The 57,671-nt window shown below is 49.6% G+C and carries 53 protein-coding genes (2 of these 53 running past the window's edge); 31 read left to right on the forward strand and 22 right to left on the reverse strand.

Annotation, left to right across the window (positions count from 1 at the left end; translation table 11 throughout):
- The 3 genes in view from CFERDRAFT_RS00545 to CFERDRAFT_RS11825 are tightly spaced (at most 59 nt apart) and all read left to right on the forward strand, a layout consistent with a single transcriptional unit that may run on beyond the window.
- Window positions 1-410, forward strand: the 3' portion of a protein-coding gene (locus tag CFERDRAFT_RS00545) for a hypothetical protein (protein ID WP_040432803.1). 70 nt of this gene lie to the left of the window's left edge; 410 of the gene's 480 nt are visible here — the last part of the coding sequence; its start codon lies off the left edge, out of view; it ends in the stop codon at window positions 408-410.
- A gap of 59 nt (window positions 411-469) precedes the next feature.
- The gene (locus CFERDRAFT_RS00550; RefSeq protein WP_156777948.1) at window positions 470-1,114 is read left to right on the forward strand and encodes a hypothetical protein; all 645 of its coding nucleotides are present in this window, start codon (window positions 470-472) and stop codon (window positions 1,112-1,114) included.
- An 8-nt stretch (window positions 1,115-1,122) separates the two neighbouring features.
- Window positions 1,123-1,257, forward strand: coding sequence for an addiction module protein (locus CFERDRAFT_RS11825; RefSeq protein WP_198002373.1), 135 nt, complete (start codon window positions 1,123-1,125; stop codon window positions 1,255-1,257).
- Window positions 1,258-1,332: 75 nt separating this feature from the next.
- Here CFERDRAFT_RS11825 and CFERDRAFT_RS00555 read toward each other — a convergent pair whose 3' ends face one another.
- Window positions 1,333-1,581: a UPF0175 family protein gene (locus tag CFERDRAFT_RS00555; RefSeq protein ID WP_006365418.1), complete on the reverse strand. Its 249-nt coding sequence runs from the start codon at window positions 1,579-1,581 to the stop codon at window positions 1,333-1,335.
- A 572-nt stretch (window positions 1,582-2,153) separates the two neighbouring features.
- Here CFERDRAFT_RS00555 and CFERDRAFT_RS00565 point away from each other — a divergent pair.
- From CFERDRAFT_RS00565 to CFERDRAFT_RS00595, 6 genes are all read left to right on the forward strand, one after another.
- Window positions 2,154-3,440 carry a phosphatidylserine decarboxylase gene (locus tag CFERDRAFT_RS00565; RefSeq protein ID WP_006365230.1) on the forward strand — a complete coding sequence of 429 codons (1,287 nt, stop codon included), beginning with the start codon at window positions 2,154-2,156 and terminating at the stop codon, window positions 3,438-3,440.
- Window positions 3,441-3,810: 370 nt separating this feature from the next.
- Window positions 3,811-5,166, forward strand: coding sequence for a cytochrome ubiquinol oxidase subunit I (locus CFERDRAFT_RS00575; RefSeq protein WP_040432806.1), 1,356 nt, complete (start codon window positions 3,811-3,813; stop codon window positions 5,164-5,166).
- A 20-nt stretch (window positions 5,167-5,186) separates the two neighbouring features.
- Window positions 5,187-6,182, forward strand: a complete 996-nt coding sequence (gene cydB, locus CFERDRAFT_RS00580; protein ID WP_006365232.1) for a cytochrome d ubiquinol oxidase subunit II — start codon at window positions 5,187-5,189, stop codon at window positions 6,180-6,182.
- A 91-nt stretch (window positions 6,183-6,273) separates the two neighbouring features.
- Entirely contained in the window at window positions 6,274-8,013 is a 1,740-nt protein-coding gene (cydD, locus tag CFERDRAFT_RS00585) for a thiol reductant ABC exporter subunit CydD (protein WP_006365233.1), read from the forward strand.
- Window positions 8,010-9,749 carry a thiol reductant ABC exporter subunit CydC gene (gene cydC / locus CFERDRAFT_RS00590; protein ID WP_006365234.1) on the forward strand — a complete coding sequence of 580 codons (1,740 nt, stop codon included), beginning with the start codon at window positions 8,010-8,012 and terminating at the stop codon, window positions 9,747-9,749. The genes cydD and cydC overlap by 4 nt, the downstream gene beginning before the upstream one ends.
- Window positions 9,750-9,779: 30 nt before the next feature.
- Complete coding sequence (locus CFERDRAFT_RS00595) at window positions 9,780-10,358, forward strand: NAD(P)H-dependent oxidoreductase (RefSeq protein WP_006365235.1); 579 nt, start codon at window positions 9,780-9,782, stop codon at window positions 10,356-10,358.
- 161 nt (window positions 10,359-10,519) lie between these two features.
- Here CFERDRAFT_RS00595 and CFERDRAFT_RS00600 read toward each other — a convergent pair whose 3' ends face one another.
- The 3 genes from CFERDRAFT_RS00600 to CFERDRAFT_RS00610 form a co-directional block, all read right to left on the reverse strand.
- Entirely contained in the window at window positions 10,520-10,810 is a 291-nt protein-coding gene (locus CFERDRAFT_RS00600; RefSeq protein ID WP_006365236.1) for a putative quinol monooxygenase, read from the reverse strand.
- Between the two features lie 446 nt (window positions 10,811-11,256).
- A complete protein-coding gene (locus CFERDRAFT_RS00605; RefSeq protein ID WP_006365237.1) occupies window positions 11,257-11,778 on the reverse strand; it encodes a lipocalin family protein in 522 nt (173 codons plus the stop codon).
- A gap of 360 nt (window positions 11,779-12,138) precedes the next feature.
- Window positions 12,139-13,071 (reverse strand): cation diffusion facilitator family transporter, encoded by a 933-nt coding sequence (locus tag CFERDRAFT_RS00610; protein WP_006365238.1) that lies wholly within the window; start codon window positions 13,069-13,071, stop codon window positions 12,139-12,141.
- A 162-nt stretch (window positions 13,072-13,233) separates the two neighbouring features.
- Here CFERDRAFT_RS00610 and CFERDRAFT_RS00615 point away from each other — a divergent pair, with 162 nt between their 5' ends.
- The 4 genes from CFERDRAFT_RS00615 to CFERDRAFT_RS00630 are packed head-to-tail and all read left to right on the forward strand — an operon-like array spanning window position 13,234 to window position 17,204.
- Entirely contained in the window at window positions 13,234-13,857 is a 624-nt protein-coding gene (locus CFERDRAFT_RS00615) for a phosphatase PAP2 family protein (RefSeq protein WP_006365239.1), read from the forward strand.
- Entirely contained in the window at window positions 13,832-15,379 is a 1,548-nt protein-coding gene (locus CFERDRAFT_RS00620) for an ArnT family glycosyltransferase (RefSeq protein WP_006365240.1), read from the forward strand. Before CFERDRAFT_RS00615 ends, CFERDRAFT_RS00620 begins: the two co-directional genes overlap by 26 nt.
- Window positions 15,380-15,391: 12 nt before the next feature.
- Window positions 15,392-16,324 carry a glycosyltransferase family 2 protein gene (locus CFERDRAFT_RS00625; RefSeq protein WP_006365241.1) on the forward strand — a complete coding sequence of 311 codons (933 nt, stop codon included), beginning with the start codon at window positions 15,392-15,394 and terminating at the stop codon, window positions 16,322-16,324.
- A complete protein-coding gene (locus CFERDRAFT_RS00630) occupies window positions 16,311-17,204 on the forward strand; it encodes a lysylphosphatidylglycerol synthase transmembrane domain-containing protein (protein WP_006365242.1) in 894 nt (297 codons plus the stop codon). The genes CFERDRAFT_RS00625 and CFERDRAFT_RS00630 overlap by 14 nt, the downstream gene beginning before the upstream one ends.
- A 194-nt stretch (window positions 17,205-17,398) precedes the next feature.
- Here the strand turns inward: CFERDRAFT_RS00630 and recJ are convergent, their stop codons facing one another.
- Entirely contained in the window at window positions 17,399-19,117 is a 1,719-nt protein-coding gene (gene recJ, locus CFERDRAFT_RS00635; RefSeq protein ID WP_006365243.1) for a single-stranded-DNA-specific exonuclease RecJ, read from the reverse strand.
- A 186-nt stretch (window positions 19,118-19,303) separates the two neighbouring features.
- Here recJ and fbp point away from each other — a divergent pair, with 186 nt between their 5' ends.
- Window positions 19,304-20,305, forward strand: a complete 1,002-nt coding sequence (fbp, locus tag CFERDRAFT_RS00640; protein WP_006365244.1) for a class 1 fructose-bisphosphatase — start codon at window positions 19,304-19,306, stop codon at window positions 20,303-20,305.
- Between the two features lie 155 nt (window positions 20,306-20,460).
- Here fbp and CFERDRAFT_RS00645 read toward each other — a convergent pair whose 3' ends face one another.
- Window positions 20,461-21,288 carry a TIGR00282 family metallophosphoesterase gene (locus CFERDRAFT_RS00645; RefSeq protein WP_040432807.1) on the reverse strand — a complete coding sequence of 276 codons (828 nt, stop codon included), beginning with the start codon at window positions 21,286-21,288 and terminating at the stop codon, window positions 20,461-20,463.
- A 164-nt stretch (window positions 21,289-21,452) separates the two neighbouring features.
- Between CFERDRAFT_RS00645 and CFERDRAFT_RS00650 the strand changes: the two genes are divergently transcribed.
- The 5 genes from CFERDRAFT_RS00650 (at window position 21,453) to CFERDRAFT_RS00670 (ending at window position 24,601) form a co-directional block, all read left to right on the forward strand.
- On the forward strand, window positions 21,453-22,331 hold the full coding sequence (locus CFERDRAFT_RS00650; protein ID WP_006365246.1) for a pirin family protein: 879 nt from the start codon (window positions 21,453-21,455) through the stop codon (window positions 22,329-22,331).
- A 148-nt stretch (window positions 22,332-22,479) separates the two neighbouring features.
- Entirely contained in the window at window positions 22,480-23,265 is a 786-nt protein-coding gene (locus CFERDRAFT_RS00655; protein WP_006365420.1) for a hypothetical protein, read from the forward strand.
- A 52-nt stretch (window positions 23,266-23,317) separates the two neighbouring features.
- A complete protein-coding gene (locus CFERDRAFT_RS00660) occupies window positions 23,318-23,932 on the forward strand; it encodes a murein L,D-transpeptidase catalytic domain family protein (RefSeq protein WP_232209718.1) in 615 nt (204 codons plus the stop codon).
- A 157-nt stretch (window positions 23,933-24,089) separates the two neighbouring features.
- Window positions 24,090-24,314, forward strand: coding sequence for an addiction module protein (locus CFERDRAFT_RS00665; protein ID WP_040432811.1), 225 nt, complete (start codon window positions 24,090-24,092; stop codon window positions 24,312-24,314).
- Window positions 24,311-24,601, forward strand: a complete 291-nt coding sequence (locus CFERDRAFT_RS00670) for a type II toxin-antitoxin system RelE/ParE family toxin (RefSeq protein ID WP_040432867.1) — start codon at window positions 24,311-24,313, stop codon at window positions 24,599-24,601. The genes CFERDRAFT_RS00665 and CFERDRAFT_RS00670 overlap by 4 nt, the downstream gene beginning before the upstream one ends.
- A gap of 106 nt (window positions 24,602-24,707) precedes the next feature.
- Here the strand turns inward: CFERDRAFT_RS00670 and CFERDRAFT_RS00675 are convergent, their stop codons facing one another.
- From CFERDRAFT_RS00675 to CFERDRAFT_RS00705, 7 genes are all read right to left on the reverse strand, one after another.
- Window positions 24,708-26,933, reverse strand: a complete 2,226-nt coding sequence (locus CFERDRAFT_RS00675; RefSeq protein WP_006365248.1) for an NADP-dependent isocitrate dehydrogenase — start codon at window positions 26,931-26,933, stop codon at window positions 24,708-24,710.
- A gap of 458 nt (window positions 26,934-27,391) precedes the next feature.
- Window positions 27,392-28,288, reverse strand: a complete 897-nt coding sequence (locus tag CFERDRAFT_RS00680; RefSeq protein WP_006365249.1) for an enoyl-ACP reductase — start codon at window positions 28,286-28,288, stop codon at window positions 27,392-27,394.
- Window positions 28,289-28,427: 139 nt separating this feature from the next.
- Complete coding sequence (locus tag CFERDRAFT_RS00685; RefSeq protein WP_006365250.1) at window positions 28,428-29,729, reverse strand: ArsA family ATPase; 1,302 nt, start codon at window positions 29,727-29,729, stop codon at window positions 28,428-28,430.
- Window positions 29,730-29,825: 96 nt separating this feature from the next.
- Complete coding sequence (gene aat, locus CFERDRAFT_RS00690; RefSeq protein WP_006365251.1) at window positions 29,826-30,410, reverse strand: leucyl/phenylalanyl-tRNA--protein transferase; 585 nt, start codon at window positions 30,408-30,410, stop codon at window positions 29,826-29,828.
- Window positions 30,411-30,429: 19 nt separating this feature from the next.
- Window positions 30,430-31,011 (reverse strand): nitroreductase family protein, encoded by a 582-nt coding sequence (locus CFERDRAFT_RS00695; RefSeq protein WP_006365252.1) that lies wholly within the window; start codon window positions 31,009-31,011, stop codon window positions 30,430-30,432.
- A gap of 152 nt (window positions 31,012-31,163) precedes the next feature.
- A complete protein-coding gene (locus CFERDRAFT_RS00700; RefSeq protein WP_006365254.1) occupies window positions 31,164-32,201 on the reverse strand; it encodes an MJ1255/VC2487 family glycosyltransferase in 1,038 nt (345 codons plus the stop codon).
- Window positions 32,202-32,249: 48 nt separating this feature from the next.
- Window positions 32,250-34,472 (reverse strand): ATP-dependent helicase, encoded by a 2,223-nt coding sequence (locus CFERDRAFT_RS00705; RefSeq protein ID WP_006365255.1) that lies wholly within the window; start codon window positions 34,470-34,472, stop codon window positions 32,250-32,252.
- Between the two features lie 337 nt (window positions 34,473-34,809).
- On the opposite strand from CFERDRAFT_RS00705, the gene CFERDRAFT_RS00710 reads away from it, so the two are divergent.
- From CFERDRAFT_RS00710 to dxs, 3 genes are all read left to right on the forward strand, one after another.
- Window positions 34,810-36,264, forward strand: coding sequence for an alpha-amylase family glycosyl hydrolase (locus CFERDRAFT_RS00710; protein ID WP_006365256.1), 1,455 nt, complete (start codon window positions 34,810-34,812; stop codon window positions 36,262-36,264).
- Between the two features lie 29 nt (window positions 36,265-36,293).
- On the forward strand, window positions 36,294-36,719 hold the full coding sequence (locus tag CFERDRAFT_RS00715) for a secondary thiamine-phosphate synthase enzyme YjbQ (RefSeq protein ID WP_006365257.1): 426 nt from the start codon (window positions 36,294-36,296) through the stop codon (window positions 36,717-36,719).
- A gap of 94 nt (window positions 36,720-36,813) precedes the next feature.
- Window positions 36,814-38,745 carry a 1-deoxy-D-xylulose-5-phosphate synthase gene (gene dxs / locus CFERDRAFT_RS00720; RefSeq protein ID WP_006365259.1) on the forward strand — a complete coding sequence of 644 codons (1,932 nt, stop codon included), beginning with the start codon at window positions 36,814-36,816 and terminating at the stop codon, window positions 38,743-38,745.
- Here dxs and CFERDRAFT_RS00725 read toward each other — a convergent pair.
- The 5 genes from CFERDRAFT_RS00725 to CFERDRAFT_RS00745 form a co-directional block, all read right to left on the reverse strand.
- Window positions 38,724-39,200, reverse strand: a complete 477-nt coding sequence (locus CFERDRAFT_RS00725; protein ID WP_006365258.1) for a phosphatidylglycerophosphatase A family protein — start codon at window positions 39,198-39,200, stop codon at window positions 38,724-38,726. The genes dxs and CFERDRAFT_RS00725 overlap by 22 nt on opposite strands.
- Before the next feature lie 4 nt (window positions 39,201-39,204).
- Window positions 39,205-39,828: a CDP-diacylglycerol--glycerol-3-phosphate 3-phosphatidyltransferase gene (pgsA, locus tag CFERDRAFT_RS00730; RefSeq protein ID WP_408605307.1), complete on the reverse strand. Its 624-nt coding sequence runs from the start codon at window positions 39,826-39,828 to the stop codon at window positions 39,205-39,207.
- Window positions 39,829-40,098: 270 nt separating this feature from the next.
- Entirely contained in the window at window positions 40,099-42,474 is a 2,376-nt protein-coding gene (locus CFERDRAFT_RS00735) for an endonuclease MutS2 (protein ID WP_006365261.1), read from the reverse strand.
- Window positions 42,475-42,849: 375 nt separating this feature from the next.
- Entirely contained in the window at window positions 42,850-43,716 is an 867-nt protein-coding gene (locus CFERDRAFT_RS00740; protein ID WP_006365262.1) for a nucleotidyl transferase AbiEii/AbiGii toxin family protein, read from the reverse strand.
- Complete coding sequence (locus CFERDRAFT_RS00745) at window positions 43,713-44,363, reverse strand: type IV toxin-antitoxin system AbiEi family antitoxin domain-containing protein (protein WP_006365263.1); 651 nt, start codon at window positions 44,361-44,363, stop codon at window positions 43,713-43,715. Before CFERDRAFT_RS00745 ends, CFERDRAFT_RS00740 begins: the two co-directional genes overlap by 4 nt.
- 369 nt (window positions 44,364-44,732) lie before the next feature.
- Between CFERDRAFT_RS00745 and CFERDRAFT_RS00750 the strand changes: the two genes are divergently transcribed.
- From CFERDRAFT_RS00750 to CFERDRAFT_RS00785, 8 genes are all read left to right on the forward strand, one after another.
- The gene (locus tag CFERDRAFT_RS00750) at window positions 44,733-45,443 is read left to right on the forward strand and encodes a pyridoxine 5'-phosphate synthase (RefSeq protein WP_006365264.1); all 711 of its coding nucleotides are present in this window, start codon (window positions 44,733-44,735) and stop codon (window positions 45,441-45,443) included.
- Between the two features lie 6 nt (window positions 45,444-45,449).
- Window positions 45,450-46,157 carry an RdgB/HAM1 family non-canonical purine NTP pyrophosphatase gene (rdgB, locus tag CFERDRAFT_RS00755; protein WP_006365265.1) on the forward strand — a complete coding sequence of 236 codons (708 nt, stop codon included), beginning with the start codon at window positions 45,450-45,452 and terminating at the stop codon, window positions 46,155-46,157.
- Window positions 46,154-47,002: an undecaprenyl-diphosphatase UppP gene (gene uppP / locus CFERDRAFT_RS00760; RefSeq protein ID WP_006365266.1), complete on the forward strand. Its 849-nt coding sequence runs from the start codon at window positions 46,154-46,156 to the stop codon at window positions 47,000-47,002. The genes rdgB and uppP overlap by 4 nt, the downstream gene beginning before the upstream one ends.
- Before the next feature lie 271 nt (window positions 47,003-47,273).
- Window positions 47,274-48,134 (forward strand): PHP domain-containing protein, encoded by an 861-nt coding sequence (locus tag CFERDRAFT_RS00765; protein ID WP_006365267.1) that lies wholly within the window; start codon window positions 47,274-47,276, stop codon window positions 48,132-48,134.
- A 100-nt stretch (window positions 48,135-48,234) separates the two neighbouring features.
- Window positions 48,235-49,029, forward strand: a complete 795-nt coding sequence (locus CFERDRAFT_RS00770) for an MlaE family ABC transporter permease (RefSeq protein WP_006365268.1) — start codon at window positions 48,235-48,237, stop codon at window positions 49,027-49,029.
- 4 nt (window positions 49,030-49,033) lie between these two features.
- Window positions 49,034-49,768: an ABC transporter ATP-binding protein gene (locus CFERDRAFT_RS00775; protein WP_006365269.1), complete on the forward strand. Its 735-nt coding sequence runs from the start codon at window positions 49,034-49,036 to the stop codon at window positions 49,766-49,768.
- 21 nt (window positions 49,769-49,789) lie between these two features.
- Window positions 49,790-50,668: an MlaD family protein gene (locus CFERDRAFT_RS00780; protein WP_006365270.1), complete on the forward strand. Its 879-nt coding sequence runs from the start codon at window positions 49,790-49,792 to the stop codon at window positions 50,666-50,668.
- Between the two features lie 14 nt (window positions 50,669-50,682).
- Complete coding sequence (locus CFERDRAFT_RS00785) at window positions 50,683-51,828, forward strand: serine hydrolase domain-containing protein (protein ID WP_006365271.1); 1,146 nt, start codon at window positions 50,683-50,685, stop codon at window positions 51,826-51,828.
- Between the two features lie 236 nt (window positions 51,829-52,064).
- On the opposite strand, the gene CFERDRAFT_RS00790 is transcribed toward CFERDRAFT_RS00785, so the two are convergent.
- Entirely contained in the window at window positions 52,065-53,996 is a 1,932-nt protein-coding gene (locus CFERDRAFT_RS00790; RefSeq protein WP_006365272.1) for an FAD-dependent oxidoreductase, read from the reverse strand.
- Between the two features lie 112 nt (window positions 53,997-54,108).
- On the opposite strand from CFERDRAFT_RS00790, the gene queG reads away from it, so the two are divergent.
- A complete protein-coding gene (gene queG, locus CFERDRAFT_RS00795) occupies window positions 54,109-55,062 on the forward strand; it encodes a tRNA epoxyqueuosine(34) reductase QueG (RefSeq protein ID WP_006365273.1) in 954 nt (317 codons plus the stop codon).
- Window positions 55,063-55,168: 106 nt separating this feature from the next.
- On the opposite strand, the gene CFERDRAFT_RS00800 is transcribed toward queG, so the two are convergent.
- From CFERDRAFT_RS00800 to purH, 3 genes are all read right to left on the reverse strand, one after another.
- Complete coding sequence (locus CFERDRAFT_RS00800) at window positions 55,169-56,131, reverse strand: aliphatic sulfonate ABC transporter substrate-binding protein (RefSeq protein ID WP_006365274.1); 963 nt, start codon at window positions 56,129-56,131, stop codon at window positions 55,169-55,171.
- Between the two features lie 99 nt (window positions 56,132-56,230).
- Window positions 56,231-56,806: a recombinase family protein gene (locus CFERDRAFT_RS00805; RefSeq protein ID WP_040432815.1), complete on the reverse strand. Its 576-nt coding sequence runs from the start codon at window positions 56,804-56,806 to the stop codon at window positions 56,231-56,233.
- 607 nt (window positions 56,807-57,413) lie between these two features.
- Window positions 57,414-57,671 carry the 3' portion of a bifunctional phosphoribosylaminoimidazolecarboxamide formyltransferase/IMP cyclohydrolase gene (gene purH, locus CFERDRAFT_RS00810; protein WP_006365276.1) on the reverse strand. It continues 1,320 nt past the right edge of the window, so the window shows 258 of its 1,578 coding nt (coding positions 1,321-1,578); its start codon lies off the right edge, out of view; its stop codon occupies window positions 57,414-57,416.

Here is a 57,671-nt window from a genome sequence, read left to right on the forward strand (position 1 = left end):
CGACCGATGCTGTCGTCAGCGAATGCGCCTGTAGACTTGATGCCTACTACGAAAAACACAACGGTCACGCTGAAAATCAGTATAACACATACGATATTTACTTTAAGAATTACGAGTTCAAAGACAACAGAGTTCAGCTTCGCTACATTGAAGATGGCGAAGGTTTGGTAGAGATCGCAGCCTACAACCGTTCTCATTCTTGCATTTACCCGCCTCCTGAGAAATGGGCAGAGATACGGCACTCTGGTCATGGACAGGGATATCGCATTTCGATATACAACCACCAACTTCTTCAAAATATTGTAAAAGAAGTCGTCGAAATGAGCATCAACTACTCAAGGGAGAAAGAAGCTAAATCCAAGGAAATATTGGCGCACTTAACTAAACAGCATACCATTAACCAAACATGAACGATCCTCGGGTTCAATATCGCATTCACAGTAATTGGCGACATCATGTACTGCGTTACATGGATAATAAACCTAAAAAACAATCATTGCACTTATCCAATTCCACACTTGAATACTGCCGAGGAAATGTCGAGTGGGCAGAAGCGCTTGATTTGTGGATTTCCTTCATGAAAGAAGAGGAGCGATATTCATTTTACAGGCATTTTGTTTCTCAGAGTTTTGCGGATGCCAAGATATCAATTCAACTGCTTATAGATCGCCAGAAAACAGACCCGTCAATACGTATGCCTCTTTTGAGGGACACTTTCATGTGCTACTCTCGTCCATTCACAAAAAGTCGAGGAAGATTGGGTGTAAAATATTGCATTAAAAAAGATATTGGCTCTCCTGCTCCGAAAATGATTCATGATAAAGTTATAACCGAGAGAGATCAGCTTTATGCTCATTGTGATCTATCCCCTCTACAGCCTCGATTATCCTTACTGGGAATCAGCTTGAAAGGATCCGGCTACTACTGGGATAATTATGTCAAAATCTTGCCTGATATCTTAGGTCTAATTGAACATGCCATTTTGTTGACAGAAAACTATACGAATAGCTTGGGGATGTCTGATGTGAAAACATATTTCAAACACTTTGAAGAAACAGGAGGACTTGAAGAACAAGAACCAACATTTCTGAATGAATTGTATGGCTATGAATAGAAAAGGAAGTGCCCCCTTCGCTGACAGAAGAACAAAAAATAGAACTTGACCGCCGCATCGAAGACCTTTCGGCAAACCCCGACGATGTTGTAAGCTGGGAAGAAGCAAAAGCTGCTGCTCTTGGCGGTTGCAGCATGCAGTAGAACTCAGTGCGTCAGGGCAAAAGTAATGACTTGTTGGCTGAGCCAGATACCATGCTCACGCATCCTATTGCTTGATCAGGTATTGCTGAGATCCTGGGCAAGTTCGTTCTGATCCAGGTCAATTATCGGGACACCGTACCTGTGCAGTTCAAACAAAAACTCTACTCTGCTCATACCGATAAATGTTGCAGCCATCCCGGAGGAGAGCCGCTTCATTTCAAAAAGTTTAATGGCCATCGCCAGCTTGGCTTCCTGTATGAATTGCTGCGGTGTGCATTGCGCTGCATCAGGCAGATTCTTTGGCACTTCAAGAAGTAGTTGCATAATTGTCTATGGTCCGTCGTGATTAGAGTGCCCACCTTTGCTGTGGTCACCTTAAAATCAAATAGCAAATTTTTTCCTACATATCGAACAGCTATTTTTTACACACCCCTTCTCATTCACATATCATTTCAGATCACGCTATCATATTTTTAACGTATTTTATACTAACGACCATCAGGGATATATTTGAACTCACAGATTATGGTGATGACACTCTTTGGGATAGGTCGTATTTCTTTTGTTAAATCTGGAGGAATTTCATGACTCAACTTATTGTATGTCAAATCGATGATGATACCAGTTCACTTCTTGAAAAGCTTGCAACCATGCACGGTTTGAGTTTAGAAGAAGAGNTTGGTCAGATTCTACGGAGTGCTGTCACGGAAACGGATCATACCCAAAAAAAACTGGGTTCACGCATCGCTGCGCGGTTTAAGGACATAGGCTTGACCGAACCACTGACCGAATTTGCGCAAAATCGAACTGCTGCATCCATTGCAACAGTTCAGAATAAAAGTGAAGTTTAATCAGGCATTACTGATGCAGCCACATATTTCAAACGGAGACGATGTATGAAAAAGAGCAATTTCCTGGTCAGGTTACTCTCTGTTGCTACCCTGTGCTCTTGCTTAAGTTTCAGTGCTTTTGCCGGGGAGATCACCTCAGGAGCAGCAAAGCATGAACCGACAACCGAGCAGTTGATCACCATGGTGGAGCATAACGCCGAACTGAAAGCTATGCTCGTCGAGTCCATTGAACAAACGACAAAAATCAATCCGGACAGGGTAACCAACCCGGTCAGGACGCTGGAGGAGTATTATAACTTTATCGACTGGGCGGCAAAAGCAATGCCCTGGTCAATCATCCCGAACATACCCTGGTCATCGCTCTACGACCAGATTGATCAGAGTCTTGATTACTTCTACTTCGTCAACGATCAGCCGATTGCCGGATTAAAAGGAAAAGGGTACTACAATAACTCACTGCAGTACCATGAACCCTATCGAACCTGGTTGATCAACTTCACAAAGGAGTGGGGGCTCTATTTAAGCAAGGAGGGGTCATGGAACGATGCATACTACAAAAAAGCTCTGGAGGATGATCGATTCGGTCTGAACAAAGGGTGGTATGAGGATCCCTCAAACTGGAAAACATTCAACGACTTTTTTGCGCGCTATCTGAAATCGCCCGATCAGCGCCCGATTGCAGCCCCGACTGACCAGTCAATCATAGCTTCGCCTGCCGACTCAAAGCCCCAGGGTGTATGGAGAATTGACAAAGAGTCCAATATTGTTGCTAAAAAAGGTGTCGTTATCAAGTCCGGGGTATTCAAATCCGTAGCAGCGCTTGTGGGTGAAGGGAGTGCATACAAACATGCATTTGCAGGTGGAACACTGACGCACACCTTTCTTGATGTAAACGATTATCACCGCTACCATTTTCCGCTTGAAGGAATCATAAAAGAGGTTCGTACTATTCAGAGCGATGATGCTGTTGGCGGTTATTTGACATGGGATCCCGGCACGAAAAAATATATGCTTGATGCCAACACCCCCGGCTGGCAGAATATTGAGACCCGTGGATGCGTCATTATCGATACCCCGAAATATGGAGTGGTAGCACTGCTGCCGATCGGCATGTCGCAGGTTTGCTCCGTTAATTTTGAAAAGGGTGTCAAGGTCGGCACTACTGTTAAAAAGGGTGATATGCTCGGCTATTTCCTCTTCGGCGGCTCAGACTTCGTGATGCTCTTTCAAAAGAAGGTTGACTTCAACCTTACAGCTCCGAAAGAGAGCAGTGGTGCTTTTAAACACCTGCTGATGGGCCAGGAGTACGGCAGAGTGACCATAAGGAGATGATCTGAACTGCACATATGGATGAGCCGGTCACGTATGGCCCTATTGAGTGGCCGGCATTTTACCGCTCCCTTTCGTCGTTTTCCCTCTTAATGTTTATCTTCCCTTTTCAGAGCATCTTCCTGCTGCTTGACAGGATGCAACAGAAAATAAATTACGTTATTAAAGAAAAACAGACTATTTTAAACCTGTTTTAAAACAAGAATCCGCGTACAGACTGTAACCCCTTTGGTACCACTCTGGATCGTAGTGAGTCCACTCCCTGTCAGTAGAGTGTATTCCGACACTGTCGGAAACAAAACAAAGCAATCAGATCGCGGAATAGATTTATAGTGGTGCACTCATGGCCACAGCTCAGTTTCAATATTGTTTTATGGATACCCTTTTTCTTGCACGGACTCAATTTGCCTTCACTGCCGTTTTTCATTTCTTCTTCATACCGCTTACTCTCGGCCTTTCAATCTTTACGGCTATACTTGAAACGGCCTGGGTGAAAACCGGAAACGAGCGTTATAAACAGCTTGCAAGGTTCTGGGGCAATCTCTTTCTGATCAACTTTGCCGTTGGTGTGGTTACCGGTATTGTGATGGAGTTTCAGTTCGGCATGAACTGGTCGGAGTACTCCCGCTTTGTTGGTGACATTTTCGGAGTACCGCTCGCTATCGAGGCCCTGCTTGCCTTCTCGGTTGAAGCGACCTTTATCGGAATCTGGCTCTTCGGATGGAACAGGCTGCCCAAAGCACTCCATGCCGCCACAATCTGGATTGTCGCTCTCGGCTCCACCCTCTCTGCCTTCTGGATACTTGTAGCGAACTCCTTTATGCAGTACCCTGTCGGCTATAAAATGGCTGCAGATGGCTCAAGAGCGGAGATGGCGGATTTCTTTGCCTTTATATTCAATCCCCATGTCTGGAAGCAGTTTCCGCATGTGCTTGCCGGAGGTGTGGTCACCGGAGGATTTCTGGTAATCGCCGTAAGCATATGGCATCTGGTGCGCGCAACAACAGAGCGAGAGGCTTTTGAAACATCCCTGAAGTTCGGGGCCTTTTACGCCGTTACAGGCGCCATTCTCGTTACGCTTGCCGGACATGCACAGATGCAGGATCTCCTGAAAACCCAGCCGATGAAGGTTGCTGCTGCCGAAGCGCTCTGGGAAAGCGAAAATCCGGCAAGTTTTTCACTGCTCACCATAGGGGATGAAAAAGAGCTCAAAGATATTTTTGCCATCCGCATTCCCCGCCTGCTCTCCTTTCTGGCTTATGACCGCTTTGAAGGCGAGGTAAAAGGGATACGGGAGCTGCAGAAAACTTATGAAACAAAGTACGGACCAGGTAACTACATCCCCTCCGTCGTGACGGCCTACTGGAGTTTCAGATTCATGGTCGGAGCTGGAACCGTGATGCTCCTGACCTCTCTCTTTGTGCTCTACCGGGTAGTAAAGGGCAACTATACCTTTTCGCTAAGAGTCGGCACCCTCATTATCTGGTCATCTATTCTACCCTGGATTGCAAACTCATCAGGCTGGATACTGGCAGAAATGGGCCGACAGCCCTGGCTTGTTTTCGGTCTTCTGAAAACCGAAGAGGGTCTCTCACCCGCTTCGGTGGTCAGCAGCACTGAACTGATGCTCTCACTTGGAGTGTTTATCGTGATTTATAGCGTGCTTACCTTCACGGATGTCTACCTCTTGAGGAAATATGCCATAGCCGGACTCGATTCATCTGAATAAACTGTAACGAACTTCACATAATGGATTTACACTCGATCTGGTTCATATTTATTGCGCTTCTTTTTACCATACTGTTTCTGCTTGAAGGCTTTGATTTCGGCACCGGCATTCTCCTCCCGTTTATGGGAAGTGATGACAGGGAGCGACGCAGTGTTATCAATACCATCGGCCCATTCTGGCTCGGTAATGAAGTGTGGCTGGTAAGCGCAGGAGGCGCTATGTTTGCCGCATTTCCGGGATGGTATGCCTCACTCCTCAGCGGCTTTTATCCGCTCTTCCTGCTGATGCTGCTCTCGCTGATTTTTCGGGGTGCAGCCTTTGAATTCCGCAGCAAGTTCAGTAACCCGGCCCTGAAAAGAGTATCGGAGTGGATTATCTTTGGCGGCAGTCTTGTTCCGGCACTGCTCTGGGGAGTTATCCTCTCCAATTTCATCAGTGGAGTGCCTGTTGATGCATCAGGGAACTATACCGGAGCTCTCTCCAAACTTCTGAATCCCTTTGCCCTTGCCGGCGGAGCTGCCTCTGCATTGACCTTTACCCTTTACGGCGCACTCTTTCTCTCGCTGAAAACATCCGGCAGAGTGAAAGAACGGGCTATCGGCATCGCAAAAAAGCTCTGGGCTCCGGCCACACTCTCCCTGATGGTTTGCATCGCCTGCAGCGTAACCGTAACCTCCATAAAACCGGGCATCCTGCCACTGCTATCACTACTCTCTCTTGCACCGGTTATAGTCCTGCTGCAGAAAAACAGATCCGGAGTGGCATTCATCATGACCGCCCTTGCCATTATTTTTACCGCACTCGCCATCTTCACGAACCTTTACCCGAGAGTGCTTGTTTCAAACCTCAATCCGGCATGGAGCCTGACCATATACAACGCCTCTTCAAGTGAGTACACCCTCAGCATCCTCACCGTAGTGGCACTGATATTTACGCCACTGGTCATCATTGCCCAGTGCTTGAGCTACTGGGTATTCAGGGAAAGAGTTTCAACAGACTCGGAACTTGAATACTGACAACCTGCTCTCAAAGGAGTGAATCGGTTGCATCGAACTTTTTTATTATGTAGACTTAGTGCGATTTTGACACTGAACAAGACCATAAACCATGAACATTGACCGGCGACTTTTTCAACTCATAAAAAAAGAGCGAGCGCCGTTTATTCTGTCAATTATTTCAGGATCTATCGCGTCCGGAATGCTGATCGCCCAGGCGTTTTATCTGAGCAAAATCATTGATGGTGCGTTTATACAGAAAAGCGCAATAAACAACCTCATCCCCCTGTTCGGTTTTTTCGGACTCTTCAGCATCCTCCGCATGTTGTTCAACTGGAGTTCACAGACTGAAGCCAACCGGGGCACCCTTACTATCCGGAAAAAACTCTTCACTCTCCTGACTGAAAAAGTGGGGCTTCTCGGACCGATCTACACCCGTTCGGTGCAAAGCGGAAAGCTCAGCACAACACTGCTCAAAGGCGTCGAAGCGCTTGACGCCTACTACAGCCAGTATATTCCTCAGATCTTTTTTGCTCTCTTCACTCCTCTGCTTATCGTTGCAGCCATCTTTCCTGACGACTGGATTTCAGGGGTTATCCTCCTTGCAACAGCACCCCTTATTCCCCTCTTCATGATCCTGATCGGAAAATCAGCCAGTGCCATGACTGAAAAGCAGTGGAAAACCATGAGCAGGATGAGCGGCTACTTTCTTGATGTTCTGCAAGGTCTGCCAACACTCAAGCTCTTTGCACAGAGCAGGGAGCAGCGAAAATCCATTGAAGAGTCCGGAGAGAACTTCCGCCAGGCAACCATGCGGGTATTGAAAGTTGCATTTCTCTCATCCCTGACGCTTGAGCTGGTCGGCACCATTGGTACCGCCGTTATTGCTGTCGGGATAGGGTTGCGTATCATGAAAGGCCAGATCGGCTTTCAGCCTGCGCTTTTCGTTCTGCTGCTTACCCCTGACTTTTATCTGCCCCTTCGCCAGCTCGGCACCAAATTCCATGCCGGAATGGAGGGTGTCAGTGCCTCAAAAGAGATTTTTGCCATTCTTGAACAACCAGCCCCGCTCCACAGCCCTGGTGTGCCTGCAATACAAGCCGAACCATTTGTCAGGTACCCTCTCATCCTGAACAATCTGAGCTACAGCTATCCCGGCTCTGAAGTTGCCGCTATCGACAACATTACCGCAACAATTGCTGCCGGAAAAACCACGGCAATCATCGGGCCGAGTGGAGCAGGAAAAAGCACCCTGATCAATCTCCTTCTCCGCTTCCAGGAACCCGCCTCAGGCAGCATAACCATGAACGGGCGACCGATTCATGAAATTCCTCTTGAAGAGTGGCACCGGGAGATCTCCTGGGTACCGCAGCACCCATACCTCTTCAATGCCACACTGAAAGAGAATATTCTCCTTGGCAGAGCGGATGCATCGGAAAAAGAGATCTCCGACACCCTTGAAAAAACCGGTCTTTTGAGCTTTGTCCGGACACTGCCGAATGGACTTGAAACCATGATTGGCGAACAGGGCTCCCGACTGAGCGGAGGAGAGGCTCAAAGAGTCGCACTGGCAAGGGCATTTCTTAAAAACGCCCCCCTTCTGGTACTCGATGAACCAACATCGCATACCGATCCGGAACTTGAAGCCGCACTGCGAAGCTCGATTCTGGAACTCATGAAAGGGCGTACAACCGTAGTTATTGCCCACCGGCTTGAAACCATCATGAGAGCAGAACAGATCATTGTTGTCAGCAAAGGGCGGATTACCGGAAAAGGAACACATGATGAGCTGATCGAAGCCGGCGGATTCTACCGTGATGCCCTGAAGTTGCAGCAGGAGGAGTGCGTATGAAAACGTTTATTCGACTGACCGCTATCGTCAGACCATACTTCTGGTGGATGGCACTTGCCGCCCTGATTGGCTTTGCCACAACCGGTAGCGGTATCGGCCTCCTGATGACCTCTGCCTACATCATCGCAAAGGCAGCACTGCAGCCTCCGATGGCCGCCCTTCAGCTCGGCATTGTCGGCGTAAGGTTTTTCGGCCTTGCCCGCGGAGTGCTGCGCTACGCCGAGCGGCTCGTATCACATAACACAACCTTCAGGATACTGGCAAAACTCCGCCTCTGGTTTTATGATGCCCTTGAACCGCTTGCACCAGCCCGACTCCTGCATTTCAGAAGCGGTGATCTGCTTCAGCGGATTGTCGATGATATCCAGAGCCTTGAGAACCTATACACAAGGGTTCTGGCTCCCCCGGTCACCGCTATTCTGGTCGCGCTGCTCATGTGGGTGCTTGCAGGAACCTACTCTCTTCAGGCGGCACTCCTTATCCTCTGCTTTCACCTGCTGGCCGGTATCGGCGTCCCGCTCCTTACCATGCTGCTCGGCCGCGGCCTCTCAGTTGGTATCATGAACCGGAAGACCGATCAGCAACTCCTTGCGCTTGATCTCATTCAGGGGATCGGGGAGCTTCAGGTATACGGCAGACTTGCCGGGCATCTTGAGGAGATGCGCTCTGTCGAATCAGCCAAACTCCAGCTCCAGAGAAAAAACGCCATTGTTGAAGGGTTGCAGGAGTCACTTACCGGTCTGCTTATGAACGGCGCAGTACTCACGATACTCTGGGCACTCATACCGATAGTCTCAACCGGAGCCATGAACGGCATCTCACTTGCAGTCATAACGCTTGCGGTCATGGCCTCTTTTGAGCCGTTTATCCCTCTTCCGGCAGCAGTAAAACATCTTGAAGCTGACAGGCATGCTGGAAAGCGCCTTTTTGAAATCCTTGATGCCAAACCTGAAACCTCAAGCCCGGCAGCGCCGGTACCATTCCCTGCAAACCGTGCCATCAAAATCGAAAAACTCAGCTTCACTTATCCGGGAAGCCTCACGAAAGCGCTCGATTCGATATGCTTCTCTGTTCCGGCAGGTCAGCACATTGCCATTGTCGGGCCAAGCGGTGCAGGTAAATCAACCATCACCTCCCTCTTTATGCGATTCTGGAACAGTTCAGAAGGAGGTATCTCTATCGGTGATGTCGACATCAGCCTCCTTGACCCGGAGGAGTTGCGTCGAAATATCTCACTCGTATCACAGCGAACCTACCTCTTCGCCGAAACCATCAGGGAAAACCTTCTGCTCGCAAAACCCGATGCAACTGATGAAGAGCTGCGCAAAGCCCTCTCTCAGGCGGGTCTCATCAACTTTGCATCCAAACTTGACGAATGGATCGGCCAGCACGGCATGAAACTCAGTGGAGGCGAACGCCAGCGCATCGCCATTGCACGCATTGTGTTGCAAAACGCTCCGATGATCATACTTGATGAAGCAACTGCCAACCTGGACGGCATCACTGAAAAAGAGGTTACTGATACCCTTTCCTCCATCAGCAGAGGCAAAACCATGATCACCATCACCCACAGACTGAAGGCCATGGATCAGTACGACAACATCATCGTACTTGATAAAGGGAAAATTGTGGCACAGGGAGTTCATGAGAATCTCATGAACAGAGAAGGGCTTTACCACAGAATGTGGGAGCTGCAGCACGCCACTCCTGCAGTATTAACGGAAGTGCCGGAGTGAACAGAAAAGCATATCCCCCTTAAAGAGCAAATGAGCAGACGAATTCTTGTCATTCCTGGTCACCCGGCAATGGAGAGCTTCTGTGGCTCACTTGCTGATGCTTATGTAAAAGGCGCCAGAGCAGCAGGCAATGAAGTTCAACTGATTGATCTCGCCAAGCTCTCTTTCGACCCGATACTCCACAATGGTTACAACTCAATTCAGCCGCTGGAACCTGATCTGCTTTCCGCCCGGGAGGCAATCAAATGGGCAGAGCATCTTGTATTCGTCTATCCCATCTGGTGGGGCGCAATGCCTGCATTGCTGAAAGGTTTTATTGACCGGATTTTTCTTCCCGGCTTTGCCTTCAAATTCAGGGATGGATCGGCAATGTGGGATCGTCTGCTCTCCAATCGATCGGCTCATCTGCTCGTCACCATGGACACCCCGATATGGTACTACAAGTTGGTCTATCGGATGCCGGGCCACAACCAGATGAAGCGTACCATTCTTGAGTTCTGCGGTATCAAACCGGTGAAAATTTCAAGTTTCGGCCCCGTCAAAAATGCAACCCCGCAAAAACGCGAACAGTGGATTGCCAAGGCATATGCCTATGGCAATAAAGCATGAACTAATATATTCTACTGCACTTTAGAAACAGTTATAAATTGTAGTGAGCGGTTTGAGGGCAAGGCGAACGGAGCGCAGGAACCGGAATGTACACGAGTTCATGAGGATTCCGAGCACCGCTCAACGAAGCCATCGAATCGCGGAATAAATTTATAGCTGTTTTACGCAAGCAATGTCAGTTTGTTGAATACCTTCTCGGCTATATGGCCATCTACAGCTTTTTGGTAGGCTTTGAAACCCTCGGTGTTCATATGCTTTTCGAGCAAAGCAGGGCTCTCCCATATTTCATAAAAGATAAATACCGCCGGATCACTGTTGTCTTCGTGACAGAAGTACTTTATGCACCCCTCCTCCTCTCTGGCAAGAGCTACAAGTTTAAGCAGCTCACTTTTGACCAGTTCAACAGACTCATTTTTTGCCACTACTTTTGCTACAAGTGTCAGGTTTGACATTCGGTACCCCTTTATTTGAATATTTTTACTCTTCCAATCTGATTACGGAACTTCTGAACAAACAGCAGAAAATGGCCGGAAAAACAATACGTTTTTCGAGACACAGCCGGTTTGGAATACATAAAAAATAACGTACTTTATCATCGATATAAATACGGTTATTTTCTAAGAATGCCCCCGCAAAAACCTCCCTTTTTTACAGTAACAAACCAATACAAATCAGATAAACATGGCAATTACAATACCTGAGTCGATCCCTCATGATATTCAGATCGTTATCGCATGGTATCTTTTTGCCGGAGGAGTTGCTCTTGCTGTTCTACTGAATAAACGAAAAAGCTGAAAGTGCCCAAAACTTAAATTGCAATACTTTTTTCTGGCCGCATCACAACCTCACGCTACAGACCTGCCATCGCTATCTTATCCTGAATACAGTCATAAACGGATCACTCGGTCTGCTGCTGTGTAACTGTGTGAATTTTCGTCGTATCAAACCCCATAGAACCCGCCTTCCCCACAAGCTCTTCGAGGAGCTCCCTCTCCATCAGCGGTGTTCTGGAGAGAATCCAGAAATATGACCTGTTGCTGCCGCACACAACAGCCCATGAGTAATTTGCCCTGTCAAGGGCTATAACATTGTAACTCGCATAAAAAGGGCCGAAAAAGGAGACCTTCAAAGCCCCTTTGCTGGTATCATCAATAAAAACGCCGCGCCCTGTAACTGTTTTCCACTGACGTTTTTTTACCTTGTAACCACTGTTCAAAACTTTGACACTGCCATCTTCCGCCAGCGAGTAAACAGCCGTAGCCTGCTCAATTCCCTTCTCAAACCGGTTGTCAATTCTGGCAATTTCGTACCACTTGCCCAGATAACGATCCAGAGCAAAATTATCGACCACAGTAATCCCCTGCGGTATACCGGTACATCCGGCAAGCAGCAGAAATCCAAGTAAAAGGAGTTTTTTCATCAGTGAGGCTCCGCTTATAGCTGTTTCGGCACAAGATTAAAAGTAATAACCGAGAGCAACACCAGAGAGTTGCCTTGGTGTCATTTCGTATCCCTCCCGAACGAAAGAGAGGAAACTTTCGGGATGAGAAATTTAAGACTTTCGAGTCAAGCAAGAGATCCCTCTGCCGACAGGTCGTCATCGGGATGACAAAGAAAAAGAGCAGAATTTCAGTGCTACGTTGTTAAGAAAAGCATCTTTAAAAATCGTCGTGAGCGGTTTGAGAGCAAGGCGGACGGAACGGAGAAACCGGAGTGTACAAAGAGTACATGAGGATTTCGAGTACCGCCCAACGATGCAATCAAATCGTGTAACAGATTTTTAGTGACTTCCGGCAAGGGTGTTGCGGCACGCCTCTCCCGGATACTCTACCTCAACGGTTGAGTGGTAAAGACCATGGCGTTCAACCAGCGTTCTGATCCGCTCCTTGAGCTGCATGTAGCTTTCAGCGTCCAGCATGGTAGCAACTTCAAGGTGAGCGGTAAAGACCGTATGCACTCCGTCCAGAGACCAGATATGGGCATGGTGTACGGCATGGATATGCTGCAACTCTTCAATTTCACGGGTGATTGCATCAAGATCCTGCTCATCGGGCACCGCCTGAAGAAAAACAGGAATCATAGCCCTGAGATTTTTAATAACTCCGCCGAGAATATAGAGGGTAATGAGGATGGCAAGTATCGGGTCAAGCACCGGAACATCCCAAAAGAGCAGAATAACAGCCACAACAAGCACCGTAACCCATCCGAGCACATCTTCCAGAAGATGGAGCGCGACAACCCGCGCATTCATCCCTCTCTCTTTGGAGAGCTTTGCCATGGCGAGGCCGTTAACAGCAACTCCGGCGATGGCGAGGATGATCATGCCTCCTGCATCGGGGTGATGAGGTTCAAAAATCCTGGGGATGGCCCGCGAAAGCACAAAGAGCGAACTGGTGAGCAGTACCACCGTACTGATCAGTGCGCCAAGAAGTGAGAAGCGCTTGTAACCATAGGAGTATCGGGAGCTGCTTGATGCGTCGGATATTTTCTCAAAATACCATGCCTGACCAAGAGCAATGGAGTCGCCAAGGTCATGCACCGCATCAGCAAGAATTGCCGTGCTGCCGGTCAGGATTCCGCCGACAATTTCGACAACGGTAAACCCGAGGTTCAGAAAAAAAGCCGTCCTGATGTTTCCCGATGCATGATGATGATGGTGGTGATGATGGTCATGGTGGTCATGAAGCTCTTCTCCTGAAGGTTTACTGCTCATAAAATCCTCGCTGATCCCGTTTACAGGTTATGGTATTTGCCCGTCTCATCATCACTTTACCTTTCAGAATACTCTGCATATTGAGAGATGTGTACGAGCAAGAAATTTAATGTATTTTCAACTGCAAGCGTTTAATTCGGCAAAAAAATGTATTAGCTGTTCATGAACACCTATCTCCGATGGACGCTCTCTTTCTGTTTTGTACTTCTGCTCTGCATAGCAAGCTTCACGCTTGCCGATATTCCTGCGGCAATGCGCTTCAATGCACTGAAAGAGAGCCCGGTTTTCCAACTCTTCAGCTTCATAACGCTCTTTGGCGAATCGCAATGGTATCTTGTTCCCGGTTTCCTGCTTTTTATTGCTCTTAGAAAAAAAAATCCGTTCGTTGCACGCCAGGGACTTTTTCTCTTCACTGCGGTTGCCGTGTCAGGGATAGCGGCTGACATCATCAAATTTATAGCCGGACGGGCGCGCCCCAAACTCTGGTTCAGTGACAAACTCTATCTCTTTGACTTTTTCCATACAGAAGCCGAGTGGACCTCGTTTCCATCCGGACATTCGGCAACCGCTTTCAGCGCGGCAATTGTCCTCTCAGTGTATTACCCCCGATGGCGGCTGCTCTTTTTTTCTGCCGCCATCCTGATCGCATGCAGCCGGATCGTGCTGACCAAACACTACATCAGCGATGTCCTTGCCGGTTCATTCCTCGGCATAGCATCCACAGTTCTGCTCTATAACCGATATTTCAAAACGAGACTCAATGCAGTTGAATCTTCCGAAATCTGAAACCACCCGTTTTCTGGCACTGCTCGGACTTCTTGTCGCGGTCAGTTTCTTTGCCGGCCTTGGATCTGCTCCGCTTTTTGACGTCGATGAAGGGGCTTTCAGCGAAGCAACCCGTGAGATGATGGTGAGCAAGAACTATCTGACCACATGGCTGAATGGTGCGCCCCGTTTTGATAAACCCATACTCATCTACTGGCTTCAGCTTTTATCGGTCAACATGTTCGGAGTGAACGAGTTTGCATTCCGACTCCCCTCTGCACTGGCCGGAACCGCCTGGGCAGCTTCAATTTTTGTTGTTGTACGCAAAGTATCCGGCAACCGGCAGGCCTTCCTTGCTGCTGCACTGATGGTGCTCTCGCTCCAGGTAAACGTCATCGCCAAAGCGGCCATTGCCGATGCTCTGCTGAACGCCCTGCTTGCCATAACCATGTTTGCCCTCTTCCGGCATTTTGAAACAGGCTCAAAGCGAGCGCTCTATCTGGCCTTTGCGATGGCAGGGTTCGGCATGCTCACCAAGGGACCGATTGCCGTCATCATACCGGTTGCCGTTTTTTTTATCTTCTCACTCGTTGAGGGAGAGTTGAAAAAATTGGTGCGCGCAACGCTTTCTCCCTGGGGCATCATCATCTTTCTTTGTATTGCTCTCCCCTGGTATCTGCTTGAATACCGCGAACAGGGCATGGCCTTTATTGAAGGCTTTTTCTTCAAACACAATATCAGCCGCTTCAACACTTCATTCGAGGGCCACTCGGGCTCCCTCTTCTACTATTTCCCGGTACTCATCATCGGTTTGATGCCCTTTACCGGACTTCTCTTTACCGTGCTGTTCAACCTGAAAAAACTCTTTGCGGAACGTGAAAACCGCTTTCTGCTGATCTGGTTCGGTTTTGTCTTTATCTTTTTCTCGCTCTCCGGCACAAAACTTCCGCACTACGTTATTTACGGCTATACACCGCTCTTCATACTCATGGCGAGGGCTCTGCCTCTGAGCCGCCACCCCAGGCTTCTTGCCCTCTGGCCGATGATGCTCCTCATCCTGCTTCTGTTCCTGCCTCTACTTGCCCGCACAGCCATGAACTATACCGATGACCTCTATCTGCTGACTCTGTTTGCCGAGGGAATTACGCTCACCGGAGCGTCACACATCCTTGTAATCATTGCATCACTTCTCGGGATCCTTGCCATCGAGTTTCTTTCCAGGTTTTCTGCAGCGGACAAACTGATTGCTACGGGAGTGATTTTTGCACTCATCATCAACATCCATCTGATGCCTATTGCAGGAAAACTCCTCCAGGAACCGGTGAAGGAGGCCGCCCTCCTAGCCAGAAAAGCGGGGTATAAAATCGTGATGTGGGAAGTCTATTACCCCTCTTTTTTCGTATATTCTGAATCTTTTGCTGAAAGACGGGAGCCGCTTCCGGGAGAGATTGCCCTGACCACAGTCAAGCAACTTGCCACCCTTGACACTCCTGCCATACTCTACAGCAAACGCGGCATTGTGCTGGTGAAAATAAAGCAATAAACCCGGATAATCATGAAGCTCTCTGTCGTCATCCCGGTCATGAATGAGGTTGAGAACATCAAACCGCTGTTTGCTGCTCTTGCTTCATCGCTTGCCGGCATCGATCACGAGATCGTTCTGGTTGACGATGGTTCTACCGATGGAACGGTGGCGGAAATTGAAGCAAATGCCCCCTCTAACCTGCAACTCGTTGTCCTGAACAAAAATTATGGCCAGACAACAGCCATGGCTGCCGGTATTGATCATGCAAAAGGGGACTTGATTGCCACCCTTGACGGTGATCTGCAGAACGACCCTTCGGACATTCCGATGATGATGCGCTACCTTTTCGACAACGATCTCGATGTTGTTGCAGGCAGGCGTGCAGGAAGGCAGGATGGCATGATACTGCGGAAAATCCCCAGCAAGATAGCCAATGCTCTCATCCGGACACTCACCGATGTACACATCCGTGACTATGGATGCACCCTGAAGGTATTCAAAAAGGATGTTGCAAAAAATCTCGGTCTTTACGGCGAGCTTCACCGGTTTATTCCGGTACTGGTACAGCTCTATGGTGCCAAAATGGCGGAAGTTGATGTCCGTCACCATGCACGGCAGTTCGGCAAATCCAAATACGGAATTGGCCGCACCTTCAAGGTGATGAGCGACCTGCTCTTTATGGTTTTCTTTCAGAAATACAGCCAGAAGCCGATGCACCTGTTCGGCACACTCGGATTTTTCTCCCTCTTTATCGGTCTGGCTCTGAACCTCTACCTGCTTTTCCTGAAAATTCTGGGTGAGAAAATCGGGGGCCGCCCGCTGCTCTCGCTCGGCATCATCATGACCTTTATCGGCATTCAGCTGATTACGACCGGATTCATAGCAGAATTCATCATGCGTACCTATTACGAGTCCCAGAACAAGAAACCCTATATCATCAAAAAGATCATTGGCAAACAGTAACGCCCGGCTGAAAAAGCTGCTCAAACCACTTGTTCAGCTTCTTTTCACCTCTCTGGCCCTCTATCTGGTGTTGAAAAAGACCGATATAGCAAAACTGGCCGATATTATCCGCAGTGCAAACCCGTGGTATCTTCTGCTCTCCCTTATTTTTTTCAATATCTCCAAGATATTCAACGCTATACGCCTTAACCGCTTTTTCAAAGCTATTGATCTTGAGCTCTCCTTCATTTACAACCTCAAGCTCTACTATCTTGGCATGTTCTATAATCTTTTTCTTCCGGGAGGTATCGGAGGGGACGGCTACAAAATTTTTGTACTGAAGAAAAACCACGGCCTTAAAACAATCAATGTCTTTCACGCCGTGCTGTGGGACAGGATCTGCGGAATGGTCGCACTTGTTTTTCTTTCGGTCATTCTGCTGCTGCCGAGCAGTTATGCCCTGCAACTGCCCGAAATGAAACCGTATGCATGGGTAGTGCTTGCCGGTATCTATCCCCTGTCGATTTTACTTAACCGGCTTTTCTATAAACAGTTTCTCGCCATATTCACCATCACCGCCATAGAGTCGCTGCTGATCCAGGTTACCCAGATTGTATCGGCATATTTCATTCTCAAGGCGCTCTCGCAGAACGCAAACATCATCGACTACCTGGCCATCTTTCTGATTTCGACGGTTGCTACCATTCTGCCGATCACCATCGGAGGTGCAGGGGCGCGCGAAATCACCTTCTACTATATGCTTGATGCCATTCATCTTGCCACAGACACCGGCATTGCCCTGTCGCTCATTTTCTTTGCCATTTCAGCTATTTCATCACTTGCCGGAATTCTCGGCAGAATCCGGCATGAAAAAAGCGTGCCTGAAGAGATGGCAAAGTGACCGGCTAAAACAGAAACAGCAGAGTACCGCTATAGTCAAAAACAAATTCCGGGCACCTCTATTAATTGTCAGTGAGAATCCCGAGACCAAGGCGGACGGAGCGCAGAAACCGGAATGTACACGTAGTACATGAGGATTTAGAGCACCGCCCAACGCAGTAATCGGGTTTCGGAACAAATCAATTGAGGCGCCCTTCAGCTCTTCAGTTTGTTGCACAACTCAAGATCCCGCAGCCTTATCTGTATCTGCTCCCGGTTATTCCACATCCTTTTTTCAACCGAATAGAGCATGACAAATACCGGACGGGTTTGGGTGGAAAGTTGATCGAAAATATCCGGACGGTCAAAACCGATAACATCGAAAATCCGACCGGCACTATCCCTGACAGAAAACTTCACATGCCTCTTGCTGAGCAGCCTTGGAGTACCGAAAAGCTGAAGTTCACGGGACATAAAGAGCGGCTCCCTGTTTCCATAGCCTAAAGGGGCAAACTGAGCAAGTACATTGATGAAGTTCGGCGTGATCTCCTCAAGAGGAAGCAGTGCATCGACAGCAAGCGCTTTCTGTTGCTGCTCAATGGATAGACTTGCAGCGCAGACCTCATTGAACTTCTTACGGAATCCAGCAAGATTTTCAGGGCGAAGGATAACTCCCGCAGCCTGATGATGGCCTCCAAACTGTTCGAGATACGCACTGCACTCCTGCAGTGCCTCATAGATATTGAATCCCTCAATACTTCTGACCGACCCCTTGATGAATCCATTCATGCTGCCGAGAATTACGGTCGGGAGATAGTGTTTTTCAAGCATTTTGGATGCCACAATTCCAAGAACCCCAAGATGCCATGACTCATCATAGAGCACAATCGAAGAACAATATGATGCAAAATGGCTTTCAACCATTTTTTCCGCCTTGGTCATGATGTCACTGTCAATCTCCCGTCGAAGAGCGTTCATACGATCAAGTTCCCCGGCATGGCGTACCGAGTCATCCATTGATTCCGAAACAAGCCACTCCATGGCAAGATGTGCTGAACCCATCCTGCCGGCAGCATTGATACGGGGAGCAATACCGAATGCAATATGAAACATGCCGAGCTCTGAAGAAGCGACCTTCATGAGAGAAAACAGAGCCTTGAACGTACCTCTCGGTTTTACCCGCATTCTTTTCAATCCCTCACGAACCAGGGTTCGATTTTCCTGTTCCAGGGCAACCATATCAGCCGCAGTAGCAATCGCAACAAAATCAAGATATTTCTGCCAGCTTTCATCATCCGCCCCCGAATCCCCGGCTATAGCCTGAAGAAGCTTGAATGCGACACCACAACCGCATAGTTCGCGGAACGGATAGGTCGAACCCGGGACCTTCGGATTAAGGATAGCATAAGCCGTAGGGAGTTCATCCGGCTCGTGATGATCACAGACTATCACATCAATACCAAGCTCCCCACACCGCTTGATCTCCCTGTTAGCACGTATACCGCAATCAACCGTAATGACAAGCGAAACCTGCCGCCCGAGAGCCGTATCAATACCTTCGGCAGATAAACCGTACCCTTCCGTAAACCGGTCATTAATGTACCAGGTGACCTCGGCACCCTGCTCTTTCAGAAAAAGAAAAAGCATCGCTGTTCCGGTTGTACCGTCAACGTCATAATCGCCATAGATCATAATTTTCTCATGCATCCTGACCGCTTCAAGCACACGATCAACCGCTCGCTGCATCTGCTGCATGAGAAAGGGAGAGGGGATATGCTCAATTGATGACCGGAAATAATCTCTGGCGGCATCAAACGTCGTGACACCACGGTTGCACAAGGCTCTTGCAACGGGCTGACTGACATTTATCGCTTCTGTCAGAGCCTGAACAGTCTCATCGTCAGGAGCGAGTAAATTCCATCGGTATCGTTTCATGAAACAGGGATGAGAGTGCTTGCTTTGAAAAAGTGTCAAGGTATATAACACTTCGGCATTTCTTTACAAAAACGGCTCAACGGGCAATTTCACTCTCAATTTGAAAGCGAGGCTGAATATTTCTACATTTAAGGTCTCAATGTCGCCGATTAATCCCCTACCACCTAACCATCAGGAAGAGTAAGCATGAGCAATTTGATAACCATTGAACGACATATCCTCGAACAGCAGAAGTACTTCCCCGAAGCACACGGCGAACTTACCGACCTGCTTACGGATGTCGCCTTTGCAGCAAAACTGGTACGAAGAGAGGTTGTCCGTGCCGGACTGGTTGATATTCTCGGGTTTGCAGGAAGCACCAATGTTCAGGGAGAAGAGGTCAAGAAACTTGACTTGTTCGCCAATGAAAAAATCATCTCCGCCATCGGTCAGCACGGCCGGTTTGCCGTCATGGGCTCAGAGGAAAATGAAGGAATCATTATCCCGCCGAAAAATGAGACCGGAAGCTATGCTCTTCTCTTCGATCCGCTCGACGGCTCCTCAAATATTGATGTCAATGTCAGTGTCGGCACCATCTTCTCCATCTATCGGCTCAAAGGTGATGACCCCTGCAAGGCGAGCATCAACGACTGTCTGCAGCATGGATATGAGCAGGTTGCCGCCGGTTACGTTATCTACGGCTCTTCTGTGGTAATGGTCTACACCACCGGCCACGGTGTTCACGGCTTTACCTACGACCCGACTATCGGAGAGTTCCTCCTTTCACACGAAAACATCATCACACCGAAGAGCGGCAAATACTACTCCATCAATGAGGGCTCCTTCGCACAGTTCAACGATGGAACAAAAAAATACCTCGATTACATCAAGGAGGAGGATCCTGCAACCAATCGTCCATACAGCACCCGTTACATCGGTTCGCTCGTCGCTGACTTCCACCGCAACCTGCTGACCGGAGGAGTCTTCGTCTATCCGCCAACAACAAAACATCTCAGCGGAAAGCTTCGGCTTATGTATGAAGCCAATCCCCTAGCCTTTATCTGCGAGCAGGCCGGCGGACGCGCAACAGACGGCAGAAACCGCATCCTCGACATTCAGCCGACCTCACTCCATCAGCGCACTCCGCTCTATATTGGCAGCGAAGAGGATGTTATCATTGCCGAGGAGTTCGAGCAGGGATTGAGATAAATCGATTATGGATTGCGCATTATGTCATCTCGACTGAAAGGAGAGATCTCTCTCTTGCGTTCGAGATGACAGACCCGGCTCAATTCGGAATCAACATACATGAAAACAAAAAGTCCTCTTGCGAGGGCTTTTTTGTTGATAACAATCGATCTTTCCTACACCACACCGCGGTCGTACTCGGGATAAAAGATCCGCTCGATACCGACAGTTTTGCCGGTTGAGTGGTCAAGCGAGAGCAGCACTGCAGCAAAATGGACATCATCCTCGGCGCACTCGTACTTGTGCGGAGTCTGGTAGAGCATCCTGTCGGTAGCCGACTTGATCTGCATGCCGATAACCGAGTTATGCGGCCCGGTCATGCCCGCATCGGAACAGTATCCGGTCCCTTTCGGAAGAATGCGCTCGTCAGCGGTCTGCACATGGGTGTGGGTACCGATGACTGCTGAAACCCTGCCGTCAAGGTACCAGCCGAGAGCTATTTTCTCTGCGGTTGCCTCGGCATGAAAATCGACAAAGATAAACTTTACTGAATCCTTGTTCTGCTCCCTGATCTGTTTGATTACCCAGTCGGCGGTTCTGAAGGGGCAGTCAATCGAGTACATGAAGGTTCTGCCCTGAAGATTGACCACAGCAATGTCACCAAGTCCATTGGGGAGCTTGTAGATGCCGTACCCCTTGCCGTAGGTACCTTTCGGATAGTTAAGCGGACGCAGAACCTGTGGATGCGTTTTAAGGGTATCGAAAAAGTTGAAATTGCTCCAGGTATGGTTCCCTCCCGTCACCACATTGACCCCGGCTGCCACAAGCTGATTGAGCGCTTCAAGGCTCATCCCCTTGCCGTGATGGGCATTCTCGCCGTTGCACACCACAAAATCAACATCATGCTTTTTGATGAAGCTCTTCAGCCATAAATCCACCATCTTCAATCCGGGAGTGCCTACAACATCGCCGATAAACATCACTTTCACGGTTTTCTGTGCCATACCTGATACTGTTCATATTCTATTGTTAAAGCTGACTGTGCTGAATTTACTCATTACGCCCCAAATTGAACAATCTTATTTGACTGCCCTCCGCAAGAGTGAACTTGTTAGGCTCTGTTGGAGGTTCAGATAATCAGACTTCATAAACATCCCGACTGTAAACCATGACTACTTCGAGAACGATCCGCAAGGTTTTTAAAGGCAAACCTGTTACAGAAGGGGCGGGTGTCCGTCTGAAAAGGGTCTTCGGTTTCAATGAAGCACCGCTCTTCGACCCGTTTCTACTGCTTGATGATTTCCGTTCCGATAACCCTGCGGACTACCGCAAAGGGTTTCCCTGGCACCCGCACCGGGGTATTGAAACCATAACCTATATGCTTGAGGGCAACGTGGAGCATGGCGACAGCATCGGAAACCGTGGGGTAATCACTGCCGGATCGGTGCAATGGATGACTGCCGGAAGCGGCATCATCCATCAGGAGATGCCCTTTGGAGAAAAGAGCGGACGTATGGGCGGCTTTCAGCTCTGGGCAAACCTTCCGGCATCGCAGAAAATGAGTCCGCCGCGATACCGTGACATAACAACTGAACTGATACCCCGGCTCACTCTTGAAAACGGTGTGGAGATCAGTATCATCTGTGGCCGGATAGGCAACACAGCAGGGCCGGTCAGAGACATTGCCATCGATCCGGAGTATCTCGACTTCACCGTCCCGGCAGGCACATCCTATACGCATCCCGTCATTAAAGGTCACACCGCTTTTGCCTATATTATTGCAGGAAAAGGGGTTTTCGGTCATCAGGAGGAGTCGTTATCTCCTCGAGCAGGAGAGCTTTCCGGAAATGAAACACTGATACAGTTCAGCGATGGCGACACCGTTACCATTACAACAGAAGCGGTGCCCGTACGATTTCTGCTCATCTCGGGCAAACCACTCAACGAGCCGGTTGCCTGGTACGGCCCCATCGTGATGAACACCGATACCGAACTCCGTCAGGCTTTCGAAGAGTATCAGAACGGAACCTTTCTGAAGCACAGCTAATCTTTTCAAAAAAGCTACGATCGTCGAAAAAAACAAAATTTTCACTTACTACTGCCAATTCTAAATGGTCTTATGTTAGAACAGATAAGGTATCTGATATTATTTTTCCCGTTAAAGCTCGCTCTGATAAACAATTAAGAGTAGACACATGACAACTTCATCCATCAGCGATAATTTCAAAAAATGGGCTTGTTCATTTTCCGGGTGTGAAGGCGGCAACCGACAAGCAAAGATCTGGATCTCTGGAATTGAATGGGGAGGAGGCAAAAAGCCGAATGAGAAGAATTTTGAGGAAACAATGAGTCAGTACTACAATGTTACACTGAAACAAGAAATTGAACAAGGTGCCGTTACTGCTCCTGCAGAATATAATTGGCAAGAGCATAAAAATGAGCCTTATGGCATCAAATTAGCAAAGCTCTATATGGCCATAAATGGCAAAAGCGGATCTACTTACAAACAAGAAATAACAAATTATAACGGCTCGGAGATTTTCAAGATTAACCTCTATCCGATAGTATGTGAAAATGTCGATGATGATCTGTGGAATAAATACAATCTCGCAAATATTACTGGGTTTCAGGCGAAACAATACTATAAAATCTGGTGTTTCGAGAATCGATTTCCAGTATTCAGAAAAAAAGTCGCCCAACATAATCCAAGCGTGATAATCGGAACAGGAAACCAATGTCTGAATGATTTTCTTGCCTGTTTCACCCCATGTTTTGAAAAAAGCGCTGAAATTAAGTGGGACAAAATCAAAACTGTATCGAATAATGGTTCAAAAGAAAGAAATAGTTACTACTACTGGACAAAAGTAACTGATCAAACAACGCTTGTCATTGTCCCATTTTTAGGCGGACCAAACGGACTAAACAGTGATGAGCTTATTACACAAATGGGGGAGAAAATCAGAACTATTGCAGATCTGTAAATACTTGAATAAATAATGAAAAAGCACACCCTCCGTGTTATCTAAAAAAGCCTTGTCTTTAGGAATTATTGTGCTACTGCTCGCGCTTTTAGCCGGAGTGCTTATGCTTCCGGAAAAAGTATCGCCGCAGGCTTATCGGGCCGCCCTTGTTGCACTTAGATCATATCGCTCAGCTCATCCTGAAGAGAACCCCCGTTATCTTGCTGTGGTCGATTACTCGAAGCCCTCTTACCTGAAACGGATGGCTCTTGTTGAGCTGAAAACCGGTGAGCAATCGTTTTACCGGGTGGCACATGGTAGAAACTCCGGAGAGCTCTATGCTCTCAGGTTTTCCGACACTCCGGAGTCAAATATGAGCAGTCTCGGACTTTTCAGGGTTCATGAAACATACAGCGGAGATCATGGGAAGGCGCTCCGTCTTGAAGGGCTTGACAGCACAGTGAACGTCAATGCATTCATGCGCGATATTGTGCTCCACTCGGCCGGATATGTATCTCTGTTCACCATCATTGAAAACCTTCTGACCTTCAATGGCCCGAGAATAGGCCGGAGCAACGGCTGCTTTGTGGTTGCAACCGGAGATATTGACGAGGTAGCCGAAAAGCTCGCGAGTGATGGATTTATTTTTGTTTGGGCAAAAGAGGTGCAAGGAGCAGAGAGGCGGTAAGGATGGCAACGGCTCATATCTGGAAGGGGGTACAACGGGATAACAATCAATTGTCATGAATCCCGACATGTCGGGGGAGAATAGATTTATAGAATTGCCCTGAAATCGCATGAAATGAATTATATTTTCCTGAATAAATCACTGGAAATTCAACACCATGAAAACACAAGAGCTTATAAGCGAAGCGATTTCTCTCCCGATTGAAGAGCGGGCATTAATTGTTGATTACCTGCTGAAAAGCCTCAACCCGGCAGAATCAGCGACAGAGAAAAAATGGGCTCAGGAAGCCCAGCGCCGCCTGCAGGATCTCAGATCCGGAAAGGTCAAATCGGTTTCTGCCGAAAAAGTATTTACTGACCTGTGGAAACGCGTTCATCAATAAACATCGAATTTCATCCGGCTGCTGAGCTGGAACTCACCGAAGCGGTTGACTATTATGAATCGATGGAAAAAGGATTGGGCCTTGATTTTGCATCTGAGGTAATTGCAACAATAAATCGGATAAAAGCTTTTCCTGAAGCTTGGCCTTTACTATGCCATGATATAAATCGTTCTTTAGTGAAACGTTATCCTTACGGCATATTGTATGGTATCGAAAAAGAGCGCATTTATATCGTAGCCGTCATGAATCTGAACAGAGATCCAGATTACTGGGAACAAAGAATCTGAAAACAGTACGGATTATACAGTCCATACTGACAACTCATCCAGATAAAGCAGAAAGCCCGGAAAAACCGGGCTTTCTGCTTTATGACTGAAGAAACAACTCAATGCATCAAAGTGCATCAATGATCGCGTTCAGTGTAGCGCTCGGACGCATGGCTTTTTCGGTCTTCGCGTCATCCACATGGTAGTAACCGCCCATATCGACCGGACTACCCTGTGCTGCAATCAGCTCCTCATTGATTTTCGCCTCACTGCCGGAAAGCTGTGCTGCGGCTTTGGCAAAACGGGCCTGAAGCTCAGCATCCTTCTTCTGTGCGGCAAGAGCCTCTGCCCAGTAGAGAGCAAGGTAGAAGTGGCTGCCCCGATTATCGATCTGGCCGACCTTGCGGGCCGGTGACTTGTCGTTATCGAGAAACTTTCCGATTGCCTGATCGAGAGTTTCAGCCAGAACCTGCGCTTTGTCATTGCTGAATGCCTGGGCAAGGTGCTCAAGCGAAGCGGCAAGCGCTGAGAATTCGCCAAGCGAATCCCATCTGAGGTAACCCTCTTTCTGGAACTGCTGAACATGCTTCGGAGCTGAACCGCCTGCACCGGTCTCGAACAGTCCGCCACCATTCATAAGCGGAACAACCGAGAGCATCTTTGCACTGGTACCAAGCTCGATAATCGGGAAGAGGTCGGTGAGGTAGTCGCGAAGTACGTTGCCGGTAACCGAGATGGTATCCTTTCCGGCCCTGATACGCTCAAGAGAGACGCCCATGGCTTCAACAGGGGTAAGAATACGGATATCAAGACCGGTCGTATCGTGCTCCTTGAGATATTTTGTAACCTTTTTAATGATCTCTGCATCATGAGCGCGCTTGCTGTCGAGCCAGAAAAGAGCAGGCACTCCGGTGATCCTTGCCCGGTTGACTGCAAGTTTTACCCAGTCACGAACCGGAGCATCCTTTGCCTGGCACATTCTGAAAATGTCGCCTGTTTCAACCTTCTGCTCAAGTACGGTCGCACCTGAGGCGTTGACAACCCTGATCGTTCCTTCTGCAGGAGCCATAAACGTTTTATTGTGAGAACCGTACTCCTCTGCCTGCTGGGCCATAAGACCGACATTCGGAACACTGCCGATGGTGGAGGGATTAAATGCACCGTGTTTTTTACAATCTTCGATAATCGCCTGGTACATGGTTGCGTAACAACGGTCAGGAATCATCGCCTTGGTATCGTGCAGCTTACCGTCAGGTCCCCACATCTTGCCAGAGTCACGCACAACAACCGGCATGGATGCATCGACAATGATGTCATTGGGTACATGAAGATTGGTAATACCTTTATCTGAATCAACCATCGCCAGTGCAGGGCGGGTGGCATACACAGCCTGTATGTCCGCTTCGATCTCTGCTCTCTGTGCGTCAGGAAGCTTCTGGATCTTGGCATAGAGATCGCCAAGTCCATTATTGACATTTACACCGAGCTCCTTGATAACGGCGGCATGCTTGTCAAAAACATCCTTGTAGAACACCGTTACGGCATGGCCGAACATGACCGGATCCGAAACCTTCATCATGGTGGCTTTCAGATGCAGTGACAGGAGAATACCGTTCTGTTTTGCATCGGCAATCTGATCGGCATAAAAAGCACGAAGTGAGCGGACATTCATAACCGAGGCATCAATGATCTCACCGGCAAGCAGCGGTGTGCTCTCTTTGAGAACCGTAACCTTGCCGTCACCGCCGACAAACTCTATCCTGACATTGTCTGCCTTCTCCATCGTAAAGGACTTCTCGCTGCCATAGAAATCACCGGCACTCATGCAGGCAACATGTGATTTTGAATCGCTGCTCCATGCGCCCATTTTATGGGGATTCTTTTTGGCATACTCCTTGACTGAAAGCGGAGCCCGTCTGTCAGAGTTTCCTTCGCGAAGTACCGGGTTCACTGCGCTTCCAAGCACCTTGGCATAGCGGGTCTGAATCTCTTTTTCGCCGACATTTGCAGGTGCTTCAGGATAATCGGGAACATTGTAACCCTGGCTCTGAAGCTCCTTGATTGCAGCTTTCAACTGGGGAATTGATGCACTGATATTCGGCAGCTTGATAATGTTGGCCTCAGGCGCAAGCGCAAGTTCACCCAGTTCGGCAAGATAATCCGGAATTTTCTGGTCAGGAGTGAGATTGTCAGGGAAGTTTGCAAGAATCCTTCCGGCAAGAGAGATATCTTTGGCTTCAACGTCTACACCTGTACCCTTGGCAAATGCCTTGATGATTGGAAGAAGGGAGTAGGTCGCAAGAGCCGGAGCCTCATCAATTTTGGTGTAAATAATTTTTGTTGTTTTTGCCATCTCGGTTGTCGTTTTAAGTATTTGAAGAGAGTTGATTAAGGATAATTGAGAAAAAAACCATAACAATCGACCCGAACCGGACAGAAACCGGAAAAGGCGAATGCAACAATGTTTACTTGTGTAAGCTCCGAAAAGAGAAACATGACACAGCTTGAGATGCCGGCTTGATTGCCGGGTGCCGGTCAGGTGGAGGAGCGTAATCCTGATTTAAACCGGAAATATCCCGGTTTCCCTTGTATACCTGTACTGTAATATTGGCGTTGAAATGCCTGCTGCCCGGATCCATAATAAAAAAAACCAATGCAGCGAAAAACGAGGTGATAAGACCGGACAGACCATCATCCGGTTCCTCGTCGTTTTTTTATGACTGTTGATGCAGACATAAAAAGTCCGCCGCCCATATCTCTCGTCCGGGCGGCGGATGATGTCAGATAGAAAACAGAGAACGTACTGCCTGATCAGCTCTCCGGGCACTCCCTTGCAGGAGTATAGTCATCCAGACCTACACGGGCTGCAAGCTCCTTGTCATTGAGGACTTCATGAGCAAGCTTGATCATGGGAATGGTTGCACCCATGGAGCTGTACCCGCCATCATGGAAGAGGTTCTGCATGGTTACCTTGCGTGAAAGGTCACTGAGAATAGTCATGGCGTACTCTGCACACTCTTCGGCAGAGGCATTCCCCAATGGAGACATGAGATCGCTGTATTCATACATTTTCTCAAACCCCGGAATACCGCTTCCTGCCTTCGTATATGTTGGACTTTGTGAGATCGTATTGATACGGATGGCCCGCTTTGCAAGCCGTGGTCCATAACTGCGAACAATGGATTCAAGCAGCGATTTTGCATCTCCCATATCGGAATAGGTCCAGTAGTTCCGCTGTGATGCTATATAGGAGAGTGCAAGAATACTTGCTCCGTCATTCACTGCTCCGGTCTTCAATGCATAGGAAACAAGCCTGTGCAGCGAGAGACCTGAAACGTCGAGCGTTCTCATGAACCACTCGTAATTAAGCTCTTCATAGGGAAGCTGCTTGCGGATATTCTGCGACATGCCGATAGAGTGAACGATAAAATCGACCGGCCCGAATTTCTCTTTCAGCTCAATGAAACAGTTTTCAACATCTTCATTTTTTGATGCGTCACAAACTAATACCGGAGCGTTGCCGCAAATGGCCGAGAGCTCTTCGATATTACCGAAACGCAATGCGGTCGCAACATTGGAAATTGCGATCTGGGCACCTTCCTTATGGGCATGAACCGCAATCTGCCAGCCGATACTGCTTTCATCAAGCGGACCGAAAACAATGCCTTTCTTTCCTTTCAACAAACCATAGTGCGCTTTCTCGGACATGATATAAGCTGATTCTTTAACAAAGATTTGGGGTAAATTCCCGTTAACTCAACATTTTAAACATTTAAGATACAAGATTCCCTCGAAAACTTAAACTGTTTCCCCTGAATTTTTCATGACTCAAGAAAGGGATGAGCCGCTATATCTTCAATCGCCTCATGGAGCGAAGCTTGTCAAGCATATTTTTATTGACATTCAGCTCGGCATCCTCCTTCTCGGAAGGCTGCTCTTTGAAGATGACACGTAAAAGATTATCCTCCCGGAGGTACTCCTCCATCTCAAGACTGTAGAGCGCTCTTGGCAGGGTAATAATCCTCTGGGCCCGGTCAACAGTCACCACAATATCAGTACCCATCCGCTCAACGCTGACATCTTCAGCATCCTTGAGAAAAGGAATTCTGATACAGAGAATTTCACGATGATCTTCGGTGGCCGGATTTTTCTTGCTCTCTATCCAGAAGTTCTTGCCGGAATAGAAAATCTTGTCAGGCACCTGCTCACCGAAGACCAGCTTGCTGATCTCGTAGAGGGCATCGGCGCCGATCGGCTCTGTTCTCTGGAGCTGACAGCGGAAAACGGGAGTAGGATAGAAGGAGTTGTCGATCTCCATCAGGTATTTGCTGTGCAGATCAGCCCAGAATTCAAAGTACTCTCCAACGGTTTTTGATGTCGGAAGAATCTTGTTGATCACGATACCGTCAACATTGATCCCGTAGAGATGCACAAAGGTATAGGCCCGTTTGGTCTCAAGAATGGAGAGCTTCTCCGGATTGAGCACCAGCCGGAAGCTGACTTCGGGACTGAGGATAAATTTGTTGATATCCTCCATCTGCTTGAGAAGCACATTGACCTCGTTGAAAAAATCATCATCGGGTATGGAGTTTCCGCTCAACGGGCGGGCCAGTGATGACATGCTTTTATAGAGCTTGAAAAACTGCTTGCCCATGTTTCCGCCAATAATGATCTCCGGATAGGCAAGCAGGCGAAGGGTGTTGCCGGTAGGCGAAGTATCAAGCACAATAGCATCCCATCTGCCCGACTGCGCTTCGTCAAGCAGGCGGCTCAAGGCAAATATCTCGTCCAGACCGGGCTGGGTAGTCAGCTCGGTAGCCATTCCGCTGTCAATACCCTTGTTTTTATAGGATGTCGAGACAAATTTCTGAAAGCCGGACATGTGCTTTTTAAGCTCATAGATCGTATCAACCTCAAGACCGTAGAGGTTGTTCTCGATTTTCTGCGGGTCGTTGCGACTGATCTTGACATCAAAAACATCCGACAGTGAGTGCGCCGGATCACTCGACATGATCAGCACTTTCTTGTTCTGCCGGGCCAATGAAACTGCCGTAGATGATGAAACCGTGGTTTTTCCAGTCCCCCCTTTTCCCGAGTAAATGATAATTCTGGGCAGTGACTGGCTTTCTGTTAAATCCCTCGACAACATAAAAACTCCCCTGTTAAAGGTCTGATAAACCTGATAGTGATTCCCTCTGTTTGAGGGAACAAATCGATGTGAGGCAAAGTACCACTTTTCCCCTGCTTAGAGAAACACTATCTTTTTGCGGAGTGCATGATCAAGTTGAACCATAAACTCCTCATGCTCTATTTCAACGGCGCCAAGTTTTCTGAGATGAGGATTCATGATCTGGGCGTCAAGCAGAAGATACCCCTTCATTCTCAGATGATAAACGAGGCGATCAAATGCTACCCGGGAGGCATAGGAACGAAGGGAAAACATCGACTCCCCGAAAAACGCACCCCCAATGGCAAGCCCGTAGAGTCCGCCGACCAGTTCACCCTGATACCGGCTTTCAACACTGTGTGCCAGCCCAAGCCGGTAAAGCTTGCGGTATACCTCAATAATCTCGGTGGAGATCCAGGTTTCCGGGTCGTTTTTTCTTGGTGCTGCACACCCGCTGATCACCCCGTCGAAATCACGGTCAAGTGTCACACTGAACTCTTTTTTTCTCAGGAGGCGCTGAACATCACGAGAAGGACGGTAGGCTTCAAGAGAAAAGAGTGCCCTTTTGTGAGGCCGGCACCAGTATGTTTTACCATCATCCGGATCAGCCATGGGGAAAAAACCCTGGCGGTAGGCCCGAAGCAGTTCGTCGATGCGAATCATCGTTGCTGATTCACTCCGGTTAATGAAACTTCAGAAGCACTTCATCGAGCATCCTTTTGGGGACATGATGAACTCCGTAGCGGTCACGGTAGTATCGAACAGATTCCTGATCGGTCATCTGGTCAATAACAACGGTCTCCTGAGGCTTGCCGAGAGCAAGCACCAGCAGAATGGAAAAACGTTCAGGAATCTTCAGCAACTCCTTTATACGGTTACGATCAAGAGCAGCAATGATGCAGCCTCCAAGCCCGGACGCTGTAGCGCCAAGCAGAATGGTTTGAGCAGCGATACCGCTGTCGGGGCCAAAATCCTGACTGATCTCCTTGTCACCAAGCATGACGATATATGCCGGCGGACGCTCGCCCTCTGCAGGGCCTGGCCAGTCGGCAAGATAGCCCGCCCAGGAGAGCAATGGGTAAAGCAAGGCCGCGGTTTCAGGATCACAAACCGGTATAAATTTCAGCGGCTGAAGGTTTTTGGCTGAAGGCGTGTAGCATGCAAGCTCAACAAGATCCCGAATCACCTCTTCGGAAACCGGATAACTGCCATCAAATCTCCTGTAGCTGCGGCTGTTGGTTACCAACTCCCTGAATTGCATCATGGGCGCCAAATATTAATTTGTTACGCGATTCGATTGCTTCGTTGGGCGGTGCTCGAAATCCTCAAGTACTCCGTTGTACATTCCGGTTTCTGCGCTCCGTCCGCCTCGCACTCAAACCGCTCACGACAATTAATAGAGTTGCCTTCATAAGTTCAGTGTGAAGAATTTCCACTCCATGAGGCAGCTGCATATTTCGGCAGCTCCTCCCAATGACCGCTGCCTATCCATTCAGCAATAAAGTCCACTGATTTTGCGAAGCGCAACGGCTCCCGGCATGGCAGCTGCAGCCAGTCGGCAAGCACCGCACCGTCAAGATCGTGCATCGCCATACCATAACCAAGCTCCTCCATGGCAAGTGCATTGGACTCCTGTTCGATCTGACCGTCAAGCGGTCTGAGCAGGAGCTTTTTACCGAGATGAAGCGCCTCGCCCGGAAGCTCAAAACCTGCATTGCAAACAACACCGTCACATTCAAGAAGGTCATCCAGAAAGCCCGATCGGGAGTATGTCCTGAAATGCAGATGACCGTCATCACGATCTTCACTCACCTTGCCGTATATGTAAAACTCGAACTGGTCAAACGGAGTCATCAACACGGTAATATCCTCAATCTCCTCAAAAGGGAGATAGACAAGAACTTTACCCTTGATGACAAGCTTTGCATTTTTCTCATAAAGCGAGGGGGGGATCACCGGAGGAAAAATGGGCTGGTTGAAATGGTGCCAGTGAAGGCCTGCATTATAGCGGGCAGGGGCAAAATTCATCAGAATAAACTTCGCAAGAATATTGCCTTGAGCCAGCGGAATATCATAACCGAAAGCGTACTGGTGACCGAATCCCATGGAGGGAATATTTCTCACTCTTGCCGCCATCGAGGTTACCGGATCAAAATCGGTGATGACCAGTTCCGTACCGGCGGTATCGAGCAGTGCGACATCAGCCATCAATCGAGCCAGATCAAGCTGAATCATGGTATCGATATAGCTCATCTTTCCCTTGTGCGAAACCAGCGTCATACCCTTCATCACCCTGAAGGGCTCGAATATCTCGACCTCCTTCAGCTCTTCGGCTTTTCTGCCGCTGATAATGACATCAACATCATGACCATCCTCCCTGAGCTTTCGCACAAGCTCCCGACTGCGGCTGATATGGCCGTTTCCGGTTCCCTGGACACCGAACAGTATCTTCATACGACTGAATATTTATAAAGGGTGCGATCCCGGTTTAACAAGGAGTTACTATTGAATTTTGAGATTAGCATACTGAACCATCAGTGTTTTTTCCCCTGCACTGCGAAAACTGATCCTGACTTTCTGCTTTGCCCCTGTCCCCTGAACATCAAGCACGGTTCCGGGCCCGAAAACCGCATGATGCACCGAGATGCCTGAGCGAAGCCCCGAACGGGAAGCCTTCGGCTTGTCAAAGGAACTCGACTGAGTGGCAACAGGAGCTGTCTGCTTCTGTGGGTATCCTCTTGAAAACGATGGAGCAGTGGAGACCGGCGCATCCCGGAGCGGACGATCCGAAAGAAAAACCCCGCCCTCTGTCTGAACAATAGAGGAGTCGATTTCACTGATAAACACCGATTTCAGACAGTGCTGCGGCTGACCGTAGTGATAGCGGCTCTGTGCCCATGAGAGAAATATCTTCTCCTGAGCTCTGGTAACGGCAACATAAAAAAGTCTGCGCTCCTCCTCAAGCTCTTCGGGTTCCTGGCCGTGAAGGGGAAAAAGCCGCTCCTCAAGACCGGTAACAAAGACAACCGGAAACTCAAGACCTTTGGCGGCATGCACCGTCATGAGAGAGACATAGTTATCCGAATCCTGCGTCTCTTCGTAATCGGAGGCAAGCGATATATTCTCAAGAAAATCTCCAAGTGAGCCTGCATCAGGATTATGATCCGAAAAGTCCCTTGCCATGGAGAGCAGCTCCTGAAGGTTTTCATGACGCGCCAGCGATTCAGGGGTATTTTCCGCCTGAAGCAGCAACGGAATGGAGGTCAGTGTAAAGAGCTCCGACAGAACATTGTAGACCGTCCCGTTCTCGGCAATCTCTTTAAGCGACTCGATAACCGTACTGAATGAAGTGAGCGCCGTCACAAGACGCGCCTGAAAGCCCCCCTCTTCAGCTTTCCGGATTGCTTCATAGAGGCTTACGCCCTCTCTTTCGGCAAAATCCTTGAGCTTGCCGATACTGACATCCCCGATTTTGCGGGGAGGAAAATTGATGATCCGCAACAGTGATTCGCTGTCGCGCTCGTTCAGAATAAAACGGAGATAGGCTACCGCATCCTTGATCTCACGCCTCTTGTAGAAAGAGACACTGCCGAAAATCCTGTAGGGAATCCTGCTCTGGCGCATCACATCCTCAAGCACCCTCGACTGGGCATTGGTGCGGTAAAACACAGCAAAGCTTCTGAACTCATAGCCCTGTTTCATGCGCATTGAACGGATATGGTCGCCTACTTTTTCGGCTTCATTGCGCTCATTATATGCTTCAAGAAGTGTCAGCGGATCGCCCTCGCTGCGATGTGAAATCAGCTCCTTTTTAATCTGCCGCTGGTTGCGGCTGATAATGCTGTTGGCCGCCTTGAGAATATTGCCCGTACTGCGATAGTTCTCAACCAGCTTGAAGGTCAGGGCATCATGATAGTCATCCTGAAAGTTCAGAATGTTGGAAATATCGGCTCCGCGCCATGAGTAGATTGACTGCGCGTCATCACCCACAACAAAAATATTGCGGTGACGGGCCCCGAGCATCTTTGCAACAAGGTACTGGGCCTTGTTGGTATCCTGATACTCATCAATCATGATATAACGGAAGGCGTCCTGCAGCTCTTCGAGTACCTCGGGATGCTCGTTGAAGAGTTCAATCGGCTTGATGAGCAGGTCATCAAAATCAAGGGCATTGTTCTCCTTGAGCTTCCTTGTATAGAGTTCGTAGACCTGGGCAGCTTTCTGCTGGTTATAGTCGCCGGCATTCCGGTGAAATTCAGCCGGAAGAATAAACCCGTTTTTTGCCCTGCTGATAAGGCTCTGAATGGTATTGACGGGCACGGAGTCCTGGGAAATATTCAGTTCGGTCATAGCCTGGCGGATCAGACTCTTGCTGTCGTCACTGTCAAAAATCGAAAAGTTCCGGTCATAACCGATCAGATGAATATAGGTGCGGAGCAGACGGGCAAAAATCGAATGAAACGTCCCGATCCACAAGCCGCTGGAGCTTCCGGCATGGAGCAGCGTATCAACACGATGACGCATCTCCCCTGCTGCCTTGTTGGTAAAGGTAAGCGCAAGAATATTGTTGGGGGAAACCCCTTCATTGCTGATAAGATATGCAATACGGTAGGTGATCACCCTTGTTTTTCCGGAACCCGCACCGGCAAGAACCATAACCGGCCCTTCGGTCGCGCTTACGGCATTGCGCTGAACCTCATTGAGATCATGTAAAAAATCCGTCAAAACGTATGAACACCTGTTAACTAAGTTATAGCGCGCCCTTCTTCAGGCCGGAATATGGCCCTCGAAAAAGATGATCAACACTGAAATCTCCAGTTGAATTTCGTATAACTTTACCCTTTTTACAAGCATCAACAAAACAAATCATCATCCATTGCTCCCTCCATACAAAAAGGGGGTATCCCTTTTGAAATTGCAGCCATAAGTACGTATCCCGAACTGCCTGCCGATGCAGGCCGGATGATGTTTTTTGCCTGTAAAGAGAGCTGATCACACCTATTATTGCGTTCAGAGTTGCTATATTGAAAACAAACCATTACCCACCAATAACTTCCGTTCCATGTTCCCTCTCGTATACGAAATCAATACAAGGATCTGGCTAAAAAAACTCAGCAAAACCCATAACCGTTCTGTAACCCTCGGAACTGTTCCCGATGAGGAGTTCGACTTCTTTTCTGCATCGGGTTTTGACATGGTCTGGCTGATGGGGGTATGGCAACCCAGTCAGTACAGCAAGGCAATTGCAACCGCACATCCCTGCCTGCGCACTACGTTTCTGGAGCACCTTGTAACCGTGCACCCCGAGGATATAGCATCTTCACCCTACGCCATACCCTCATACACCGTCAATGAAACGCTCGGAGGAAAAGATGCACTTATCCTCTTTCGCGACAAACTGAACCGGCGCGGCATAAAGCTCATGCTCGACTTTGTTCCGAACCATCTGGCACTCGACAACGAATGGCTCCCGGAACACCCTGAATTTTTCATTCCGGTATCCACCGATGAGATGCGCCATGACCCTGAATCCGGATTTGAATACGCCCGGGACCAATACCTTGCCTACGGCAAAGACCCCTACTTTCCGCCCTGGACCGACACCCTGCAGCTCAATTACGCCAGCAAGGCAACGCAGAGCATGATGACCGAAAACCTTTTCAAAATCAGCGAACTCTGCGACGGCGTCAGATGCGACATGGCCATGCTGATTCTGAAAAACGTATTCAATAAAACCTGGAGCAGTCTAAGCGGCGCAATGCAGAAGGAGTTCTGGTCTGAGGCCATTGCAGCGGTTAAACAGCGCCACCCCGATTTTCTTTTTCTTGCAGAATCATACTGGAGCAAGGAGTGGGAGCTCCAGCAGCAGGGATTTGACTTTACCTACGACAAACCATTTTACGACTTTATCACCAGTGCACCGGTAAATACGGAAAAACTTGCCGGACATCTTGGTGCCGAATGGGGGTACCAGAAAAAACTCTGCCGGTTCATTGAAAACCATGATGAACCAAGAGCAGCAGGCAGAATAGGCCTGAACAACAAAGCCGCGGCGATGGTTCTCTTCGCAACTCCGGGCATGCACCTCCTGCATCAGGATCAGATGGAGGGGTACCGTCAGAAGATCCCGGTACAGCTTGTCCGGCAGGCTGCAGAACCCGAAAACCGTGCACTTGCAGCGCTTTATAAAAAACTTTTTACCCTGCAGAAAACACCGCTCTTTCAGGAAGGGGGTATTGAACGCCTTGACCTGAATCTGGCAAACAACTCACACTGTCTCGGATTTCACCGCTTTACAGCCGGGGAGCATGCCTTCATTCTGGCCAATTTCAACGCCACCGGCATAGCTCTTGAGTTCCGGCATCCTTCGATTGAGGGAATCACCATCGATATGCTGAACATACTCAGCACCACAACCGAAAATAAATCGAGTGGCATTCATGGTGCTGACCACTCCATACGCGTTCATCTCTCTCCTCATGAAGCGGTGGTCATATCCTTCCGGAAAGCGCAATGAACAACAACAACAATGAAGGGGTTCATCCTATGCAATTCACAACAGTCACCATCAAGACCCGAACCGTCAAACCGGTAGAGATCATCGATATCTCCGCCGAAGTTGCCGCTGCACTTTCGGCTTCAAAACTTGATTCCGGACAGGTAACCATTATAAGCCGTCATACCACCGCATTCATCAATATCAACGAAAAAGAGGAGCAGCTGCTTGAGGATATGGAAACCTTTCTCAAGCGTCTGGTGCCAAAAGACGGCAACTACCTGCACAACCTCAATCCGGTGGATGGTCGCGACAATGCCCACTCCCATCTTCTGGGACTTTTTATGAACAGCTCCGAAACCATTCCCTTTGCAAAAGGAAAGATGCTTCTCGGAGAGTGGCAGTCAATATTTCTTGTTGAGCTCGACGGACCCCGCCAGGAACGAAGCGTTCTTGTGCAGATAGCCGGAATCTGATTGCGAAAATAAACAGCAGGATGCATGGAACCGGGAAGGCTTCTGCATGGTTACATCTTAGAATAAGTACGATAAAATCAAGCAGTAAAACACTATGCCTGAATCAAAGCACATTGCGCCCATACAACCGATGATCCCGCTTTCCGAAATAAACTCTCCGGAAGATCTGAAACACCTCTCTATCACTCAGCTTCAGGGTGTTGCCGATGAGTGCCGAAACGAGGTCATCAAACTCGTCTCGGTCAACGGAGGCCATTTTGCATCAACGCTTGGCGTGGTGGAGCTGACCGTTGCGCTTCATCATGTATACAGCACTCCCCACGACAAAATCATCTGGGATGTCGGCCATCAGGCATATGTCCATAAAATTCTCACTGGAAGAAAAGAGCGGATGCAGACAAACCGTCAGTACGGCGGTCTTGCCGGATTCCCCAGAATATCGGAGAGCCCGCATGATGCATTCGGTACCGGACACGCCTCGACCTCTATTTCCGCCGCTGCCGGTATCGCCGCAGCAAGAGATCTGGCCGGAGGCACGGAGAAGGTTATCGCCGTTATTGGCGATGGCAGCATGACCGGAGGCATGGCCTTTGAAGCCATGAACCACCTCGGAGACCTGAAAAGTGATGTGCTGGTCATCCTGAACGACAACCAGATGGCCATCTCTCCAAGTACCGGAGGGCTGAGAACCCATCTCATCAACATCACCCTCAACAAGACCTACAACAAGGCGCGTAAATTCATCTGGAACTCGATCTCCCTGCTCAACAATGAACTGGGCGATGCAGCTAAAAACGCTGTACGCAAACTGGAGGATGGATTTAAAGCTGCATTCACTCCCGGAGCATTTTTTGAGGCACTCGGCTTGAGGTATTTCGGCCCGATTGATGGCAATAACATGGAGCAGCTTGTCAAGGCCCTCAAAGAGATGCAGGAACTTCCCCATCCCAAACTGCTGCATATTGTCACGACAAAGGGAAAAGGGTTCATGCCTGCGGAACAGAACCAGAGCAAATGGCATGCTCACAGCGGAGGATTCGATACCACAACCGGTGAAACGCTCAAAAAAGCTGACACATCACTGCCGCCGAAATATCAGGAGGTCTTTGGCGAAGCTCTGGTCGAGCTTGCTCTGAAGGACAACCGGATTACCGCCATAACCGCCGCCATGCCGTCAGGAACTTCGCTGGACCTCTTCCAGGACGCACTGCCGAACCGTTTTTATGATGTCGGTATCGCTGAAGGCCATGCCGTAACGTTCGCCGCAGGGCTGGCCACAGAGGGGTTCAAACCGGTTTTTGCGATCTACTCCACCTTTCTTCAGCGCGCCTATGACCAGTTGATCCATGATGTCGCCCAGCAGAATCTGCATGTAGTTTTCGCCATTGACCGTGCCGGACTGGTCGGAGAGGACGGGCCGACCCACCACGGCTCTTTCGATCTCTCCTATCTGCATACCGTACCGGGTCTGGTCATTATGGCTCCGGCAGACGAACAGGAGCTGCGAGATATGCTCTATACCGCCCTCTATGACCTGAAAGGCCCGGTTGCCATCCGTTATCCGAGAGGGAACGGCATCGGAATCCCCTTGCGCAAGAATTTCGAATCCGTTACCATTGGAAAAGGTCAGATTGTGCGCGAAGGCAGCGGGCTCGCGCTGCTCTGTATCGGCAATATGACGTCAAAAGGGGTTGAAGTTGCCGAAGCACTGCAAAAAGAGGGTATTGATGCCTCGGTCGTCAACATGCGCTTCCTTAAACCGCTCGACACCGCTCTCATTGATGAGGTGGCTGCACGATCAACCCATCTGGTTGTGATTGAGGAGAACAGCAGGATCGGCGGACTCGGCAGCGCCGTTATCGACCACCTTAACGAAAAAGGACTCAATAAACCTGTACTGAAAGTTGCGCTTCCTGATGCATTTGTAACCCACGGAAGCATGAAGGAGCTCTACAGGGAGATCGGTTTTGACACGCCGACCATGGCAGAGAACATCAAGCGATTTTACAAGGGTGAAGAGAGGTGAAAAAGGGGGAGCAGCGCAAGCACTCCCCGCACTGAAAGATTGGCCAGTAATCCGGCAAGGAGATCATCAGCCATAATGCCCCAGCCTCCCGGCATGCGCTGTAATGCATCGACAGGACCCGGTTTTGCGATATCAAAAAAGCGAAAAAAAGCGAAAGCCAGAAGTGCAGGCAGAACTCCTGCAGGCAGTGCGGCAAGGGCAAGCCACTGACCGGAAAGCTCATCAATGGTTACAATTGAGGGGTCACTGCCGTAACGCTCCTCCATCACGAAGCCCGACCAGACTCCGGCAGACGCTGTAAGCATAACCATCAGAAGGAGAAGCGGCAGTTCACGCAATCCGGGAATAACAAGGTAGGCAAGCACGGCCGCAATACTGGTAACCGTGCCCGGAGCCACGGGAAAATAACCGATGCCGAAGCAGGTGGAAATAATTCTGGCCGCGAGTTGCTTCATGGCATTACCGGTTCTGAAGCGGATTCTGCAAATAAACCTTCCAGTTGCTTACAAGATAGGAGATGCCGGTATAAACGGTAAAAGCCGTAACGCCGAGCATGATATAGTCGAGATAGTCCGAGAGCAGAAAAGTGTTGATCATGCGGGAAACACCCTTTCCGGAAAAAGCGGGCTCCTTCATCAGCACCAGCAGCATAATCACATAGACAAATAAATTCTGCACCAGGGTTTTATATTTAGCCTCCATGCTGGTCACCACCGGTCTGTCCTTGATTTCGGCATAAATCCTCAGTCCTGTGATCAGAACGTCCCTGATAATAACAAGAATCGCCATCCAGAGTACCAGATAGCCCATCCAGACATAGAGCAGAAAAGCGGCTGTAATAAGAAATTTGTCGGCAAGCGGATCAAGAAAGGCGCCCAGCCGGGTCGTAACGCCATACTTCCTTGCATGATAGCCATCATAGAGATCCGTAAGGGAGGCAAAAATAAAAACAATGACTCCGATCAGCTGGAGCCAGGGATCCGGCTGCAGGAGGAGGAGAACAAAGACCGGAACGAGCAGAATCCTCAAGACGGTCAGTTGATTGGGTACGGTGAGGAGTTCCTGGTACGTGTCTTTCACAATAATCTTATGGTTAAAAGCCGAAAAAACGGCACAAGGCCAACAGGTGGCACTCTTCGGCACAAGATACGGTTTTGAACCCTGATTTTCAATGCATAGAAAAGATACTCGCTAACAGGCTACTCTAAAATCGTAATGAGTGACTTGCTGTTCAATCCCCGGAGAGGCGAAATATCGGTAGCGCACTCCCGACGAAGTCGGGGCTGGGTGAGGATTTCGAGCACCGCCCAACGACGCAATCGAATCGCGGAATAGATTTATAGCAGAGCCTTCTTATTCGAGTTCTACAATAGTGACTCCCGCACCCCCCTCTCCCCACTCTCCGAGACGGAAACTTTTGATATTGCGGTGCTTCTGGAGAAACTCCGCGGTTTTCAGGCGCAGGGATCCCGTCCCCTTTCCGTGAACAATGGTCGCGGAGTGGATCCGGTTAAGCCGCATGGCGTCAAGAAAGCGGTCGATTTTCATAATGGCCTCGTCACCGGTAAGCCCGCGCAGATCAAGACGTGTGGACTCAATATCCCCGGTTAGTGTTGACCAGGCACCTTTTTTCGCAGCGGCAGCAGGTGTCCGGAGTTGTTTGCGTGACTGGGTTTTCGAGGTTTTCTCCAGATTTTTCAGCGATGTAGTCAACCTGAAATTTCCGCACTGCACAACCACACTGCCACCCTGGACACTCTCAACCTCTCCGGATGTATTGGTATCGAGAATCCTGACCAGATCACCGGCCCGAATAGTGTGGTCAAGCGGAATCTCCGCTTCGGCAAGCAGCGCCGACTCGCTTTTTACTGCCTCAAGCTTTTTCTGCTCCAGTTTTTTTCGCGCCTGCTGAACCGCTTTTTCATCTGCCGGTGCATTTTTCACCTCATGCAGAATCTCACGAATCTCCTTGCGGGCATGCTCCACCTCTTTCTGCAGCTCCCTTGATGCGCCAAGCTTCAGCTCCCGCCGCTTCTCGTCCAGCCCCGCTTCAGCTTGCTGCACCGCGAGTGCCCGCTCTTCGAGCAGAGCGGTTTCGCCCTGAAGATGCAGCTTCAGGAGTCGGTTCTCTTCAAGCACATGGTTCAGGTCATCAAGCAGCCGGTCAAGCCCGATGCGCTCACCCTTCATGAACCCTTCGGCCCGGTCAATCATCGCACGCGGAAAGGCCATCCGCTGCATCATGGCAAAAGCAAAACTGTTGCCCGGCAGTCCCTTGATAAAGCGGAAAGTCGGCACCAGCCCTGACCGGTTGAACTCCATGGCACCGTTGACAACACCTTCACGCTCATGAGCATAGGCTTTCAGCTCTCCGAGATGGGTGGTCACAATGGTTTTTGCTCCCCGCTCTATCAACTCTTCGATCACGGCACGGGCGATCGCTCCACCCTCTTCAACATCAGTACCAGCACAAAGCTCGTCGATCAGCACCAGGTCACTGCTCCCTGCTGCCTCAATGATAGTACGGATCGCACCAAGATGGGAGCTGAAGGTCGAAAGGTCATTCTCGATAGACTGATCGTCACCGATCTCGATAAAAATATCGCTGAAGAGTGGAAAAACCGAACTCTCGCTGCACGGCAGCAGATAGCCGTGAACCAGCATGCAGCAGAGCAGACCTGCGGTCTTCATCGCCACAGACTTGCCTCCTGCATTCGGCCCTGAAATAACAAGAACCCTTTCATCGGCGCCCAGATCAAGATCAAGCGGAAAGACCTCCTTGTGACGGTGCGAAATAAGCAGCCAGGGATGAAACCCCTTGACAATGCGGAGTGCATGGCCCGCTGCAATACCGGGAAGCAGGGAATCTGTTTCCACGGCAAACCGGGCACGGGCATAGAGCGCATCAAACTCGCTGATCAGCCCTTCATTATGGCGGAGATTTTCAAGCTCAAGACGGATTTCGCCGGAGAGCTCCTTCAGAATACGTTCGATCTCGCGCCGCTCGCTGATCTCCAGATCCTGAATCCGGTTGCTGATTTCAAGCGTCTCGGCAGGCTCGATAAAGACGGTCTGACCGGTGCCGGAGTAGTCCTGTATGTAGCCTGCTATCCTGTATTTATACTCCACCCGCAACCCGAGAGTCAATCGACCGTTTTTGATGGCAACCGTATCATCCATCAGCCACCCCTCTGCCTGGCAGCGGCGAAGAAGACGATCCATCTTCCTTCGAAGCAGTTCACGGCTCTCGCCCAGCTCCCGGCGAATCATCTGCAGACCGTCACTTGCCGTATCCCGAACGCGGCCCTGCTCATCGATAACCCTGCGGATAGCCGCCTGAAGACTCTTTTCAAGCCAGAGCTGAATGGTAAACTCATTGAGCAGCGGATAGACCTCGCGGCAGTTGAACATGAATTTGCGCAACTGTACCGATGAATAGAGCAGGTGATAGATATCCTGCAGCTCATCAGGCTCAAGAAAGCTCTCAAGCACCTCAAGTTTTTTAAGCAGCGGCCGGGTATCAGGGAGATATGAAAAAGGAAGGGCCAGCTCCTCCTGAAGCAGATTCCTTAACTCAAGCACCCGTTCAAGCTCCCCGAGCAGCAGCTCCCGCCGCACCTCCGGCACCCGGGCCATAAGGGCGTCGCGCCCCATCGCCGAGAGACAGAACTGTGCCGTATACCCGGCGACCCGGTCAAATTCAAGTTTTTTCAGGGTGATTGGGTTCATGGGGAATCTATGGATTTGCTATCGGATGATACGTTTAGACAGTTTGGGACTGTGCGCATTATAGCAAAATATCACAATCGAAAACAGCACCGGGTTTTATTACAAAGAACCCCGCATCCTTTTTAGGGCACCTCTATTAATTGTCGTGAGCGGTTTGAGTGCGAGGCAGCACAGAAACCGGAATGTACACGGAGTACTTGAGGATTTCGAGCACCGCCCATCGAAGCAATCGAATCGCAGAATAGATTAATAGAGGTGCCCTTTATGCTCTATGAGATTTTGCCATGATATCAACATGAGGCCTGCATAAAAAGGGTGTTTTTTGAACAACTGAAACAGTGCGGCCCGTGCATGCTATCATCTTCAACGGACTGATCACAGATTCACACCTTCAATCGCCTGCACCAGCTTGCTGATTTTATCGGCAAAAAATCTTTCACTCCAGAGGGAAAGGCTTGCCTGCTCGACTGCAGAGAGAAATGGTGCAACATCCTGAGCAGCTTTCGGCCAGTCGATACGCTTTATTTTTTCACTCAAGGCAGTCGCCAGCCATGAGGCATCAAGCACGAAAGTCTCTCCTGCCCACGGCCCGAACTGTTGCAGGGCACTCGCAAGGTGCGGCAGATTTGGTGCGGTCTTTTGCTTGCAGTACCAGGTAAAATCAAACCAGTCGCGCCCTTTCAGATAGGGTCTGCAAAGCAGTGCATGAATTTTAAGCGCATAATTGCTGGGCAAATCCTGTGCACAGATTTCAAAGTCGAGGGGAAAATCGAGGTAGTGCCAGCTCGTACCCGTTCCGGCAGGCGGGCAGGTATCAATTTCAAGTTTGACCCTGAGTTTGCTCTGCTTGTCGGAATCAAAAAATGAGAGGTCGAGTTGCCGCCCGATGGAATCGTCCTTGATCATGGCCTGACGGACAACCCTGTTCATGTTGCTGCGGTCGCTCAATTCACAATGCACGCCAAACTCTTCCATTGTCCTGGTGAGCGAATCGAAATAGTACGACCATTCGAATGCAGGATCGGGGGCTAAAAGAATAAAATCAAGATCTTCTGAAAAACGCGGCAAACCATGCAGAATACGAAGACTGGTACCACCCTGAAAAGCCGCTTTTTCGAAGAATCCTGCACGCCAAAGCGCATAGAGTGCCACTTCCTGCAAAATCTCCTTGATCGCCTGTTCTTCCTGTACAGCATTGGTAATCGAATACTGTTGCAGACGCCTGCGAAGCAGTTCAATCATCTGTCCACCTCCCGTTGTAGTGCCTGAATACACCCTCTCATGCGTTTATGGAGATAAACCTTTTGCATAAGCTCCCAGAAAGCCTGGTCAACAGAATCGAACAACTCTTCATCAATACGCATGGATGCAACAAGCGTTTTCATATCGGCCACTTCATATTTTCGCAAACAAACTATATCGAGCAGCGCCCTGAGCGGTTGTGCTACAAGTGCCGTTTGACCGGAAAAATTTTGACGATCAACCGCCTGCAGAAACTGCCCCCGCTGCAGCGCCAGAGGATAAAAGCGATAAAGCCCCAGAAGAGGATGATCCACAACCAACTGACGACGCCCTGGCAGCACAGAAAGAGTCATGGGCACGGATTCGGGAATCCAGCCATGAAAGCTCAGAGCACTTTCCATTGAAATATAGGAACCGGGTTGCAGGGCCTGGGCAAGCACAAACGGGTGGTGTGAACTGTTTAGCAGGTTTGAAGCAAGCAGGTAAAGACCTCGCCGCAGTTGCAGCAGTTCACCATGCTGCATGGCCCGATTGACGAGGTTATAACGGCGCTGGGGTGTGCCGTCCAGCAGACGACCCAACTGAGCCTGCGATACCACCCGGTTCGCCAGACCGGATTGCATTAATTTTTCAGTGATTGTTTGCATTAATGTATGATACTTTCATTTTCTGAAAGTTACAAACATTTTTTACACAGAAACGAGATACTGGAAGTCACTTACGGTCACCTCTATTAATTGTCGTGAGCGGTTTGAGTGCGAGGCTGACGGAGCGCAGAAACCGGAATGTACACGGAGTACTTGAGGATTTCGAGCACCGCCCATCGAAGCAATCGAATCGCAGAATAGATTAATAGAGGTGCCCTTACAGTAACGCAGGTATTCAATTGCTCGCACTACAGGTCATCCCTGAAAAATTGTCCATTGTATCATTTTTCATTACCTTCGCTTAGGATTAAAAAGCAGGGAAACCTGCACAGGATATTTCTGACCGTTGACACTTGACCTCTTGATATCATGAGATTAGCTGTAAATATTGACCACATAGCCACGTTGCGCAATGCACGCAATGAATTTGAGCCTGACCCGGTTGAGGCGGCCCTGCTTGCCGAAAAATGCGGAGCGGCAGGTATTGTCTGCCATCTGCGTGAAGACCGACGCCACATCAGGGATCTTGACCTTCAGAGGCTCCGCGAAGCGGTTACCACCAAGCTTGATCTTGAAATGGCCATGACGCCAGAGATGCAGCAGATCGCGCTGAAAACACGCCCCGAACTTATCACGCTTGTGCCTGAAAAAAGGGAGGAGCTGACCACTGAAGGGGGATTTGACATTACCCGCCATTTCGACACACTGGTTGAGTTCCTCAAACCGATAAGAGAGGCTGGTATAGAGAGCAGCATCTTCATAGAGCCCTCTCAGAGCGCCATCACCCTTGCCGCACAGGCAGGAGCCGAAATGGTGGAGCTTCATACCGGTACCTACGCATTGAAAACCGATTTTGCTGAGAGGGATAAAGAGTTTGAGCGAATCCGTGAAGCCGCAAGCTTTGCCAAAAGCCTCGGGCTGAAAGTGGTTGCTGGTCACGGGCTCAACTACCTGAACATAGCCCCGTTTAAAACCATCCCGGAAATCGAGGAGGTCAGCATCGGCCATGCCATCATTGCCCGTGCCGTGCTGACAGGTCTTGATTCGGCGGTCAGGGAGATGATCCGCATCATTGAGTAACCGCCCATGAACGCAACTCTCGATACAACCATTACCGTCATACTCGCAACCGGCAATCGCGACAAGGTCAAGGAGCTTCGCCCGCTGCTTGAAGATATCTCACCCCTCATCACGGTTACGACACTCAGCGAGCTTGGTGCTGAGGTCGAGATTGAGGAGACCGAGGAGACCCTTGAAGGAAACGCGCTTTTGAAAGCAAGGGGTATCTTTGAACTGCTTTCGGAGCGATTTCCCTCCATGATTGCTCTCGCTGACGACACCGGCCTTGAAGTCGAAGCCCTTGGCGGCGCTCCGGGGGTCTACTCGGCCCGGTTCGCACCCATGCCGGAGGGGAAGTCACCTTCATATCAGGACAACGTCCGTCATCTGCTTGCAAGCATGGCAGGCTGCTCGAACCGGAAAGCTCTATTCCGAACCGTCATTGCGCTCAAAGGAAGAATCCCGGCTAAAAACGGCGATCCCCTTCTCTTTGAACACCTGGCCGAAGGAGAGGTTCCCGGCACGATCACCCTTGACGAGAGAGGCTCTGAAGGATTCGGCTACGATCCGGTATTCATGTTGGATTCAACCGCGAGAACCTATGCCGAGATGGGTATTGCAGAAAAAAACCGGCTCAGTCACCGCTCCCTCGCTGTTCAGAAAGCTGTTGTCGACCTCAGGGAGACTTTTTATCAGCAAAACATTCCGATAACTCATTCCAGTGCGAAACAATGACCCTCATTGAAGCAATTACCCTCGGCATTGTGCAGGGTCTGACGGAGTTTCTGCCGATCAGCAGTTCAGCTCACCTGAGAATTGTGCCCGCTCTTGCAGGATGGAGTGACCCCGGCGCAGCGTTCAGCGCTATCGTTCAAATTGGCACGCTTGTGGCGGTCCTGATCTATTTCCGCAGGGACATCTTCTCGATTGCCGGTGCCGTGATCAAAGACATACTCCGGGGCAAACCACTGGAGAGCCGTGAAGCAAAAATGGGGTGGATGATTGCCGCCGGAACCATCCCGATCGTCTTACTCGGCCTGCTCTTTAAAACCGAGATTGAAACAAGCCTCCGCTCCCTCTACTGGATCAGCGGCGCACTTATCGGCCTTGCCCTTGTGCTCTCCCTTGCCGAGGCAAAAATCAGGAAGCGGCTCGAAAGCGATCTGCCGCTGAAATCAATGGACCGGATCGGCTGGAAAGAGGCCCTGCTGATCGGTCTTGCTCAAAGTATTGCCCTTATTCCCGGCTCCTCACGCTCCGGAGTAACCATTACCGGCGGACTGCTCCTGAATCTCGACCGTGCCACCGCCGCCCGTTTTTCCTTTCTGCTCTCGCTCCCTTCGGTCTTTGCCGCAGGAGTCTACCAGCTCTACAAGACTCGCGACATCATCACCGCCTCGCCTGAAAATCTGAGCAACATCCTGATTGCAACCGTTGTTGCCGGTTTGGTTGGCTATGCCTCCATCGCCTTCCTGCTCAACTACCTCAAAAATCACACGACAACCATCTTTATCCTCTACCGGCTCGCCGCAGGAATCGGCGTTCTTATGCTTGTGGCTTCAGGTCATCTGCTGCCTTAGCGTCCCAGGCACCGATAGATTTCTCCGCCGACAGGTCGGTGTCGAAATGACACACGAGCCGTTTGAGCACATTTTTTGGTCATCCCGAACGCCAGTGAGGGATCTTATTGCTAACGGTAAAAGGGTTCCTATCTCCGGAGATAACGCTCTCCCGCAGCTTTGCCCGAAGCAACTTTTAAACCCTAAAAATAATTCTCTTTTCTGTGATTAGAAGGGCGGGGAATTTTTCTTATATATAAGTATATCAAATTAACCATGTAATAATCCAGCCATGCCATACAGCTTAACAGGCGTAGGGCATAATGGCTTTGAAAAAGCAGACTTACATATACACACAAAATGTTCGGACGGACTCTATACACCGGAAGAAATTGTTGAAAAAGCTGCTGCTGCCGGGTTGAAGGCGATCAGTATTACTGATCATGATTCCGTTTCAGGTATTGACAAAGCAAAGCCATTAGCCTTAGCGAAAGGTATTGAGCTTGTTCCCGGTGTGGAAATGAGCTCAACCTACAAGGGCTATGATATTCATGTCCTTGGTTATTTTTTTGATTATCAGCAATCCGAGCTGAAAGAGTATCTCGACCACTGTCGACACCTGCGCACCGAAAGGGCTGAGCGCATGGTGAGCAAACTCGCCAAAATGGGCGTAAAAATCGGCATTGAGCAGATTATCGTCAAAGCTCAGAACGGAAGTGTGGGCAGACCTCACATTGCTGCGGTGCTGCAGGACGGCGGCTATGTAAAGAGCTTCAGCGAAGCATTCAGCAAATATCTCGGTTCACACAGCCCGGCATATGTGAAAAGCATCGAAACGCATCCGGCGGATGTAATACGGCTCATCAATGAGGCGTCGGGTCTCTCTTTTCTGGCTCATCCGGCCCAGAACGTGCCCGATGAGACCCTGAAGCAGTTAATCACCTTCGGACTGGATGGCATTGAAATTGTCCATCCGTCGCACGACACCTACAAGCAGAACTACTACCGGGAAATTGCCAACGAGTATTTTATGCTCTTTTCGGGCGGTTCGGACTATCACGGCCTTAAAGAACGCGATGAAGACCTCTTCGGCAAGGTTACCATCCCCTGCCAGTGGGTGGAAAAAATGAAAAGCCGGCTTGTAAAATCATGAGGAATCGATGATTGGGCAATTGCTGAAGATTTACTATTATTCAAACCAGTTTTCAAGGTTCCACTGCCCCCGGGCAATGCTCCTCATCGCATTCTAAGATATGCCATTACTCTTCATACGATCCCTGGAAAAACGGCTTAACCTGCAGCTCAAGGATTTTTTCCTCACCATGCAGGAGTTTTTTCTGTTTTCTCTGAGGACCTTTATGGCCATTCCGAAAACAATCCGCTACTGGAGGGATGTTCTTGACCAGGCCACCATCTGCGGTACCGACTCGATTCCAATTGTATTGGTCAGTGCGATTTCAATAGGTGCACTCCTTGCCATCGAAGTGGGCAACCTGCTTGAAGACTTCGGCGCCAAAACCATGCTCGGTCGCTCAACCGCGCTCTCGGTCATTCGTGAACTCGGCCCGCTGCTCATGGGTCTCATGCTCTCCGCACGTTTCGGATCAAGAAATGGGGCAGAGCTCGGAGCCATGCAGATCTCTGAACAGATTGATGCTCTTCGGGCATTCGGTACCGATCCGATAGCCAAACTTGTCATGCCGAGGCTGGTAGCCGCGCTCATCATGTTTCTGCCGCTTACAGCACTCTCCGACTTTGCGGGCCTTCAAAGCGCCGCCTATATGGCTGAGCACTACCACAGGATTGATCCCGGAATATTCTGGAACGCCGTCTATCCGCGGCTTGCGCCAAAAGATTTTGTGGTCGGGTTCCTGAAAGCCCCGGTGTTCGCAGTCATTATCACGCTTGTCAGCAGCTTCAACGGATTCTCGGCAAGAGGGGGAACGGCTGGTGTCGGACGGGCAACCATTAAAGGAATCGTTGTGTCATCAGGCCTTGTGCTGATTGCAAACTTCTACGTTTCAAAGATAGTGCTGGAGAACATGTAACCGCATGATTGAATTAAAAAATGTCAGCCTGAAATACGGTGAAAAGGAGATCCTGAAAAATGTCTCCCTTACCGTCCAGGACAACACCATCAAAGCGATTCTCGGACCGAGCGGCGTGGGAAAGAGCACCATTCTCAAGCTGATGCTCGGCCTTATCAAGCCGAACAGCGGCAAAGTGATCATTGACGGCACGGATATCACCCGTATGAAGGAGACCGAACTGTACGAGATCCGGCGAAAGATGGGTATGGTTTTTCAGGGAAATGCACTCTTTGACTCCCTGAGCATCAGCCAGAATCTCGGTTTCTTTCTTCGTGAAAACCTCAAACTCCCCCAGGAGGAGATCAACCGGAGAGTTACCGAACAGATCCAGTTTGCCGGACTTGAAGGCTATGAAGACCAGCTGCCGGAAAGTCTGAGCGGGGGTATGCGAAGGAGAGTTGCCATCGGAAGGGCGCTGATTTTCAAACCGCACATGATCCTGTTTGATGAACCGACAGCCGGACTTGACCCGGTCAGCTCAAAAAAAATACTCTCGCTGATCAGTTCACTCCGCAATCACAACAACCTTGGCGCGGTAATTGTTACCCATATTATTGACGACGTGTTCAATGTGGCCGACAGTGTGGCCGTACTCTACCAGGGAGAGATGATTTTTGACGATGTGACCGAAAAACTGCATGAGTCGCAGCACACATTCATCCGGTCAATCCTCTCCGACAAGATTCTTGAACTATAACATCCTAAGACTTTCACCTGTATGAAAAATCCGAACGCTTTGAAATGGAGCGATCTGAGAACCGGAATTTTTTTCGTTATCGGCATTGGTTTTGCCGCCTATCTCGGTCTGGTTATCGGCAAAAACAGCAATCTCTTTTCCGGCGTAACGAACGTAAGAATTCTGTCACGTGATGTTCAGGGCCTTGCAGAGAACAACTTTGTTTCGGTCTCCGGTAAAAAAATCGGTACCGTTTCAAAAATGAGCTTTGTCACCAGCCACGACTCCCTCTACGTTGTTGCTGAACTCAAACTGAAAACTGAGTTTGCCGGTCTTGTTACCAAGGATTCCAAAGCCACCATAAAGTCCCTCGGTATACTCGGAGACAAGTATGTAGATATCATAACCGGCAAAGGGCCACCCGTTGCTGAAGGGGATTTCCTTGCCCTCAATTCCGAAGAGGGTATTGCCGATCTGACCACCAAGGCCAGCGAAGCATTCAGTAAAATCAACGCTCTGCTGGATAACCTGAACAGCGGCAAAGGAGCTGCAGGAAAGCTTATTACTGATGAGAAAATGGGCAATGATCTTGCTGAAACCATCAGCAGCCTGAAGAGCACGTCGACCGAACTGGCAAATATCTCCCGGAAAGCCTCCCATGGAGATGGACTCCTGCCAAAGCTGATCAATGACAAGGCAATGGCAAAAAACACAGCTGAAACGATTGAGCGCCTTAACCAGACAGCGCTCAAGACCGAAGCGCTGATAACCAAGCTCAACAGTGAGAAAGGGACGCTCGGGCAGCTCTCTTCCAATCCGGCGCTCTATAACAATCTCAGCCGTACACTCACCTCACTTGACTCGGTGCTTGTTGACCTGAAAAAGCGGCCCGGTCGCTATGTCCGCTTCACGCTCTTCTAACCACTGAAGCAGCTATGCAATCCCTTCGCATTTTTTTCATCTTCTGCTTCACCCTTGCCGGATCACTCCAGACAACTCCGGCAAGGGCGCAAGCCTTTAATTTCAAACCGCTTGAAGCCGTGATGGGTCAAGCGGTAATCGACTCGGTTTTTCCCGGCGCAAGCCTTGCTGTTCTCTACAAAGGCAAGGTCGTTTTTCATAAAGCGTTCGGAAAAATGACCTATGCGGCGGACAGCACTCCGGTCGATACCACAACCATCTACGATCTGGCTTCGCTTACCAAGGCGATCTCCACAACAAGCATTGTGATGCAGCTTGTTGAACGGGACTCCCTCTCCCTTCAGGCTCCTGTAGCAACATATCTGCCCGGCTTCAGGGTTAACGGCAAGGAGAGGGTCACTCTTGAACAACTGCTCCGCCATAATTCAGGATTGAGAGCCCACTCCTATTTCGCAAAAAGCTGTAGATCTCCCGAAGAGCTCTTCAACACAATTGAAAATGACAGCCTGCTCTCCCCGCCCGGCAGAACTACCCTCTACAGTGATCCCGGGTTCATGCTGCTGGGAAAAATCGTAGCAACCATTACCGGCCATAGCCTCGCTGAAAATTTTCACGCACGCTTTGCCGCACCTCTTGGTATGCACGCAACCATGTTCACCCCTCCGGCCACGCTTCTGCAACGCATTGCTCCTGCAGGGCAGGATGGCGACTGGCCCTTCAACACCGTTCGTCCTCTGGTTCATGACCAGAACGCTGCACTGCTTGGCGGGGTTGCCGGACATGCCGGACTCTACTCAACAACCGGAGACCTTATCACCTTTACAGGGATGCTGATGCATGGAGGAACGTCCGGCAGGAGGATCTATTTCCGCAAAGAAACGCTGAGGAATTTTCTCTCACGGAGCAATGCCGAAAGAGCGCTGGGCTGGGATTTGCGTTCAATCGACGGACCCTCTTCAGCTGGAGATTATTTTTCCACCTCCTCCTACGGCCATCTCGGCTATACGGGCACAAGCATCTGGATCGACCCGCAGCAGGATCTCGCGGTCATTCTGCTCAGCAACAGGGTGTGGCCAACCTCAGCCAACATAAAAATCCGCAAGTTCCGCCCCCTGCTCCACAACACCGTTGCCGAATGCCTTCAGCTCAAGAGATTATAGATCAAGAAAGTGGACAACGTGGACGAAGAAATCGTGGACGAAAGTGGACAGAGTGGACAAGAGCTCTGAAGATGCTGGATTGGCCTGTGATTGGCATCACTCGCCCTCAATTGTCATCTCATTCTCCCCCTTTTGTGATCTCGAACTCAGTGAGAGATCTCATGAATCTCGGATTTCTCACCCCGAAAGGTCGGGGATTCGACATAACACTGTATGTGTAGCGCAATCCAAAATCATCAGGCGAAAAGGCCCTGCATGGGTACTATCGGCAGAGGCACCTGCGTCACTGACTCCTGGCGGAAGATGGCGTTGGCCGCCATGCGTCCGGTAAACGCTGCCGCCTCCATAAGAAAGACCGGAGCGTCAACCCTGACCCAGTCACCGGCAAGAAAGAGATTGGAAAAGGGCGTTTCAATTCCCGGACGATGAGCGTGATCACCGGGAGCCCAGCGGGAAAAATTGGACTGCTGCATAAAGAGCTCATGACGTATCACAGCCTTTACCGTTTCCGGAAAGATGGTATGCAGCTCCTGCAGCATGGCCGCCCTGATCTCGGCTTCCGGGCGTATATCTCCGGGTGCAATGGCATAGGCGTGCAGTTCAATAACACATCCGCCGGTTTTCTTTGCCCATGAGATAAAGGGCTCCTGAAAATCCGAGTAGATGGAGATCGAATCGGTATAGGTATATCCGGAAACCGTATAGAAGGGAAACTCCGATGAAGCGAGCGGTCGATCGAGCCAGAGACGGAAAACAGCATAGGGATCCGCCTCTCCGAGCGCATCAACCTGTGACTCAAACTCAGGGCGGTTCAACAGAGAGCCCTTTACCAGCTCTCTCGTTCCCCGGACATTGGAAGCGAGAACACAGTAGTCACACGCTATCACTTCACCCGCGCCTTTACCTGCCGTTCCTGCCTGCTTCACAACAAGCATGTTTCCTTCAAGTGTGACCGCAAGGGGAGCAAGAGGAGCCTTGGGCGGTCCACTAACCGGATTGCCGGATGAATCAAAACGGCCAGCATGGCAGGGGCATAAGAAGCCGCCGCTCTTTGCATCCGGAGTTACGGTGCACCCCATATGCGTGCACCGTCCATCATAGGCTGCATATCCGGAACCATTTCGGCCAACCATAACCGGAACCCCGTCAGCAGTAGTAAAGGCGGCAAAGCTCTTTTGAGGAACAGCTCCAGGATCAAGATGCAGCATGAGTGGAGTCCCGCCTTCGGGTGACTCCACAACCACGCCTGAAACCCTCTCTCCACTGACTACGATACGCCGTGCCGTATTGCCTTTCCGGAGTGTCACGCCAAGCTCTTTGAGCCTGACCTCCAGAGGGGTAATAAGCGCACTCATACAGTCGCGATTTGTTATTCTGAAAGCCAACCCCTCCGGACTTGACATAAAATAGAAATGAAAATAGCGGAGTGCTTCTGCGGCAGAGAGAACCTCCATGCGATTCATGGTCGCATCGGCAAACGGGTGAAGCACCGTATCGACAAATGCCTTCAGGGTATCACCCCTCTGGCAGTAGGTCATAAAATCTATACCGTCATACTTCCGGAAGGTTTTATCGTACTGATACCGGAACAGCTCGACGGTAGAGAGCAGGCCTTTGGCATTTTTCAGAAATGCTGCCATATCAAGCCGCTTCGACTGCACAATGATAGAGAGAACATTGAGCGGAAAGAGCTTTGGCGTCTGACCGAAAATCTCTTCGGGAAAGTTTTTAAAAATTACCGGGTAACCGGGTGCGGAGCTGAATACCTCCTGTTTAACCCCCGCAGAAGCAAATATCTCGTTGAGGTTGTAATACTGATCAAAAAAGCCATGAAAACCATGCTCTACCGGAAACCGCTCGCCAAGTGCATCAAGATCCCAGCCGGTAAGCTTTCCGCCCAGTGACGCCGAGGACTCGATGAGCGTCACCTCAAAGCCTTTGCGGGCAAGTTCAAGTGCCGAGCTGATGCCTGCAAGCCCCCCTCCGATGACCACCACCTTTCTCTTGCCTTCAAGCCGATCCTTTCCCCCGGTTGTGTCGCCAGGCTGGCCATAAAGCTCTTTTCTCGGCTGATAATATCCAACAAGCCCGGCTGCTCCCGCTGTCGCCACTCCGGCACCAATGGCGGTACGCTTCAACATTTTTTTTATAAACTCACGACGTTCCATAGCATGGTCATACGGTTGACACAGAGAGAATCAGTTCCATGAAATGTATATTTATTTGTTGATATATACTTGCGTAAGCACCCTGATTCAAGACAAATAGAGGAGCCCTGTCATGAGTGATTCCGGAACCAATCTCTGCCGTGAACTCCGAAAGGAGGCGGCTCGACTCGGTTTCTCTGCAATCGGATTCTCAACGCCCCAACCGCAACAGCTTGCCGTGGAGCGTTTCGCGGCCATGATCCGGGAAAAACGGCATGGAGAGATGCACTATATGGAACAGGGCATTGAAAACAGATCAGAACCCGCAATGCTTCTTCCTGGCCTTAAAACGGTTATCTCTGCCGCTATCAGCTACAATAATCATGTAGAATATCGTGAAGGGCAGCCGAAAATTTCCAGGTATGCGCTCATTGCGGATTACCACACCGTGGTCCGCAGAAAACTTGAACAACTGCTTGAAAAGCTGCAAACCCTCACAACTGAACCGGTCAATGCACTCATTACGGTGGACAGCTCCCCTGTGTTTGAAAAAACATGGGCAGAACATGCCGGCATTGGAAAACCGGGAAAAAACACGCTCCTGATCGTACCGTCATCAGGGTCACAGGTTTTTCTTGGAGAACTCCTCATCGACATTGAGATCATTGAGAGCAAACCTCCGCTTCAGAATCTTTGCGGAAGCTGCAACCTCTGTATCGAGCAGTGCCCGACAGGTGCGCTCACCGGACCGGGGAAAATTGATGCATCACGATGTATCTCCTACCTTACCGGAGAGCTCAAACGGGCTTTTTCGGAAGAGGAGCAGGTCATGGTCGGAGAGTGGCTCTTCGGATGTGATCTCTGCATGGATGTTTGCCCGCATAACCGGCAATCAAGCATCAAAGCCAATGACTCATTTGCGTTACGGCAGGAGTTGACGGATGTCACAACCGAACAGATTATGAACCTTACCCGTTCGGGATTCCGCAAGCTCTTTCAGGGAACCCCTGTTTTCCGCATAGGGCTCAGACGTCTTAGACGGAATGCAAAGGCAGTTGCCGAAAACATCAAACAAAAGAGGAGATAACAGCGGAAGCAAATAAAACGGGCTCAATCGGGGGCTTTACAAAAGCTGCCAAAGTCCGTCCGAGCCGGAAAAAGAGAGGAGTGAGAGGCAAACTCAGAAAACGGCATCAATTCACCTTGACATCGAAATGCTGAATCAGACTCTCAGCTTCGGTACGGTTATTGAGCATCCGTTCCTGAACAAGAATGGGAAGAGCCTCTTTCAACCCCTCGATATCACCACTATCAGGAATGGTCTGTGAAAAATCAATACGGCTGAGAATCAATTTGGCAATCTGCAAAGAGATTCCGGACTCATCCGCATAGATCAGGGCCAACTCATCAGGATGTCTGATTGCCCACTTCCGAACCCGTTCATAAACTTTTATCACACGCGTAACTGCTTCCGGGTACCTGGCGGCAAATGACTCGGTTGTATTCAATAACCCATAGCCGTTGAATGCGGCATTGCGATATATAGCACGACTGCCAAGCTCAAGCTGGCTTGAAGAGATAAATGGATCGGAACCAGCCCAGGCATCAACCTGCTGCATTTCAAGCGCCTGGCGGCCCTCGGAAAGCGACATCGGAATAATTTGAATATCGCTCTTGCATAAACCCGCTTCGTTCAACGCCTGCAAGAGGAAAACGTAGGGATCACTGTCCGGAGTGACTGCGATTTTTTTGCCTTTCAACCCCAAAACGGAATTGATGGGAGAGTCACGGGTAACAAGCAGCGTAACCCACTCCGGATGAGAAAATATATAGACGGGCTTGACCGGGCGCCCCTGCACCTTGCACAACAGACAGGGGAGTGCTGAAGTGGAAGCAAAATCAACGCTTCCTCCAGCAAGATCTTTAAGCCCCTGAGTGCTTCCTGTACTATAAACCCAGCTTACCGGAACATTGTCTGCCTGAAACTCTTTTTCCAGCCATCCGAATTTTTTCAATACCAGACTGAGCTGGTTGTAATCGGTGTAATCAATCCGCAGCTCTTTGGGCAGGGAACCCGCCGCTGAGACGTCTGAAGGTGCAATCATGCCGAAAACCGCACTTATGCAGACAAGAAGCCTGACAATAAGTTTATGCATTTATTTCCCTCAGTTTAAATCGTTTTATCTCTCTCGGTATATCGCTGTTTCCGCTCCTCCTCCAGTCAACTGACCCTCAAATTCCGGTATTACTCTTTGTCACTCTGCAATCGAGAGATAGCGATAATAGGTAGCTCTGGAAATCTTCAGTGTCTCACAAATTTCACTGACACTGATGCTTGTATTCTGGCTCATTTTTTTCACAAGCTGCACCTTCAAATCATCATTCACGGTTGGCTTCCGGCCGCCTTTGCGCCCGATTGCCCGTGCTTCCCTCAAACCGGCTTTTGTATTTTCCTGAAGCAACCTCCGCTCAACCATCGAGAGCGAAGAAAAGATATTGAATACGACCATACCCCAATCCTTGGTTGTATCAATGGCTTCATCGCAGATGGATCGAAATCCTATCCCCATTTTCTGCAGCTTTTCAAAAAGCTGAATCAGATGATGAACCGATTTGCCTGGCCCGTCAAGCCGCCATACTACAAGCGTATCTCCCTGCCTCAGCTCCTGCAGGCACTGCTCAAAACCGGGACGGTCGGATTTCACTCCACCCGGTTTGTCAGAATAAATGTGGTGAGGCTGACAACCTGCCAGCTGAAGTGCATCCATCTGAAGATGGTGCTCCTGGTCCGACGGTGAAGTACGGACATATCCAATAAATCTTCCTTCCATAGCGAGTCAATTCTTGAAACAGCGATTGTCAAGAGTAATAAGAGGCTGTTTTTAAAAACGGTTAACGTAAACACGATATAAATCCTTGAGAATCAGCACCGATAACGCTCAACAGCCTGCTATCGAACCTCGTCCAACAAGAACAGCAACAGAAAAAGCCCACAAATCAAACAAGTTGACGTTTCCATATTTTTATCTCTTCATGGTAGTACAATAATCGCGCCAACCTGAAATCAATATCCATGACAATACCTCTCTTATCATTACAGGAAAAGATTTTAGAGCTCAATTGCATGCAAAGGGAGCTCTGCCGGGGGCTATACCCATCAAGAGGGAACTGTACGAACTTGGCACGGTTTTCAAGACACATTCCGAGACATAATGAGCCATATTGAGACACATTGAGACAGAGCTCTCTTTTGACTCTTCATCACCTTAATCTTCCATGAGCATGCTGCGGCTTGAAAGAATAGCTGAGGAGAAAGGAGCCGGAGCGAAAAATGAAACAGAGAACTCACCATGGAAAAAAAGCGATAAAAAAAGGGCTCGCTGTTGGTACAGCGGCCCTCTTTCCTTGTAGGTTGTTCGCGCTTGTCGCGCAACAGGATCAGTGCTTGAAGTGGCGCATTCCGGTAAATACCATGGCAAGGTTGTTGGCATCAGCCGCCTCGATCACCTCATTATCCCTGATTGAACCGCCCGGCTGAATAACTGCCGTAACACCGGCCTCGGCGGCGGCAAGCAGACCGTCGGCAAAGGGGAAAAAGGCGTCAGAAGCAACAACTGAACCCTTGAGATCAAGATTGACTTCAGAGGCTTTCCAGCGTGCGATTTTCGACGAATCAACCCTCGACATCTGGCCGGC

The sequence above is a fragment of the Chlorobium ferrooxidans DSM 13031 genome (genome assembly GCF_000168715.1).
In the GTDB taxonomy this organism is placed as follows: Bacteria; Bacteroidota; Chlorobiia; order Chlorobiales; family Chlorobiaceae; genus Chlorobium; species Chlorobium ferrooxidans.

What these genes read in the sequence shown, in the direction of transcription:
- CFERDRAFT_RS00550 (WP_156777948.1), top strand. Translation starts at nt 470, where the DNA reads ATGGATAATAAACCTAAAAAACAATCATTGCACTTATCCAATTCCACA.
- CFERDRAFT_RS00555 (WP_006365418.1), bottom strand. Translation starts at nt 1,581, where the DNA reads ATGCAACTACTTCTTGAAGTGCCAAAGAATCTGCCTGATGCAGCGCAA.
- CFERDRAFT_RS00565 (WP_006365230.1), top strand. Translation starts at nt 2,154, where the DNA reads ATGAAAAAGAGCAATTTCCTGGTCAGGTTACTCTCTGTTGCTACCCTG.
- CFERDRAFT_RS00575 (WP_040432806.1), top strand. Translation starts at nt 3,811, where the DNA reads ATGGATACCCTTTTTCTTGCACGGACTCAATTTGCCTTCACTGCCGTT.
- cydB (WP_006365232.1), top strand. Translation starts at nt 5,187, where the DNA reads ATGGATTTACACTCGATCTGGTTCATATTTATTGCGCTTCTTTTTACC.
- cydD (WP_006365233.1), top strand. Translation starts at nt 6,274, where the DNA reads ATGAACATTGACCGGCGACTTTTTCAACTCATAAAAAAAGAGCGAGCG.
- cydC (WP_006365234.1), top strand. Translation starts at nt 8,010, where the DNA reads ATGAAAACGTTTATTCGACTGACCGCTATCGTCAGACCATACTTCTGG.
- CFERDRAFT_RS00595 (WP_006365235.1), top strand. Translation starts at nt 9,780, where the DNA reads ATGAGCAGACGAATTCTTGTCATTCCTGGTCACCCGGCAATGGAGAGC.
- CFERDRAFT_RS00600 (WP_006365236.1), bottom strand. Translation starts at nt 10,810, where the DNA reads ATGTCAAACCTGACACTTGTAGCAAAAGTAGTGGCAAAAAATGAGTCT.
- CFERDRAFT_RS00605 (WP_006365237.1), bottom strand. Translation starts at nt 11,778, where the DNA reads ATGAAAAAACTCCTTTTACTTGGATTTCTGCTGCTTGCCGGATGTACC.
- CFERDRAFT_RS00610 (WP_006365238.1), bottom strand. Translation starts at nt 13,071, where the DNA reads ATGAGCAGTAAACCTTCAGGAGAAGAGCTTCATGACCACCATGACCAT.
- CFERDRAFT_RS00615 (WP_006365239.1), top strand. Translation starts at nt 13,234, where the DNA reads ATGAACACCTATCTCCGATGGACGCTCTCTTTCTGTTTTGTACTTCTG.
- CFERDRAFT_RS00620 (WP_006365240.1), top strand. Translation starts at nt 13,832, where the DNA reads ATGCAGTTGAATCTTCCGAAATCTGAAACCACCCGTTTTCTGGCACTG.
- CFERDRAFT_RS00625 (WP_006365241.1), top strand. Translation starts at nt 15,392, where the DNA reads ATGAAGCTCTCTGTCGTCATCCCGGTCATGAATGAGGTTGAGAACATC.
- recJ (WP_006365243.1), bottom strand. Translation starts at nt 19,117, where the DNA reads ATGAAACGATACCGATGGAATTTACTCGCTCCTGACGATGAGACTGTT.
- fbp (WP_006365244.1), top strand. Translation starts at nt 19,304, where the DNA reads ATGAGCAATTTGATAACCATTGAACGACATATCCTCGAACAGCAGAAG.
- CFERDRAFT_RS00645 (WP_040432807.1), bottom strand. Translation starts at nt 21,288, where the DNA reads ATGGCACAGAAAACCGTGAAAGTGATGTTTATCGGCGATGTTGTAGGC.
- CFERDRAFT_RS00650 (WP_006365246.1), top strand. Translation starts at nt 21,453, where the DNA reads ATGACTACTTCGAGAACGATCCGCAAGGTTTTTAAAGGCAAACCTGTT.
- CFERDRAFT_RS00655 (WP_006365420.1), top strand. Translation starts at nt 22,480, where the DNA reads ATGACAACTTCATCCATCAGCGATAATTTCAAAAAATGGGCTTGTTCA.
- CFERDRAFT_RS00665 (WP_040432811.1), top strand. Translation starts at nt 24,090, where the DNA reads ATGAAAACACAAGAGCTTATAAGCGAAGCGATTTCTCTCCCGATTGAA.
- CFERDRAFT_RS00675 (WP_006365248.1), bottom strand. Translation starts at nt 26,933, where the DNA reads ATGGCAAAAACAACAAAAATTATTTACACCAAAATTGATGAGGCTCCG.
- CFERDRAFT_RS00680 (WP_006365249.1), bottom strand. Translation starts at nt 28,288, where the DNA reads ATGTCCGAGAAAGCGCACTATGGTTTGTTGAAAGGAAAGAAAGGCATT.
- CFERDRAFT_RS00685 (WP_006365250.1), bottom strand. Translation starts at nt 29,729, where the DNA reads ATGTTGTCGAGGGATTTAACAGAAAGCCAGTCACTGCCCAGAATTATC.
- aat (WP_006365251.1), bottom strand. Translation starts at nt 30,410, where the DNA reads ATGATTCGCATCGACGAACTGCTTCGGGCCTACCGCCAGGGTTTTTTC.
- CFERDRAFT_RS00695 (WP_006365252.1), bottom strand. Translation starts at nt 31,011, where the DNA reads ATGATGCAATTCAGGGAGTTGGTAACCAACAGCCGCAGCTACAGGAGA.
- CFERDRAFT_RS00700 (WP_006365254.1), bottom strand. Translation starts at nt 32,201, where the DNA reads ATGAAGATACTGTTCGGTGTCCAGGGAACCGGAAACGGCCATATCAGC.
- CFERDRAFT_RS00710 (WP_006365256.1), top strand. Translation starts at nt 34,810, where the DNA reads ATGTTCCCTCTCGTATACGAAATCAATACAAGGATCTGGCTAAAAAAA.
- CFERDRAFT_RS00715 (WP_006365257.1), top strand. Translation starts at nt 36,294, where the DNA reads ATGCAATTCACAACAGTCACCATCAAGACCCGAACCGTCAAACCGGTA.
- dxs (WP_006365259.1), top strand. Translation starts at nt 36,814, where the DNA reads ATGCCTGAATCAAAGCACATTGCGCCCATACAACCGATGATCCCGCTT.
- CFERDRAFT_RS00725 (WP_006365258.1), bottom strand. Translation starts at nt 39,200, where the DNA reads ATGAAGCAACTCGCGGCCAGAATTATTTCCACCTGCTTCGGCATCGGT.
- CFERDRAFT_RS00735 (WP_006365261.1), bottom strand. Translation starts at nt 42,474, where the DNA reads ATGAACCCAATCACCCTGAAAAAACTTGAATTTGACCGGGTCGCCGGG.
- CFERDRAFT_RS00740 (WP_006365262.1), bottom strand. Translation starts at nt 43,716, where the DNA reads ATGATTGAACTGCTTCGCAGGCGTCTGCAACAGTATTCGATTACCAAT.
- CFERDRAFT_RS00745 (WP_006365263.1), bottom strand. Translation starts at nt 44,363, where the DNA reads ATGCAAACAATCACTGAAAAATTAATGCAATCCGGTCTGGCGAACCGG.
- CFERDRAFT_RS00750 (WP_006365264.1), top strand. Translation starts at nt 44,733, where the DNA reads ATGAGATTAGCTGTAAATATTGACCACATAGCCACGTTGCGCAATGCA.
- rdgB (WP_006365265.1), top strand. Translation starts at nt 45,450, where the DNA reads ATGAACGCAACTCTCGATACAACCATTACCGTCATACTCGCAACCGGC.
- uppP (WP_006365266.1), top strand. Translation starts at nt 46,154, where the DNA reads ATGACCCTCATTGAAGCAATTACCCTCGGCATTGTGCAGGGTCTGACG.
- CFERDRAFT_RS00765 (WP_006365267.1), top strand. Translation starts at nt 47,274, where the DNA reads ATGCCATACAGCTTAACAGGCGTAGGGCATAATGGCTTTGAAAAAGCA.
- CFERDRAFT_RS00770 (WP_006365268.1), top strand. Translation starts at nt 48,235, where the DNA reads ATGCCATTACTCTTCATACGATCCCTGGAAAAACGGCTTAACCTGCAG.
- CFERDRAFT_RS00775 (WP_006365269.1), top strand. Translation starts at nt 49,034, where the DNA reads ATGATTGAATTAAAAAATGTCAGCCTGAAATACGGTGAAAAGGAGATC.
- CFERDRAFT_RS00780 (WP_006365270.1), top strand. Translation starts at nt 49,790, where the DNA reads ATGAAAAATCCGAACGCTTTGAAATGGAGCGATCTGAGAACCGGAATT.
- CFERDRAFT_RS00785 (WP_006365271.1), top strand. Translation starts at nt 50,683, where the DNA reads ATGCAATCCCTTCGCATTTTTTTCATCTTCTGCTTCACCCTTGCCGGA.
- CFERDRAFT_RS00790 (WP_006365272.1), bottom strand. Translation starts at nt 53,996, where the DNA reads ATGGAACGTCGTGAGTTTATAAAAAAAATGTTGAAGCGTACCGCCATT.
- queG (WP_006365273.1), top strand. Translation starts at nt 54,109, where the DNA reads ATGAGTGATTCCGGAACCAATCTCTGCCGTGAACTCCGAAAGGAGGCG.
- CFERDRAFT_RS00800 (WP_006365274.1), bottom strand. Translation starts at nt 56,131, where the DNA reads ATGCATAAACTTATTGTCAGGCTTCTTGTCTGCATAAGTGCGGTTTTC.
- CFERDRAFT_RS00805 (WP_040432815.1), bottom strand. Translation starts at nt 56,806, where the DNA reads ATGGAAGGAAGATTTATTGGATATGTCCGTACTTCACCGTCGGACCAG.